This window comes from Flavobacterium sp. (assembly GCF_027490375.1).
GTDB lineage: Bacteria > Bacteroidota > Bacteroidia > Flavobacteriales > Flavobacteriaceae > Flavobacterium.
In genome coordinates this window covers 57672-115342 of record NZ_JAIXYH010000070.1, presented here as the reverse complement: position 1 = coordinate 115342, position 57671 = coordinate 57672, and the positions used below count along the sequence as shown (strand labels likewise).

Genomic DNA, 57671 nt, shown 5'->3' with positions numbered 1-57671 from the left:
GCAATGCTACCGTGTTGTACGTCGTAAAAACGTGTGAGTAAATTGGCGATCGTCGATTTTCCAGAACCACTTTGTCCAACTAAGGCAACGGTTTTTCCTTTAGGGATTTCGAGTGAAAAGTTCTTTAAAACGGCATCATCTTCGTAAGCAAAAGTGACTTTCTCTAATCGAACCGAGGTTTCAAAACTCGTTTTTACTACACTGTCTTTTTCATCAACAATTGGATTTTCAGTTTCCAGTAGCTCTAGCACTCGGTCGGCAGCGGCATTACCGCGTTTTACCGCGTAACTGGCCCTAGAAATAGCTTTTGCAGGAGTTAAGATGTTATAGGCCAAACCCATATAGGCAATGAAAGCAGCTCCTTTAAGAGATTTTTCAATCAAAACCATATGTCCGCCGTACCATAATAATACGGCTATGGTTACAATTCCCATGAATTCACTAACGGGCGAAGCTAAATTTTGCCGGTGCGAAATGGCGTTTGAAAGATGGAAAAATTTATTGGTTGATCTTTTAAAAGTTGCGATAAAACGGTTTTCGGCATTAAAGCTCTTCACTACTTTCAAACCTCCTAAAGTTTCTTCGATGGTCGATAAAAATACGCCTTGCTCTACTTGTGCGCGTCCCGATTTTTTCTTTAACTGCTTGCCAATTAAGCTAATAACGTATCCTGAAATAGGTATGAATACAAAAACAAACAAAGTTAATTTTACACTTATTCCAAACATGGTAATTATCGTGAATAAAATGGTAAGTGGTTCTTTTACAGCCATTTCTAAGATAATAAGAAAGGAGTTTTGAACTTCATTAACGTCGTTTGAAATACGTGCAATAACATCGCCTTTGCGCTTTTCAGAGAAATACGATAGGGGCAATTCGACAATTTTTTGGTACATCGCATTACGGATGTCTTGTAAAAGCCCGTTTCGCAAAAATGTTATAAAAAACATTGCAAAATAATCGGCGAGATTTTTTAACAAGAAGATACTTATGATGCCTACAATCATTACAGCTAGCGTGCGCTCTTCACCGTACGTATTCGTTGTGTTGGTGATATAATAGCTAAGGTAATCTTCTAAATACGATTTAATTTCGTAGAAATTCGTGTAAACTGGCTCTTCAGTTGTTTGTTTGGTTTGGTCGAAAAGGACCTGCATCATAGGAATGAGTGCCACGAACGACAATGTGCTGAATAATGCGTACAGCACATTGAAAAAGATGTTCAGAAAAGCAAACCGCTTGTACGGCAACGCATAAGGCAAAAGCCTTTTAAAATTGCTCATTAGTTAAGGTTTAAATCGGCCACGATAGCTGCTACGTGCTCTTTACATTCCAATTTTGCAGCTTGTAATTCTTCATGAGTTTCTACCGATTCGGTAACACTTACGTAGAATTTGATTTTAGGTTCTGTTCCGCTCGGACGCATAGCAATCTTAGAGCCGTCGGCTAGATAGAAGATGAGTACGTCTGATTTTGGTAAGTCAAGTTCTTCTTCCCGATTTACGGTGAGATCGACACATTTTGATGTCAGATAATCTTCAATCATAACAACAGCTTGCCCAGCGATGGAGTGCGGCGGATCGTTCCGGAATCCAGTCATCATCGCTTGGATTTCCGCTAAACCATCGATGCCTTTTTTGGTTAAGCTGATTAATGTTTCATGGAAATATCCGAGATCTACGTACAAGTTTTGCAGCTCGTTATACACCGAACTGCCGCTTGCTTTTGCATAAGTAGCAAGTTCGCATGCTAATAGCGTTGAGGCTACGGCGTCTTTATCGCGTACGTTATCGCCAACCATGTAACCAAAACTCTCTTCACCACCACCGATAAACTCGAGTTCTGGATGATCTTTGATCATTTTTGCAATCCACTTAAATCCAGTTAATCCGACCATACAACGCACGTCGTATGATTCTGCTAAAGCATGCATCATCGGCGTAGAAACAATGGTACTTCCAACAAATTGTTTTCCGTTAAGGCGTTTTTCCGACTGCCATTTTTCTAACAAAAGGGCTGTAAGTAAAATCATTAACTGGTTTCCATTCAACAATTCCATTTTACCCTCGTTGTTGCGAACAGCCACGCCCAAACGGTCGCAATCTGGATCGGTACCAATTACAATATCGGCACCTACTTTTTCGGCCAAAGCCAAAGCTAAAGTCAAAGCTTCAGGTTCTTCTGGATTCGGGGAAACAACTGTGGGAAAATTTCCGTCGGGTGTTTTTTGCTCCTCGACAATATGCACCTGCGAATACCCCGCTCTTTTTAAGGTTTCTGGAACTACTGTAATCGAAGTTCCGTGAAGCGAAGTAAAAACGATTTTCAAGTCGTCTCTAGCGCCTGCCTTCTGTAAAATCGTGGCGTTTTGAATGGTACTTTTGATAAATTCTTGGTCTATTTCTGCGCCAATTTTTGTAATGTGCTCTGGCTTAGGTTCAAAACGAATATCTTGATACTGTAAGGCATCGATTACTGCAATCAGCTCTTTATCTTGCGGCGGAACCAACTGACCACCGTCGTTCCAATACACTTTGTATCCGTTGTATTCCGGTGGATTGTGCGATGCGGTTAGCACGATACCTGCCTGACATTGTAATTTTCGCACAGCAAAACTCAATTCCGGGGTAGGTCGAAGCGATTCGAACAAATACACTTTTATGTCGTTTGCCGAAAATACGTTAGCAACAACCTGCGCCAGCGTGTCGCTGTTGTGTCGGCAGTCGAATGCTATAGCTACAGAAATGGACTGATTAGGAAAACTACTGTGCAAATAATCAGACAAACCTTGGGTGCTTTTTCCCAAAGTGTACTTGTTGATGCGGTTGGTACCAACGCCCATGATACCGCGCATACCGCCGGTTCCGAACTCCAAGTCTTTGTAAAAAGCTTCGAGGAGCTCTTTTTCGCCTTGCGCTTCAAGGTCGCGTAGTTGTTGCTGTGTTTCGGCGTCGAAAATATCCGACTTCCAAGTAGTAATCTTTGCTAAAATGTCTGTACTAACCATAATAAAAGTGCAATTAGTTGGTTTCTTCTGCTATTTTGTATCGCGGTTCGTTGTTTTTTGTACGGAGAATAATTTCGCCCAAAAAGCCCGCTAAAAAGAGTTGTGTTCCGATAATCATAGTAGTTAAAGCAATGTAAAACCACGGATTATCGGTGACGCGTATTGTAGGTAAATCGCTGTACAAGCGAATAAGTTTGTTGATTCCAATAAAACCGGCTGCAAAAAATCCGATGACGAACATCACCGAACCCATGGCGCCGAAAAGATGCATCGGACGTTTTCCGAAACGCGACAAAAACCAAATGGTAATTAAGTCGAGAAAACCATTGATAAAACGTTCCATCCCAAATTTGGTTTCACCGTATTTGCGCGCCTGATGTTTAACTACCTTTTCACCGATTTTTCTAAAACCAGCATTTTTGGCTAAAACAGGAATGTATCGGTGCATTTCGCCACTAACTTCAATGTTCTTAACCACTTGATTTTTGTATGCTTTTAAACCGCAATTGAAGTCGTTAAGATCTAAGCCGGAAGTGCGTCGTGCTGCCCAATTGAAAAGTTTTGAAGGTAAGTTTTTGGTCACTACATCATCAAAACGCTTCTTTTTCCAACCGGATACTAAGTCGTAACCGTCGGCGGTTATCATATGGAACAGCGCAGGAATTTCTTCCGGATTATCCTGTAAATCGGCATCCATGGTGATAACAACATCGCCAAGTGCTGCCGCAAAACCGGCGTGTAAAGCTTGTGACTTGCCGTAATTGGTCAGAAATCGCAAACCGTGCACGTGCGTGTCGGCAGCGGCTAGCTCTGAAATGATTTTCCACGATTGGTCGGTACTGCCATCGTCAATGAACAGAATTTCGTAGGTGTAGCCGTGCGCTTGCATTACTTTGGTTATCCAAGTGTGCAATTCTGGAAGCGACTCTTGTTCGTTTAATAAAGGTATGACGACGCTGATATTCATTTTGTTAAGCAGTAGCTTTGTTTTTCATTAACAGCGAAAATAGCATGCCAATGATACTCATTAGTAAAAGTTTGATAAGCGATTGACGGAACAAACCGCTAACCGCTGCTGGATCCATTTCGTTTGAAAGTTTTCTGGCTTCTTCGATATCGGCAGCTTTTGCATTGCTTTGTTCCATGATGCTGATGTTAAAATCGGTTTGCAAGTTTTTAAGATACAGCAACTGTTCTTCTGAATACAACACATTTAAAACGAAAGTGTTGTATGCGAAAATAAGCAGAATCATTACCATTAAAGACAAAAAGAAGGTGCCAAATGCTTCTTTAAACGAAATGTAGCGCAAGAGTTTACGGTAGCGATAGGAGGCTAAACCCGGGAAAAGGATAAGTAGCGCAAAAAGCGCCAACCCAAACCATAAGTTCGTAGCCAAATCAGGATTTACAAAGTACAAATAGCTTTGCAATACGATATACACCGCTGCTCCGGCCAAGCCATATCCTAAGGCAAGTATGTTTCGCGTGTTCAAATCATAAAAATTTCGGTCGTAAAGATAGTAAAACTAACGCGTGCAGGAATCCTTATCCGTTCAAGCGAGTTGTCGTACGGACAATTCGTTGTAAAGTGTCGTTGAATGTACATTCTTAAAGACATTTTACATTTAATTTGATCACCAAAACCGGTTCAAATTCCCTTTTCTTTGCTCCAGTTTACAAGCTTTATAATTCCACTTTTCCAATAATTAAAGAATTACAGCAACTTTATTCGTGTAATTATTTTTCTGATTTAAATATAGTTGTACATTTGCGCTCTCAAATTTGAACTGATTATAAAAGTCGGAACCGGCGGAATACCTTTCGATTTCGAAAGCATCAACCTAAAGTACGACACAAATAGAAAAACCATGAAAAAAGGAATCCACCCGGAAAATTACAGATTAGTCGCTTTTAAAGACATGTCTAACGAAGAAGTGTACATCACTAAATCAACAGCTGAAACCAGAGAAACCATCGTTTACGAAGGTGTTGAGTATCCAGTTGTAAAGATGGAAATCTCTAGATCTTCTCACCCTTTTTACACAGGTAAATCTAAACTTATCGATACTGCTGGTCGTATCGACAAATTCAAAAACAAATACGCGAAGCACATTAAATAAGCTGTTTTGCTATCCTATAAGCCTCTCGAAATTCGGGAGGTTTTTTTTTGCCTGCATTTTCGCGGAGCTTCGTACCTTTAGCATCATTCTTTTGAAACCATGAATTACATCCTTTACGACGGTCCGCACCGAAATGCCTTACTACCTTTTACGTTTACCCGACCTGTTGCCGATATCCGAATAGGTATTTTAACCATTCGCGAAAAATGGGAACGCCATCTAGGAAACACGATCACAACGCTCACCGAAGAGTATCTTTCTGAGAAATTCCCGATGGTCGAACTCGACGAAAACATCATGATTGATGCGTCTGTACTGCCCAGTAATGTGCTTGTAGAAATGGTTCAAAACCTCGAAGCCAATCAGGCTATCGCTAAAGATGGAGAAATCATTGCCTTTTTTACGACCTCGGTTCAAGAGGAAATTGATTTCGACCAGTACGAAATTCTAGAAGTTCCGGAAGATGTAGTAACCATCCAAAAACCTTACGATATTTTTTCTAAAAACGATGCTGCGATTCGCGACGATTTCGACTTGCTAACTTCCGATCGAATTTCACAACCAATTCCAAAATCGGTTCAAACCATTGCGCCCGAAAATATTTTTATAGAAGAAGGTGCGAAATTGGAGTTTGTGACGTTAAATGCAGCCGGCGGACCCATTTACATCGGTAAAGACACCGAGATTATGGAAGGAAGCATCATCCGCGGGCCGTTTGCATTGTGCGAGCAGGCGGTGGTGAAATTGGGTGCGAAAATCTACGGCGGAACAACTGTTGGTCCGCATTGCCGAGTAGGAGGAGAGATTTCTAATTCGGTTCTTTTCGCGTATTCCAATAAAGGTCACGACGGTTTTCTCGGAAATTCGGTGCTCGGCGAATGGTGCAATCTAGGTGCCGATACAAATAACTCGAACTTGAAAAATAATTACGAAGAAGTAAAGTTGTGGAGCTACGAAACCGAGCGTTTTGAAAAAACAGGTTTGCAATTTTGTGGATTAATGATGGGCGATCACAGCAAATGCGGCATCAATACCATGTTTAATACAGGTACGGTTGTAGGCGTTTCGTCCAATATTTTTGGAGCTGGTTTTCCGCGAAATTTCGTTCCTGGATTTTCTTGGGGCGGAGCCGCGGGTTTTACGACGTATCTCACTAAAAAAGCGTTCGAAACGGCAAAGATCGTAATGTCGCGCCGCCACGTGAGCTTTAGCGATGAAGATGCTAAAATCTTGGAGCACGTTTATGAACTGGAAGCCAAGTTTAGAGGATAATCCCAAGTCAGTGAAAATTTAATCAAGCAGTTTCATTATAGAGCGGCTTTTTTTGTGGAAGTATTTTAATTTGGGCGTTCCGGCGCAAAAATCGTGCATCAAAAACAATAGTGCACGCGCCGTCAGGCTGTTCGCTGCAATTAGTTTTGCGCCGTAAGCGGCAGCGCAAAACAAGATTTCCGCTGCCATCCTTAACGCGGAAATACGTTACCGAAGAAGCGATGTTTAAAAATCTTTTGAACTTTTAAGCTAAAATGAATTTAGTTTCAGGCACATTTCATCGGGCGTTAAAACAGGGATTTCACTTGTTTTAAAGTCTTTACTGTTTCGAGTCACAATGAAATTTAATCCGCTGACAGTCGTGGCGCAAAAGATTTGAATAGCGTCTTCAAAATCTCTGTGATTGGAGCGCAGTCCTTTTTTCAAAATATCAACATCTACCGAAATTACGGTAAGAAATTCGAGCAGGTTGCATATAATTTCGCGAAGTTCTTTTTCGTCTACGTATTTTTTCAATAAGTAATGCGTAGTTGCTACGGAATGTGAGGATGTAAAAAGTTGCGTTTTATTTTTCTCGGCGCTGCTAAAAATTTCGATAGCCTGTTTACTGAACGGCTTTCGATCGGCAATTAAATCGACCAAAATATTGGTGTCAAGAAAAATTTTCATTGCCGTAAATGTTTTTCTTCCAATGCGTTGCGCAATTCTGTGTCTTCATCAAAGTCTTCCGGAAGCGTGACGGATCCAACCAACTTTTTTAGTTTAGGCGACACATCCGAAGTGTAGTTCTCTTGCGTGATATTCTCGAGATAGCTTTCAATCAATTCAGATAGGCTTCTGCCTGTATTTTTTGCATAAGATTTGGCTCTTTCTATAATTGCCTTTTCTACGGTCAATGTTAGTTTAGTTGCCATAATACGTGCTTTATTTACAAATATACGTATCTGATGCTTGAATTACAAAACAAAGGATATAATTTTAGCTTAATGTGTGAATGTTAGTGAACTTTTTAGAAATAGAAAAAAGCGAAAAGATGAAAAAAAGTAGAAAAATGGGCCTTCGACAAGCTCAGGTAACACTTCGACAAGCTAAATCAGCACTTCAGCAAGCTCGTGTGCCAGCGAGGTAAAGGTATGGGTGGGTAAAGCGGTCAAGGTATATTAGGTATTAACATCTTTTCTGTACTGTTATTATCAATTGTTTGTGGCATCACTTGATCGACTTTAAATCTATCAGCATTGTATCTATTTCTGCTTCGTCGTTTCTATAGATTACTTGGATTCTGTTCGTATTTATTTTTTTTATAAGACCACTGAATTCCGATAGCTCTTTTTCTATTTGCATATTGGTAGCATCAGTAGTTGTATTTATGACTTTCTCCTCAAGACCGGACAGTCCATACTGATTGAAAGTTTCGGGGAGGTCGGGAAGTTGCCAGTCCCAAATAGGGAATGAATATAGTTCTGTCCATTTTTTGTTTTGATAAGTTACTACATGCCAAGTGTTCAAATTTGACCAATCAGCCCAGTTAATCACGTAGGAAACTTCGTCTGTGCCATCACCATTTAAGTCGCCTTCATTTTTAAGATATGAAAGTCCCAAATGTTGCCCACCACTATAAATACGTAAAGTATCTACTTGGGAATTATCTGATTTGACAAACGAAAATGGTTCCTTTTTTATCGTTAAGGCGACGAGTTGGCTGTAATCAGATAAATTTTCGTAAAATTTATTTGACTCTTTGTTATTGATTTTAGAATAGAAATGTTCGTTTAGTTTTTCCCGTTTGCCATCCCCGTCAAAGTCGCCTATAATTTCAAACCTGAAACCAAATACAGGTTTAAGGTTTTTAGGTAATGATTCAGAAGTTTTATCTACTGCATTGCTTTTTCCCGCACTTTCACGTTGCAATGTGTCTATTTGTGGAGGTAAATTATCTGCCCTCGTTCTTGTCTTCGGACTTTCACATGAAAAAAGTACGGTTGAAATGAAAAAGGATATGACAAAAAATGCTTTCATTTGTGTGGCTACAATTAAAAAAACTAAAAAACTGTATTTGTTTTTTAGAAGATCGATTGGCGACAATGGCCTGTTTATTCGTTATTAAAATATTTTTCCGCTACTGTTCCTAAATTCTACTCATGCAGTAACGAATATACGTTTTTCCACCAAACGTTGGTAACGATTTTCCTAGCCCGGATGGCAGCGGCAGCCCGTAAGAAAAATACGGCATCGTGAACCGGTAGGTGTGGGCGACCCAAGAAGCCCAACACGTGCCGAGTGAACGAACCGTATTTTTTGCGGACTATAGCGAACAGCCGGAGGAAGCTACGGAAGATTTCAAGATTTCAAGATTTCAAGATTTCGAAATTTCGAAATTTCGCGATTGAAAGATTGGGAACTGAAAATAAGCAAATTCCGATACCTTACGGAAGGGAAAAATGGGCCTTCGCCAAACTCAGGCAGCACTTTAGCGACGCAGGCAGCATTTCAACAATTGATGAACCACTTTGAAGGGTTGTGAAGCTTACGACACGAAGAGTTGGGAGGGAAAGACTGCCCAGATAATTAAAGGTGGTATAGTTTTAAATACCTATAATTATGGTGGTTATGAACAAAAAACCCACCCTCGTTTGCACAAGGATGGGAAAAATTGCTATGAAAAAGAAATTACTAGTTGCCTAGTACTTATCAAAAGTAAAAAAATACTTTTTATTACGAGAACATGTCCTTAACTTTTTCAAAAAAAGATTTCTCGCTTTTTTCTGGATGCGGTATGAAGTTTTCATCAGTAAGCGCTTTTTCGAAAAAGATTCGCTGTTCTTTTGTTAAAGTCTTGGGTGTCCACACATTTACGTGAACCAATAAATCGCCGTTGCCGTAGCCATTTATGTTCGGAACTCCTTTGCCTTTCAAACGCAAAATTTTTCCGGATTGGATACCTTCTTCCAGCTTGATACGGACCTTGCCGTTTACCGCTTCGATATCTTTCGATACACCCAAAGCCGCTTCGGCAAAACTAATATACAGGTCTAAATGTAGGTTCTCGCCTTCGCGTTTCAAGGTGTCGTGTTCAACTTCTTCAATGGCCACTAACAAATCGCCCGGTATGCCGTTTCCTGGCGCGTCGTTTCCTTTATTCGAAACTTTTAGTTGCATGCCATCAACAACGCCGGCTGGAATTTTAATCGAGACGGTTTCGTCGTTTACAATCATTCCTTGTGCGTCGGCATTAGCAGGTCGGTTTTCTAAAATCTGTCCAGCACCGCCGCAGGTAGGGCAGGTACTCGCCGATTGCATGCGACCCAAAATGGTATTTGTAACACGCATTACTTGGCCTTGTCCGTTACAGGTTCCGCAGGTTTTGTAGCGAACGCCTGGAGCTTGAACTTTGCGTTTAACTTTGATTTTCTTCTCAACGCCGTTGGCAATTTCTTCGAGCGTCAAACGAACTTTAATGCGCAGGTTACTTCCTTTTACACGTCGTTGTTGTCCGCCGCCTCCGCCAAATCCGCCAAAACCACCACCGAAGGCACTTCCGAAGATGTCGCCAAATTGCGAGAATATGTCGTCCATGTTCATATTGCCACCGCCAAATCCGCCGCCTTCAAAAGCCTGATGCCCGTACTGATCGTACTTGGCGCGTTTCTGCGGATCGCTTAGCACTTCGTAAGCTTCAGCAGCTAATTTAAACTGCTCTTCGGCTTCTTTGTTACCCGGATTTTTATCGGGGTGAAATTCTATCGCTTTTTTGCGGTAGGCTTTCTTGATGGTCGCTTCATCGGCATTTCGCGGAACACCAAGTATTTCGTAAAAATCTTTTTTCATCTTAATTTCCCGTTACAACTTTTGGGTATCGGATGATTTTGTCACCCAATTTGTATCCTTTTTCAATTACATCAACCACCTTTCCCTTCAAATGCGGCTCAGGCGCCAGTATTTGCGTGATGGCTTCCGCAAAGTCGGCATCGAATAAATCGCCCGATTTAACGTCAACTTGTTCAAGACCTTTACTTTGCAAGGTGCTTTTAAATTTATCGTGAATCAAACTTACACCTTTAAACAAAGCTTCGTCAACGTTCTCGGCTTTTGAAATTTCGGCTACCGCACGATCGAAATCGTCCAAAATCGGAAGCAATGCCACTAAAACGTCTTGATTTGCCGTCTTAAATAAATCGATTCGCTCTTTTGCAGTTCTGCGTTTGTAGTTTTCAAACTCCGCAAACAAACGAATGAATTTGTCTTTTTCAGCCGCTAACTCAGCGGTTAACTTTTCTTCGGCCGACAATTCCACTTCGGGTTCTGTCGGTACATCCGACGCATTGTCAGTTGTTTCAGCAGCAGCTGCATTTTCGGCAATAATTTCTTCTTCCGGCTTATTTATCTCGGTTTGCTCCGTACTCATTTTTCCTTCTGATTTAAAGGGATTTTTAAATTTCATCTCAATTTGCTTACGCCTGTACTGCAAGGATATTGCCAAAGCAGTTTGCTGTGTCAAATTGTCACCATTTTATCGTTTTAGAATGTCTCGCGATGGGTGTTTGTATTGCAGCAAGTTTTTAAGGGCCTCGTCGAGCGATTCGTATTTGAAATAGAAGCGTTTATGCATGAGTTTTGCAGGCGAGACCCGTTGCGAGTCGAACAGCAAGGTGTGCATTTCGCCTAAAACGAGTTTCATTACAAATCGCGGCACAGCAGGCAACCAAAGGGCTCGGTCGGCGTAATGGGATATTTTTTCAGTGAGAATTCGGTTGGTTGTAGGCGAGGGGGCAACAGCATTAAAAACGCCTTCGAGAAAAGTAGCCTCTGCATCTTCGTAAATTTCGACCATGTCGTCGATATGAATCCACGATTGCCAATTCGAACCGTCTCCAAACCAAGTTCCAAAACCTTTTTTAATCGGATTGTAAATTTGCGGAAATACGCCGCCTTCGGTAGCGAGAACCAATCCGGTGCGCAGCTTACAAACACGCATGTCAAAGTCGGCAAAACGATCTGCAGCCGCTTCCCACAATACGGTAACTTCGGATAAAAAGCTGCCGTCGCGTTCGCTGAAGTCTTCGGTGTACAGCCGATTTTTATCGCTTGGATAAATGCCAATAGCCGAAGCCGAAATGAAATGCACCGGTTTGTGCTCGCTGGCCGCAACCAAGTCGTACAGCATGTTTGCTGTTTTTACGCGACTGTCGATGATTTCTTGTTTGTATTTTTTTGTCCAGCGTTTAGCAATGGTAGCTCCCGCTAAATGTATGATGCTCCGAACATCGGTTATGCAATTCGAATCAATATATCCCGTACTTGGATCCCACAAAAAGTTAACCACATTTTTCTGATCGATAAACTTACTTTTTGAAGTAGTAAGTACATGTACAATGAGGCCTTTAGCAGTGAGTTTGTTTACTAATCGTCTGCCAATTAAGCCAGTTGCGCCTGTAACCAGTACGTTGGTGACCATTTTCATGCTTTCAATTTTAGTGTCCATTCAAATCGAAATCGAGAAACTTCGTGGCCACTTTCGTTGGTTCCAATCGCTTCAAGCCAAAAAGTTGTGTTGTCGGATTCGGGTTTTAAATCGCTAACAGCTTTATGAACGGTTTCGCCACCTAAACACGTAAAAACGATTTTTCCGGTGGCTTTTTTGGTAAAAACCGATTCGTTTCGCGCTACCAACATGCTGATTCGCTTTTTCGATTGTTGGATTTCATTCATAACCAAAGCACCTGTTGCCAATTCGGCGGCCATAGCTTGAACAGCGAAGTACATCGAATTAAACGGATTTTGATTAATCCACCGATGGGTAACGCCAACGGTACAGCTCTGCGCATCGAGTTTCTTCACACGCACACCGCATAAATAGGCGGAAGGCAGCTTAAAGAATAAAAATTGATTTACCTGAGAAACGGTCATACCTAGTATTTAAGCCGTGAATTTACGACGTCTTTGCGGAAATCCCGCAGTTTGTTAATTGTTAATATTTTGTTAATATTAGGTACTATGCAAAACAATGTACCTGTTTTCGTTTATATCTTTGCATAAGAAATTAACAGACAATAGATAGTACTAATCAGAAGTGAGTTTTAATCATCATCAAATCAAAATCAAATAAATCATGAAATTATGAACATCGAGAACACAAAAGCTCAAATGCGCAAGGGTGTTTTGGAATTTTGCATCCTCTCGGTCTTAAAAGACAAGGAAGCATACACATCCGAAATTCTCGATACCTTAAAAAACGCCAAGTTGTTGGTTGTGGAAGGTACCGTTTATCCGCTCTTAACTCGTTTAAAAAACGATGGATTACTAAATTATCGCTGGGAAGAATCGACTTCTGGTCCGCCAAGAAAGTACTACGGACTAACTGAATTAGGTAAAACTTTTCTCAACGAGTTAAATAATACTTGGACCGAATTATCAGACGCAGTTTCAATCATCACTAATCAAAACTAGAAATCATGAACAAAACCGTTAATATAAATCTGGGTGGCTTATTCTTCCACATCGATGAAGATGCTTACCAAAAGTTATCGCGCTATTTTGATGCGATAAAGCGTTCTTTATCCGACGCGAATGCACAAGATGAGATAATAAAAGATATCGAAGTACGTATTGCCGAGCTTATTTCGGAGAAGCACAGCAGCGGAAAGCAAGTGATTAGTTTAAAAGAGTTAGACGAAATAATCGCGGTTATGGGACAGCCGGAAGATTATCGTTTAGATGGTGAAGCTGCTGCAGAACCAATCGACTCAACGTTTCAAAACAGAAAAACACGCAAACTGTACCGCGATATCGACGAAGGAATGATCGGCGGCGTGGCTGCAGGTTTAGGGCACTACTTTGGTATTGAAAAAGTATGGATTCGCGTTTTGTTGGTAGCGCTTGTGTTCTTGGGTGTTGGTAGCGGTATTATTGCTTACATCGCGCTGTGGATTATTATTCCGCAAGCGATCACTACCAGCGAAAAATTGGAAATGAGCGGAGAACCCGTAACGATTTCCAACATTGAAAAAAAGGTGCGCGAAGAGTTCGAACAAGTGTCGGAGCGCTTCAAAAACACCGATTTTTCGGCCGCTGGCCAACGTGTGCAAACCGGAGCGCAGCGCGTTTCTAATTCGTTAGGCGATGCATTCGGAACTTTAGTGAAAATCTTCGTGAAGTGTGTGGGAATTCTCATCATTTTAATGTGTATCCCAGTTTTAATTGCCCTTATTTTTGGTGTATTTGCCACAGGTACAGCACTGGTTTCTGAATTTCCGTGGTCGGTTTTATACAGCGGTGGGAATTTCACCGACTATCCGATTTGGTTAATTGGCGTTCTTGTTTTAATCTCTTTCGGAGTTCCGTTCTTTTACTTGATGTTGTTAGGTTTTAAATTGTTGCTCAACAATTTTAAATCGCCAGGGAAGATATTCAACTTTACGATTTTAGGTTTTTGGATTATAAGTATCATTTTGTTGATTGCTTTTACCATCGCTCAAATTAAGGAATTTGCGTACGAAGGTCGCACGACCAACAAGCAAGATATTGCAGTTGATCTCAACAAAACCTTACTAATACAGTTCGCGGAAAACGACGATGTTGAAATCGATCCGAGAGACCACAACGATTTTCAAATCTACACAGATAGTACCGACAAAGAATACATATACAGCGAAGACATTAGCTTCGAGATTCGCAAATCGGCAAAACCAACAGCTTATGTGCAGATTGTTAAAATAGCGAACGGAAATTCGTCGAAAGCGGCACGTCATAACGCAGAAGAAATTACATACAATTATACGTTCTCCGATAATACACTTACTTTTAATAAGTATTTGATTACGGATGTTAAGAACAAGTTTCGCGATCAGGAAGTAGAAATCATCTTGTATTTACCGGAAGGCGTTACTTTTAAGACCGCCGAAAACGTAACGGACTTCGATATAACTGATAACGATTTCTTTAACTTGCATTACAGCTCAGATGAGTATCTTTATAAGGTTTATCCGGATCAGGTAAAATGTTTGACTTGCCCGGAAAGTGAGAATGAATTTAACGATGTTATTCAAACGCAAACAAAAATTGGCGATACGATTGTAACAAAAGTGCAAGTGGGTCGTCAGAATATAGAAACCAAAACGACCGAAGACGGTACGTTGATCATTTCTGAAAACGGAACAGTAACTAAAATCAAAACCAAATGATCAAATTAATTATCTGGATTACAAGAATCATTGTAGCCGTAGCCATCGCCTTAGTTTTTGCAGCTTGTGGCGGAAATCCATGGGGAGTAAAGGGAAGCGGAAAAATTGTTACCCAAACACGAACAGTTAACGCAGCCTTCACAGGTATCGATGCCGGGACAGGAATCGAAGTACGCGTTTCGGAAAATCCATCAACGGAAATTACCGTAACCGCAGATGATAATTTACAAGAACTCATTGAAGTTGTTGTGGAAGGAAATGTATTGAAAGTACGTTCAACAGGAAGTTACGACGCCGAAGAAACACCGGTAGTAACTGTACAGGTACCAGAAATCGAAGTTTTGAAAGCTTCTAGCGGAGCAACATTAAAATCGACTTCCACTATAAAAGGTACAAAGCTAACTTGCGATTCGAGCAGCGGTAGTACCTTACGTGTAGAAGCTGAGGCTGATGTGATTCGACTTTCATCTTCGAGCGGAAGTTCGTTACAAGTAAAAGGAAAAGCATTAGAGTCGTTTGCCGACGCGTCGAGCGGAAGTTCGCTAAACGCTGCCGAATTGAGTTCTAATAAAGTTACTGCCTCGGGAAGTAGCGGAAGCACGATTCGTGTGGCACCCTTAGTGGAGCTAAATGCGGATGCTTCGAGCGGAAGTTCGATAGTTTACGTGAAAGTTCCTGAGAAGATTAATACCAAGACAAGTTCAGGTGGCAGCGTAGGCGCCAATTAAGATAGTAGGTTAGGATTAGTTATGATAAAGAGCCGGGCTGTTTCAGTTCGGCTTTTTTTATGCTTTTTGAACGAATATTTCCTCTTCAAAAAAGTTTGAAGTAGCAAAAAACGCTTTAATTTTCTAAAATTTCAGTTATCTTTTATTGAAAGTAAATCGTTGATTTTTCGGAAAGAAAAAATGCATTTAAACGTATGTATTACAGTTATTTACTTCGGGTAATATTGTAATATTACAAATTAAAAAATACAAAGCCGTTTAGTCTTTTGCCATTCCGAATTATCGCACGTCTTTCTCCGCGTTAGGTGGTGCAGCGGAAAGCGCGCAAAGTGGGCACTTACGGCAAATAGCAACAGCCGTGGCGACCCCAGAAGCCGCGGATTTTGCCGAATTTGCCCAAGTGACAACGGCGTACTTGCAGCGAAAACACCGCCCGCCGCACCTTGAAAAATTAAATTACCCGCGGCGGGAACGCCCAAATAAAAATGGAAATTGAGCGATCGTTGTTGCCGAAAAAAAAGACCTTCTAAAATTCTGACTTTGATTTTTAAATCACTTCAATATCTTTGTTCAAACACAAAACACATGAAACCATTTTATACGCTTGCACTGCTTTTACTTGTTGCCCTAACTGCCACTGCGCAAACCAAACCAAAAGTTAAGGGTTCGAAAATTGTTAAGATTGAAAAAAAGGAAGTTGAGGCGTTTAATAAAATTGAAATTGCCGACGATATTGAAGTGTCGCTTATTTCGGCAGCAACGCCGGGAATCGAACTGGAAGCCGACGATAACCTGCAAGATGCGCTCGATTTAAAACTGAACGGAGGAACGATTGTGATATCTACCATTAAAATTCCAACGGGCTATAAAGCGTTTAAAATCAGAATAATGTACGACCCGTCGCTCGAGTTGGTCGTAGCGCGATCAACCGCCGTTGTCAATGTGCTGGAAACGATAAAAGTGAAGGATATTCGCTTTGAAATAAACGATAAAGCCAAACTTTTCTTGAACTCGGAAACCGAGAAAATAAGTGTACAGTTGGATAACGACGCTTCGGCCGAACTTAACATTAAAGCCACCGAATGCAACCTGACGGCACTTAAAACGACCTCGGTTAAAGCACTAATTAACACGGCGACTTTGCAAACCGATTTATACCAAAAAGCTATTGCTAAACTGGAAGGCGACGCCGAGCTTGCCAAATACCGCCTCGACAACAACAGCGCCTTAACTGCAAACAACTTAACGGCTCAGGCAGTCGAAATTGCTACCGAAGCATTTAGCGAAGCCAGTATTCACGCGGCAAAAACCTGCGAAATAAAAGCTTCTGGGAAATCGGAAATTAAACTGTACGGTACACCCAAAGTGGATTTAGCACTGTTTGCCGACAGCGCGAGCTTGTTTAAGAAGGCGGAGAAATAACGGCTACTAAAAGCGGTACAACACGCGAATTGCTTGCTGTTGCTGGTCGGCATAGGGTGAAATTTCCATGTTATTTAGAACACGGGATTCACTTTTGTTGAATAGCTTTGAAATTTCGGGAAATAACCAATACGAAAGTTTCGTGCTTAGAATACCAATTCCAGCTCCCATGGCAACATCGGATAGCCAGTGACGGTTGTTGTACATCCTAAAAAAGCCCGTTCCTGCAGCAACCGTATAGGCTGAAACGCCGTACCAGATGCTTTCGTCTTTAAACTCCTGATAAACCATTTCTGCACCCATGAAAGCAGTGGCAGTATGTCCTGACGGAAAAGAGTTGTCGGAACTTCCGTCGGGGCGCTCAACATTAGACACGTTTTTTAGAATAGTAACGGTAGACGCCATAATTAAAAAAGACGTCCCCGCAATGATGCTGCGTTCTCCTAAATCGTGTTCCGGTTTTACGCCGAGATTAGGCAACACAAATACGGCTGCAAGCGGACTGTATTGCGTAAAATCGTCGATACTCAGCTTTTCATCAATATGTTGCTTAAGCTCGTCGCGCGTGTCGCTATTTAGTGTTTTCAAACTTTCGCTTTCTAGTGCAACGATCCCGTATGAAAACAAGACTGCAGGAACAATTAAATGTTTGAGTTTGTAATCGTGGGTTGTATCAACTGCACTGCTGTCGGTAACAACGTCTGCTTGTTGAGCAGCTGCCTTATGGAGACCGCCGCTAACAAGTAATACTGCCAGAAAAAAGTAAATCCAGTTTCGCATTACTCCAACGAAGCCAAGTAACGTTCGGCATCGAGTGCAGCCATGCAGCCTGTTCCTGCCGCGGTAATAGCCTGGCGGTACACTTGGTCGGCGGCGTCGCCTGCAACAAAAACGCCTGGAACATTGGTTTTTGAGCTACCCGGTACGTTTAAAATATAGCCGGTTTCGTCTAAATTCAAGTAATCTTTAAAAATTGCCGTGTTTGGTGTGTGTCCGATAGCCACAAAGAAACCCGTTGCCGGAATGGTGATGGTTTCGTTGGTAGTTTTGTTCAAGGCGGTAACTCCCGTAACCACATTTCCATCGCCCAGAACTTCGAGGGTTTCGGTATGCATTAAAATCTCGATGTTTTCGGTTTTGCGCACGCGTTCTTCCATGATTTTCGATGCGCGAAATTTCTCGCTGCGCACCAACATCGTTACTTTTTTACAAAGTTTTGATAAGTAATGAGCTTCCTCACAAGCCGAGTCGCCCGCACCTACAATAACAACTTCTTGGTTGCGGTAGAAAAATCCGTCGCACACAGCACAGGCCGAAACGCCGCCACCTTGTTGCAAGTAGTGTTGTTCAGAGGGTAAGCCCAGGTATTTTGCCGAGGCACCGGTGCTTATAATCACTGTTTCCGCATGAATCTCGATCGTGTCATTTACCCAAACTTTGTGTAGGGGTCCGCTAAAATCAACTTTCGTAACCCAGCCGTCGCGCACTTGTGTACCAAAGCGTTCGGCTTGTTCTTTGAGTTGCACCATCATTTCGGGTCCGGTTACGCCGTGCACGTAGCCCGGAAAATTTTCTACTTCATTGGTTGTGGTAAGTTGCCCACCGGGTTGCATTCCTTGATATAAAACGGGGTTCATATTGGCGCGCGACGCATAAATTGCTGCTGTGTAGCCCGCAGGTCCTGAACCTATAATGAGACATTTAAGATGTTCTGCCATAAAAATAAATTTAGAGTTGCAAATGTAAAATTACCCGTGATATGAAATTCAAAAAAGCAATCAGATATATCTATTTGTTGATAAGAAAAGTTTCGTAGGTTGGTATTTGGGCGTTCCCGCCGCTCGTTTAGTGGAATTTTGGTGCGGCGGGCGGTTCCTTCGCTGCTAGTCCGCAAAAATTGGTGCGCAAAACGGCTGCACAACCGGGCTTCTTGGGTCGCCCGTTTGTTTGTGTTTTTGCAGCACAAATTTTCTTACGGGCTATCCGCTGCGGCACCTAACGCGGGGGAGATCTCGTCTGAAAAAAAAGCGTACAACAACAATTTTTCGAATGCTTAAACGTTAGCTTTAAATAATTAAATTACAGTAGTTTTAATGCCTTTTTATAATATGAATAGGGTACATAAAAAGTCTGCGCAGGTGAATGAAAATAGCATTAAAAATTGTTGCGAAACTACATTTCGAACTCGATTCAAGGAGAAATCGGTTTTAAAAAGTATTTTCGGGGTTGTTGCTCGAGCTCGGCTGCTAGTAGTTACAGTACTTATCGTTTGTTTTTGTTATACCACTACAGCGGTTGCGGCATCGTTAAACGTAATTAACAGCTTTGGTCCTGCACCAAAACTGAAAGCTACTACTGATCCGCGTAAGTTTATTCCCAAAGGATACGAACTCGTTTCGATAACAAATGGCGATTTAAACAACGACAAGACTATTGATTGTGTTTTACTCGTGCAAGCAACGAATCCGGCTAATTGGGTAGTAGATTATTACGGAAAGAAAGTAAATCGCAACCGTCGCGGCTTGATTGTATTGTTTGCGAAAAACGGAACGTATGTACTGAGGGCAAAAAATCTGACCTGCTTTTCAAGTGCAGAAGAAGATGGGGGAAATTACATGCCGCCTGATTTGGGTTTAGAAATTAAGAAGTCAAAACTATACATTAGTTATGGGCATGGCAGGTATGGGTATTGGGAATATTGTTTTCGCTGGCAAGCATCAAACTTTGTACTTATTGGATATGAAGGAAGCAGCAATCGGGGTCCAATTGTAGAAGAGGCTACCAGTATTAACTTTTTGACGAATAAGACAAAAATCAGAAAAAATACGATGCTAGAATCGCTTGATGGCGAAGGCATATTCGAAGTTCAATACCTTGACAGAAAACCGAGACCGCTGCTTAAATTAACGGATATAAAGGATTTCGACGAATTAGAAATAGAAGATAAATAAGTATCTGCGGATTCAAGTAAGAATAAAACCAGATTAGTCAGCCAAATGAACCTAGCTGCGTATAATCTTAATTGTAATTGTAAATAAAGTAATTAAGGCGGTGTAACGAAGATTTTTTATCGAACTCACGTTTTTTAGCTCCTTCGGGCTTACGGATTAGCTTCGCGTTGCTCCGCTGATCCTGAAATGGGGGATGCCTCGAGTAAAAAACCGCATTTTTGCAAAATGCGAGTCTTTTTGTTTCCCTAAATTTAAAGCTCCTTCGGGCTTAAGGATTAGCTCCGCGTGGCTCCGCTGATCCTGAGAATGGGGTTGTCTCGAGTCAAAAACCGCATTTTATCAAATGCGTGTTTTTTTGTTTCCGCCTTTTTTAAGTTTCCTTCTGACTTAAAAAAGGCGGAAACAAAAAAACCGACCTCTCAGTCGGTTTTTTACTCGGTCGGGGTGGCAGGATTCGAACCTGCGGCCTCCTGCTCCCAAAGCAGGCGCGATAACCGGGCTACGCTACACCCCGCAGCGGGTGCAAAGATATACTTTTTTCATCCACATGCAACCTATTTTTTTCTGCGATGTAGTGCCAAATACTTTTTTCTAGGCACACCAATAAACAAGCGCGCGTTATTGCAGCCACTTGTCGTTACTTTTCTCGCAACTGTGCAAAAGATTTCGCAAAACGACAGTTTTTTTAAAGCACCACTTCAAATTTCGTCGCCGTATTACCTACCTTTGCTTTCCGGAAACCAACCTTCAACCTATGCTCATTATTGGAATTGCCGGAGGAACAGGCAGCGGAAAAACAACCGTAGTTCATCAAATTATGAACGAACTACCTCAAGCCGAAGTCGGAATTATTTCTCAAGACTCGTACTACCGCGAAAACAACCACCTTTCTTTTGAAGAACGCGCACTCATTAATTTCGACCACCCACGGGCAATCGATTTTGAACTGCTCGTAAAGCATCTTAAAGAACTCAAATCCGGACAAACCATCCACCAACCCGTATATTCGTTCGTTACCCACAACCGTACCGGCGATACTGTGATTACGCATCCGCGGAAAGTAATGATCGTTGAAGGAATCTTAATCCTCGCCAATCCCGAACTTCGCGAACTGTTCGATATCAAAATTTACGTGCACGCCGACTCCGACGAACGCCTCATACGCCGACTCAAACGCGATATCGCCGAACGCGGACGCGACATGGAAGAAGTACTTAACAGGTACCAAAACACACTCAAACCCATGCACGAACAGTTTATCGAACCCACAAAAGCATTCGCCGATATCATTATTCCAAACGATAAATACAATACGGTTGCAATCGATGTAGTTCGTGCCGTAATTAACCAACGTATCAAGTAAGTTTGCTATTTTTATAGCGCTATTTTATCTTCCGCGAAAGCGAAAGCAACCATAACATGAAAGCCAAACTTAAAAATCTGGTCGAAAAATATCCTATTCTCAAAATTTTTGGGAGCAGATACGTGCTGATTTTTATCGCCTTTACCGTTTGGATGCTCTTTTTCGACACCTATTCCTTTCTCGAACACCAAACTGTAAACCGAGAACTAGAAGAACTTGAAGAAAACAGACGCTTTTATCAAGAAGAAATAAAACGCGATCAGAGTAGAATTAAAGTGCTGCAAGACGACGATTTTGTTGAAAAGTATGCGCGCGAAAAATACTATATGAAAAAAGATAGCGAAGACATTTATATTATTGAATACGAAGGCGATACAATCGATTCATCATTCTAAATCACGTAAAATTGAGCGATATTAAATCACAGTTCAGCGCATTTGAAAACGTTTCGGCGGCAAAATGGAAACAGCAGATTCAGTTTGAACTGAAAGGTGCCGACTACAACGAAACGGTGGTGCGCCACGCTTCCGACGGTATTAAAGTTAAACCCTTTTACAATGCCGAAGATCGCGCAACGCACTTGCCCGCAGTACCTAAAACTGCCGCTTTTAAAATTACGGAAACGCTGTATGTCAAGAATGTCGATAAAACCATTCAACGCGCTACTAAGCTTGTAGCCAAAGGTTGCGAAGCAATTATTCTTGATCTTCCCGAGCGTATAACCGATTTTCAGATGACTTTTTCTGCACTTTTGGCGCTGCAGATTCCCATTTTTTTGCGTCCGCAGTTTTACGACGAGATTTTTTTTGCAGCAGTGTCTAAAATCGAAGGCGTTACATTGCTCATTGATCCGATTCACGAATTAGCCGCTACTGGCAATTGGTTTTCGGGTTCCGATAAGCAATTCGGGTTTTTAAATCAAACGCCAACCATTTACATAAACGCCGGTGTGTATCACAATGCGGGCGCAACGCCGGTGCAAACCATTGCTTTTGCCTTGGCTCATGCGGTCGAATACTTCAACCAGCAATCGAAACCAAAAGACGTGGTATTTCAACTCGAATTAGGAAGCGACTATTTTTTTGAAATCGCCGCCATTCGTGCCTTACGTTTGTTGTATCAAACCGTGGCAAACTCCTTCGGAATTACTGCAAAATGTAGTTTAATTGCCATTCCTGGGAAAAGGAACAAAACCATTTATGACTACAACGTAAACATGCTTCGTACCACCACCGAGTGCATGTCGGCTATTTTAGGCGGCGCCGATTTTATTCAAAACCGACTTTACGACGCCTTGTATCATAAAGAAAATGAATTTGGTAACCGAATTGCCCGGAATCAGTTGCTCATTCTGAAGCACGAAGCGCATCTCGACAAGGTTCAAAATCCGTGCGACGGCAGCTATTTTATCGAATCGCTTACTGCGCAAATGGCCCGTTTGGCACTCGAAAAATTAAAGCAAATTGAAGCCGACGGTGGATTTATCGCATCTCTAAAGAAGGAACGTATTCAAGCCCAAATTAAATTACAAGCCGACGCCGAGCAACAAGCGGTTGACGCAGGAAAGCACGTACTTATTGGAACGAATAAATTTAAGAATTCGGCAGATGTAATGAATGATCAGCTTGAATTATATCCGTTTCTAAAGGTGCAGGCGCGCAAAACCATAATTGCACCATTAATTCAAAAACGCCTCGCAGAAAACATCGAACAAGAACGCCTCAAATCTGAAAAATCAACCTTATGAAAAAATTAATTTACCTCTTTTTGTTATTGACTTGTACCGTATTCGGACAGCAAAAACAGTTTCAAATGATTCACAAAGAAACAGGTAAAGTGGAAAGCTATACCGAGGGAACTCGCGTGAAAATGCGAACCGTTTCAGGACAAAAATACGTTGGCGTTTTGAGCTTCACCGAAGACGATAAAATCAAAATCGACGATAATATTTTCGCGCTCGATCAAATTGGTGCAATAAAAATGCAGCCCAAAAAATTCGAAACGCTCAAAAAAGTACTTCTAATTAGTGGCTTAGTTATCGTAGGAACAGGTATTATTTTGGCTACTGCCGGAAGCGAAGCCGCCTTTTTAGTGATTGCAGGAGGTACGGGAGTAACCATTGGCGCCGGAATTCTGGAAGGTATTAACCGAAACCACATTAGCCGACGTTACGACTTTAAGATAAGTACACAGTGAAAAGAAAAGATATAAGTGACCTCGCTCTGCCCGAAGATGCATTTTTTGCAATTCCGGATGGAAAAGCGACCTATGAAACGGCAGAGAAAATTCCGATTAAGGATTTTTATAGTGCAACCGATCTAGAATCGGTGTCGCATTTGGATTTTGGCGCTGGATTTCCACCGTTTTTACGCGGACCCTATGCTACCATGTACGTTCGCAGGCCGTGGACAATTCGACAGTATGCGGGTTTTTCGACCGCTGCAGAAAGTAACGCTTTTTACAAACGAAATTTAGCTGCCGGTCAAAAAGGCTTATCCATTGCATTTGATTTGCCGACGCATCGCGGCTACGATTCGGATCACGAGCGCGTGGTTGGCGATGTTGGAAAAGCAGGCGTTGCCATTGACAGTGTGGAAGACATGAAATTGCTGTTCGATGGTATTCCACTTGATGAGATGTCGGTTTCGATGACTATGAACGGCGCGGTTTTGCCGATTATGGCGTTTTATATCGTCGCAGCAGCGGAGCAAGGTGTGAGTCCGGAGAAATTAGCGGGAACGATTCAAAACGATATCTTGAAGGAGTTTATGGTACGAAATACGTACATCTATCCGCCAGCACCTTCCATGCGAATTATTGCCGATATCTTTAGATATACGAGTAAAAACATGCCCAAGTTTAATTCTATTTCCATTTCGGGCTATCACATGCACGAAGCCGGCGCTACAGCCGAAATAGAATTGGCTTATACTTTAGCCGATGGTTTAGAATACATCCGAACCGGATTGGCAGCGGGCTTAGCGATTGATGATTTTGCACCGCGACTTTCGTTTTTCTGGGCCATTGGCATGAACCATTTTATGGAAATAGCTAAAATGCGTGCCGCGCGATTGCTGTGGGCGAATTTGCTAAAACCTTTTGAACCAAAAGACGAAAAATCCTTGGCTTTACGTACACATTGTCAAACCTCGGGCTGGAGCTTAACAGAGCAAGATCCGTTTAATAATGTGGCACGAACTACTGTTGAAGCGGCAGCTGCTGCTTTTGGCGGAACACAATCGCTACATACCAATGCTTTGGATGAAGCCATCGCGTTACCCACCGATTTTTCGGCACGTATTGCGCGAAACACGCAGTTGTTCCTACAAGAAGAAACCAACATCACGCAAACCGTTGATCCGTGGGGTGGAAGCTATTATGTCGAGCAACTGACTGCTGAGTTGGTGGAAAAAGCTACGGCCTTGATTGAAGAAGTTGAATCGCTTGGCGGAATGACGAAGGCTATAGAAGCCGGGATTCCAAAAATGCGGATTGAAGAAGCGGCAGCACGAAAGCAAGCGCGCATAGATTCTGGGAAGGATATCATCGTGGGCGTTAACAAATATCGTTTGCCGAAAGAAGACGAATTGTCGATTTTAGATGTAGACAATCAGAAAGTGCGTGCAGAACAGATTGAGAAATTGGTTCGGATAAAATCGACACGAGATCAAGCATTGGTCGATGCTGCGTTAGCAAAACTGAGCGCGGCAACACAAACCAACGATAATTTATTGGATTTAGCGATTGAAGCCGCTCGAGTTCGTGCAACTTTGGGCGAAATTAGTTCGGCTTTAGAAGCAGCTTTTGGAAGATATAAAGCCGATATAAAAACATTTAGTGGCGTGTATAGTAAAGAAATAGCGCAAGATCCAGAATTTTTAAAGGCCCGTGAATTAGCTGATCGTTTTGCAGCGAAAGAAGGCCGACGTCCGCGTATTATGATTGCAAAGATGGGTCAAGACGGACACGATCGCGGTGCCAAAGTAGTAGCAACGGGTTATGCCGATGTAGGTTTTGACGTGGATATTGGTCCGCTTTTTCAAACACCAGCGGAGGCTGCACGGCAAGCGGTTGAAAACGATGTCCATATTTTAGGTGTTTCGTCGTTAGCAGCCGGACACAAAACCTTGGTTCCGCAAGTGATTGCTGAGCTGGAGAAGTTGGGTCGCCCCGACATTATGGTTATCGTTGGCGGTGTGATTCCGAAAAAGGATTATCCGTTTTTATTTGAGTCGGGTGCCGTTGCTGTTTTTGGACCTGGAACTCGCATCAGTTTAGCAGCTATAAAAATGCTAGAAATTTTAATTGACGAGTAGAAAACTGCTGGCAATTTGAATATATTTGCAGCCCAAATTCGGGATGTGGCGCAGCCTGGTAGCGTACTAGCATGGGGTGCTAGGGGTCGCAAGTTCGAATCTTGTCATCCCGACAAAAAAGACCGGCGAGAGCCGGTTTTTTTGTTAAAGCGTCTAAGCCCGAAGGAGCGTAAGACGCTTGAGCAAAAAAACCGTGCCTTTTGCAAAAAAGGCGGTCTTTTTTGGACTCGTCTCCTCTTTAAAGATCAGCGGCGCTAATCTTGTCATCCCGACAAAAAAAACCGTGCCTTTTGCAAAAAGGCGGTTTTTTTTGGGCTCGTTTCCCCCTTAAAGATCAGCGCAGCTAATCTTGTCGTAAACTTCAATCAAAAAAGCGGTTTATTTTTGGGCTCGTTTCCCCCTTAAAGATCAGCGCAGCTAATCTTGTCATTAATTCCATTCAAAAAAGGCGTTTTTTTTTGGGCTCGTTTCCCTCTTAAAGATCAGGAAAGCTAATCTTGTCATTAATTCCATTCAAAAAAGGCGTTTTTTTTTTGGCTCGTTTCTAGCTTAAAAATCAATATGTGTTTTTTTGCGAAGTTAGACGAATTTTGAAGCGTTTTTTTTGGCTGAAATGCAAAATTAATTTTGGCATTAAATTTCTGAAAATCAATATTTTGATTTTGTAATTATTGCAATATTACGTATAAATAATTTTAAATTTCAATAACGTTACATATTGTCGATATCTAGTCGATTTTTTAAAAAGATATCTCAATGTCTTACAGTGCACTGATCTTTTTACAGCACAGTTTTTTTTGGCAACGATTTTCTCTGCGTTAGGTGGTGCAGCGAAAAGCGCGCAACGTTGAAGTTCGTGGCAAAATGCAACAGCCGCGGCGACCTAAGAAACGGAGTTCGATAAAAATCATTGTCATATCGCTGTAGACTTTAAATAGTGAGAGTTCGACAAAAGCTGTTTGTAGGTCAACTAATGTTTGACAGAGCGCAATTAAAAGTCGGTCGGACGGACATCTAATCATTTAAACAGTCGCTTGCTTCGTTGTATTTTTTTGCGATATTTCAATATCCCAAAGAAAATACGCCTTGTAATCAACAGTTTAAATGATTTCTGACTTCGATTTTTAATTGAACTCCGTTTCAGAAGCCGTGGATTTTGCTTTTTTTGCCCGTGCTGCAACGGCGTACTTGTAGCGGAAACACCGCCCGCCGCACCTAAAAAAACGTGAGTTCGACATAAAAACCTTTGTTAGATCGCTTGAAATGAAAGCTTTAGATTAGCTACTAATATATTCTATACTATTTTTTACAGCTAATCATTTAAACAGTCGCTTACGTCGTTGTATTTTTTAGAGATACCTCGGTATCCCAAAGAAAATACGCCTCGTAATCAACTATTTAAATGATTTCTAACTTTGATTTTTATATCGAACTCACGTTAAAAAAATAGTTGTGCGCGGCGGGAACGCCCAAATAATCATTGATTTTAATCTAAATTTTACTACTTTTATAACCGTTAACGACCTATGCTTTCATGACCGATTTTTCGACCTATTCGCCCGGATTACACGCCTTATGCCGCTTTGAGCAAATTGCCGCAGAAAAACTAACTCAACTTGATGCATTTCACGGGTTTACTCAAGATTTATGCGCGGATTTAGGCTTGGAAATAGTAGGTGCGAGTTCGTTTGTGTTTGAAAATCAGAGTTATACTGCCTCGTATTGTTTGAAAGAATCACATATTTGTATTCATACTTGGCCTGAATTTCAGTTACTTACACTTGATGTTTATTTATGTAACTTCCTGCAAGACAACAGTGAAAAAGTACGCACTGTCGTTGAAAAGTACCGAACTTTTTTCGCCGCTAATGAAGTTTCAATTTCTGAAGTATACCGATGAAAACTACCATTACTTGTCCAAGCTGTAATCACGAGCAAACGATCGATGTTACTTTTAAAGTCAACTTTTTTGGCTGTGTATCGTGTTTGCGCTATTTCGATAATACAGCTGCAAAAGCGGTGGTGAAAGAAACTTTTAAGCCGTTTTATTTTGAACGATCGTTAAGTGTTGGTGCTTCAGGAACCTTCGATAACGAGGCGTACACCGTAACAGGTTTAGTGATAAAAAGCTTACAAAGTCTTGAGTCGTGGTGCGAATACCTGTTGCAAACACAGAGCGGTAAGCCACTGTACATCAGCGAATCGCAAGGGCACTTCATAAAAATGGAGGCATTGGATGCGACTGTTGATATGACGTCTTTTGAGAAAAATCAGAATTTCGAAGAAATTACGTACACGCGTTTGGCGGTTGCTACACCACGAGTGCGTTTGGCAGTTGGTTATTTTGAAGAAGATGTGCTTCAACCCTCGAAAGTAACCGAATTTATTGCACCGCCGCTGATTATTAGTCGCGAAGTATACGACGAAACGCACACCATTTGGTATAAAGGAGCGCATTTGCCGAGACCTACCGTGAAGAAGGCATTCCGACTTTCAAAACTTGCAGGTCGTTACGGAACTGGTTTGGTACAACCTTTTTATTTTGAACCTTTTCGAGTAGCGCAAATTCTGTTAGCCATGTGTTTGCTGGTAATCGGAATTACGATGTTGCGCAACTATAATCGCGAAGCCACAATAGTTTACGATGCTTTTGTTCCATTGAACGGTGCTTCGGCAAGTGACCTTGTATCCAATTCATTCGAAGTAACGGGAAGTCGCGCGCCACTTACTGTTCATTTAGCGTCGGAGGTTGATAATTCGTGGGCGTCGACAACCATTGGTTTGGTGAATGAAGAAACCAACGAAGAAATTTATGCGACACGCGATTTGGAATTCTATCAAGGTTATGAAGCGGGCGAGCATTGGACAGAAGGTTCAAAATCCGACGAGTTTAATTTTTGTGGCGTACCGGCAGGAAAATACCATTTTATCATCAACGTTTCAAAGTCCGAGATCGATACCACTACTACAGGCGTTCATATTCGAGCTGAATCGGGTATGCCCGTCTACCACAATATGTGGATTGTACTTGTAGTTTGCGTGGTGCTGATTATTGCTGCCTATATTGCCAAAGACAAATTTGAAGAAAATCGCTATTAAGTAGTATGGAAGAAGTGAAAACATTTTTTAGGGAAAACGCGCTTATTATCGCTATTGCAGGCCTCATTTTTGGGGTTTATGCCTACTCTGAATTTCAAGGAAACGAATTTTGCGACTGTGTGAAAACAGAAACATACCGTCCGCAAAGCACAGGAAATATTTATAACTCATCAAGAATTTACCACAAATAACCAGCATTATGAGCGAATTAAACATCAATTTGATTATCAATTCTATCGTTTTTTCGATTATTGGAATCGTAATCATGATTTTAGGCTACTTTTTAATTGAAAAAATTACACCTGAAAATACTTGGAAACAGATCGTACACGAGAAAAATATCGCCGTAGCGATCGTGTTAGGAGCCTTCATCATTGCTATTGCTATGATTGTTAGCGCCGCTATTCATGGATAAACGCAAGCGATTCGAGCTACTATTGCTCGGTGCCGTATTTACGATAGCTACCTGCGGACTCATCTACGAACTAGTAGCTGGCGCCTTAGCGAGTTACCTGCTCGGCGATTCCGTGAAGCAATTCTCGTTCATCATTGGCGTGTATTTGTTTGCCATGGGAATTGGTTCCTATCTGGCTAAATTTCTAACCGGTAATTTGCTGCGCATTTTTATCGATATCGAAATCTTAATCGGATTGGTGGGCGGTTTAAGCTCGGTTGTTTTATTTCTGTTGTTTGAGCAAGTCGATTTCTTTCAGTTTGTTCTCTACCTTTTCGTGTTCGTAACCGGTTGTTTAGTTGGTTTGGAGATTCCGCTGTTAATGAACATCTTGAAAGATCGAGTGGCTTTCAAAGACTTGGTTTCAAACGTTTTTACCTTCGATTACATCGGTGCGCTATTGGCTTCCATTCTTTTCCCACTTTTTTTGGTTCCCAAACTCGGAATCATGGGAACATCGTTGTTTTTCGGACTGATAAACATCTCTATTGCTTGGTTGTTATGCCGATTACTACGTCACGAATTACCCAAACGGTATTGGCTGGAAGGAAAAGCCATAGCCTCGTTTTTAATCTTACTTACTTGCTTCATTTTTACCGATTATATTCAAGCATTTACCGAAAATAAACTCTACGGCGAAAATATAATCATCAGTAAAAATACACGCTACCAACGCATGGTACTGACGCACAAAAACGACGATTACCGTTTGTATCTAAATAACAACCTACAATTTAGTTCGGCCGACGAGTATCGGTATCACGAATCCTTAGTTCACCCTGCATTATCACTGGCTAAAGACGTATCCGATGTGCTTATTTTAGGCGGCGGCGACGGTATGGCCGTGCGCGAAATTCTTAAATATCCGCAAGTTAAAAGCATCACGTTAATCGATCTCGACCAACAGTTAACGAACGCTTTTCAGCAAAACGATGTGCTTAAAAAGCTAAATCATAATTCGCTAAATCATCCAAAAGTTCGCGTTTTCAACGCCGATGCTTATCAGTGGATTAAAACCAACACGAAAAAATACGGTGTTGTAATTATCGATTTCCCCGATCCATCCAATTACAGCATCGGAAAACTCTATGCGCTTAATTTTTACGACGAACTTCAAAAACGCTTGCTTCCCAATGCATTGGTAGCGGTTCAATCGACTTCGCCTTACTTTGCACCGAAGTCGTTTTGGTGCATTCATCAAACAATAAAAGCAATTCTACCACACGCACAAGCCTATCAAACCTATGTGCCATCGTTTGGAGCCTGGGGATTTACCTTAGCATCGCCACAGCCGTTTCAAAATTTTGCGGTGCGGCGTAAGGTGGAAAAACTCCGTTTCTACAACTATAAATTTACCGATCTAACATCGTTTTCACGCGATATGTTGGCTCCCGAGGTCGAAGTAAACAAATTGAATAACCAAATTCTAGTGCGCTATTTCGATGAAGAATGGGGAAATGTTCAATAGCCGTCGTCAGTTTCTAAAGCTCAGTGCAGCAGCTCTTGCTTTTTCGGCACTTGCAGGCGCATGTTCCAGCAAAGCAAAACAACTTATTTTGCAACTGTCTGGTGCCAAACATGTGCTCGGACACCGTTTATGGGCAAAGAATTTTCCTAAACCTTCCCAAGATCTTAAAACAGAAATACTTATTGTAGGCGGCGGAATCACCGGTCTGACTGCCGCTCGTGCCTTAACTAAAATTGGAAAAACCGATTTTCTCCTTTGCGAACTGGAAAATCAAGTCGGCGGAAACTCACGTAACGGCGAAAACAAACACAGTAAGTTCCCTTTAGGCGCTCATTACTTACCGCTTCCCAACAAGGACGATAAGCCACTAATTGCCTTTTTGCAAGAAGCAGGCATTGTTCGCGACATTCAAGCCGACGGAACACTCATCTTCGACGAAACGCAACTAGTGTTCGATCCCGAAGAACGCCTCTTCATCAAAAATAATTGGCAAGACGGTATTATTCCCAAATACGGAATCTCACCCGACGATCAGCGGCAAATCGACCGATTTTTACAAGAAATGGAGTCGTTTCGACGGCAGAAAAACGACGATACATATAGCTTTGCCATTCCTATCACTAAAGTAAAATGGACGCCCGAACTGCGTGCCATCGACCAGCAAACCATGAAACAATGGTGCCTTGCCAATGAATTTACTTCAGATCCTTTACTTGAATATATTGATTATTGCTGTCGAGACGATTTTGGTTTGGGAATCGATTTTGTCTCGGCTTACGCCGGAATTCATTACTTCGCAGCACGTAAGTTCGATCAAGGAAATGAACAGGCCGATACTGTATTAACTTGGCCCGAGGGAAACGCACGCCTTAAAAATCACTTACTGAAATACGCTGCGAATAAAACACTGACTTCGCAACTGGTGTACGACATTAAAACTACCGAAATAGGAGTTGAAGCCTTGGTTTTCGACGAAAAAGCCAACCAAAGTAAACGTATCTTAGCCCAAAAAGTGCTGGTTTGCACACCGCAATACGTCAACAAGTATTTGTTTGAGAAACAACGACAGCTGAGCACACATTTTAACTACGCACCTTGGTTGGTTGCGGCAATCACACTGCGCGATTTTAGCGATAACTTCGAAAATGCGCTGTCTTGGGATAACGTGATTCACGGTGGAGTAGGGCTGGGATACATCAACAACCGCCATCAAGAATTGCAACAACAAACAGGTAAAGATGTAATTTCATACTACCGCGCATTCTCGAAAGCCGATCTTGCAAAAGCGCGAAAATCACTCTATCAAAAATCAGCCGATTTCTGGAAGTCCGAAATCATAAACGATTTAAAAATTGCACATCCGAATATCGAATCATTTATCGAAGAAATCGAAATCTATCGCTGGGGGCACGGCATGATTAGTCCAACGCCCGGTTTCTTGTCTGGCAATGCACTGCGCGAAGCTGCAAAACCAATCGACAATAAAATTTTCTTCGCACACACCGATTTGTCCGGAATTTCGATCTTCGAAGAAGCATTTCATCAAGGTATTCATGTAGTCGAAAACATCTATGGCACAAGCGTGGATTCATAAACCGAAAACCGATTTACTCTTCATCATCGGTCCAACTTGGCTCTCCTTGCTGCTGGTACTCTTGTTTCACCGGCAGTTTACCGAGCTCCAAGAACAATATAATACCCTGTTTTGGCTCGTGTTAATTGTGTTTATCGATGTCGCTCACGTGTATGCAACCTTGTTTAAAACCTACTTCAATCGCGCGTATCGTCGAGAAAATCGCAAGCTATTACTCGGCCTTCCCCTGTTTTGTTTTGTACTCGGACTCACGCTAATGGCATTCGGGCAACTCGTTTTTTGGTCGTTTTTAGCGTACGTCGCCGTTTTTCATTTTGTGCGCCAGCAGTACGGTTTTTTTAAAATTTACGCCCGCTTCGAATCGAAACCCATGCCGATTATCGATACCCTAACCATATATGCAGCAACAATTTACCCAATGTTGTATTGGTTTTTGAGTCCGGCACGAAACTTCAATTGGTTTCTCGAAGACGAGTTTTTTACGTCAAACCAGCCGCTGTTACGAAGTATTTTAGGCTACGCATATTTAGCAATTTTGCTGCTCTACCACACAAAAGTGGTTCGCAATTTTATTCAAACCAAATCGTTTAACTGGCCCAAAAATTTACTGCTGTGGAGCACTGCTTTGTCTTGGTATTTCGGTATAGTGCACTTCAATAACGACTTAATATTCACCCTATTAAATGTCGTTTCACACGGCATTCCTTACATGGCGCTGGTGTATGTGCGCACGCAAAGCAGCACCCAAGCACGGCAAACGCGATACACTAAATATGTTGCCATCTTTATAGCTGTTTTATTGTGTTTAGGTCTCGCCGAAGAACTACTCTGGGAAGGTTTAGTCTGGCAAGAACACCTCACATTTCCAATTCAAATCCACAATTCCTGGCAGTTTCTCTGGGTTCCGCTGCTTAGTGTACCTCAATTTACCCATTATTTGCTCGACGGTTTTATCTGGAAATCAGCACCCAAATGATTTTGTTTTTGTCTTTGGGCAGTCCGGCGGACGTTCACTGGAAATCCCTACCAGCCGCCGTCGGGTTTTTCGCTGCAAGTTTTTCGCCGCTCGGCTGTCTGCGTACGGGCTGCAAGGGCTTCTTTCAGTCGCCGTTTCGCTCCAACGCAGCCAAGCCAAGCAGCCAAAAAGCTTTCCGCTGCAACCCCTACTGCAAAAACGTGCGCCACAATACGTTCGCAAAAAAATTGCGCTGCTTCAAAATCGTTTTACACGAATATTTCCGCAAATCAATTCAAAAACAAAAGGCGTAAATCATCCAATTAGTCGAAAATAAGGCGCGCTATTCTGGGAATACCGGCGTTTCGCAAGAACATAAATCGAGTTCAACAACAGTCTAATCGATTAGCTTTCAGGACTTCCCACGTTAAAGGCTCATTTATCAACAATAAAGTCTGTTCTACGCAATCAGAACTGGTTTATTAGCGTATTTGAGTTCGCAACTTTTCGTCTTTTTTCCCACGTTCAAATTCGAAAAATGCGACCCACTGTTGTAATGCTTTTCTTAACTTTACACAAATATCAGCCAAGCATGGAGCACATTCTAGAAGTTTCAGATGTTGTAAAAAAATACGGCGATTACACGGCCTTAAACCACGTATCGCTTTCGGTTCCTAAAGGTTCCATTTACGGATTATTAGGGCCCAACGGCGCCGGAAAAACTTCCTTAATCCGAATCATCAACCAAATAACAATGCCCGATAGCGGCCGCGTAATTCTCGACGGTGAACCGCTTCAACCCAAACACATTCAGAGTATTGGGTACTTGCCGGAAGAACGCGGTTTGTATAAAACCATGAAAGTAGGCGAACAATGTTTGTACCTAGCGCAGCTTAAAGGGATGTCTAAAAAAGACGCTAAAGCGCAACTCGACTTCTGGTTCGAAAAACTCGAAATTACCTCTTGGTGGAACAAGAAAATTCAGGAGTTAAGCAAAGGAATGGCGCAGAAAATTCAGTTTGTTGTTTGCGTACTCCACAAACCTAAATTACTCATTTTCGACGAACCGTTTTCTGGTTTCGATCCGGTAAACGCCAACTTGATCAAAGACGAAATTCTCGAACTAAAACGGCAAGGTTCCACCATTATCTTCTCGACACACCGCATGGAAAGCGTCGAAGAATTGTGCGACTACATTGCGCTAATTCACAAGTCAAACAAACTAATTGAAGGCAAACTCGACGACGTAAAGCGCCAGTACCGAACCGCAACGTACCGTATCGGCGTACTCACGCAAAATACCGAACAACTGTTGTATCAATTAACCCAAAAATATACGGTGGCGCAAACGCATTTCAAATCGCTTAATCAAGAGCTGCAATTAGAGGTGGCCATTGGCAACGATACGCCTAACAACCTACTGTCATTACTGCTCAACAACGGTATGGTAACGCATTTCGAAGAGAAAATCCCTTCCGTTAACGACATATTCATTCAAACCGTAACTCAAAACTAATATGAGCCTTTTAAAGCTGATCATCAAGCGCGAGTTTATCGCGAAAGTGCGAAATAAGTCGTTTATCGTAATGACATTTTTGAGTCCGCTGATTTTTGTCGTAATCGCGGCAGTAGTTGGCTATTTGGCAAGCATGAAAGCCGATTTACGCCGAATTGCCGTTCACGATCCGGCAAACGTCATTTTCAATACACTAAAAAACACTGAAGAATACCGCTACGTAAACACCTCGGGCTTAGCGGTAGCCGTCCTCCGCGACAGCGTTAAAGCCGAAAAATTCGACGGCCTTTTAGTTGTTCCCGCAACGACCAAAACCAATGAAATTGCACAAAAAACGCAGTACTATTCGAACGAAAGTGCACCACTCGAGTTAATACTCGACTTGGAAGACCAACTGAGCGAGAAACTAACCGCACAAAATTATCAGGCCGCCGGAATCGATACGTTAGCCATCAATAAAGCACAAGCCGACGTTTCCATTCAGTTAAAGAAATCTTCGGGTGAAGACACCATCAAAGGCGCTTCCTTAATCCGAATCATTATCGGTGGTGGCTTTGGTTATCTCATCATGATGTTTATCATCATCTACGGAAATTTAGTGATGCGCAGCGTTATCGAAGAAAAAACAAACCGAATTATCGAGATTATCATTTCCTCAGTAAAGCCATTTCAACTTATGTTGGGAAAAATAATAGGAACTTCGCTCGCCGGCTTGCTGCAATTCGGAATTTGGATTGTGCTCGGAATCACTTTGCTTACCATAGCATCGGCAGTATTCGGAATCGAAACGGGCGGAACGGCGGGTATCGCTGCCAATGCCGCAGCCGAACAAGTCGATCCATCCAAAATTCAACAACTACTTGCAGCTGTCTGGGATCTGCCCATTGCAACTATATTAATTTCGTTTGTGCTGTATTTTATCGGCGGTTACTTCCTTTACAGTTCGTTTTATGCAGCCATTGGCGCAGCCGTCGACAACGAAACCGATTCGCAACAATTCTTACTTCCTATCATTATGCCACTGGTGCTGGGTGTGTATATTGGCTTTTTTACCGTAATCAACGACCCGCACGGAACTGTTGCCACAGTATTTAGTATTGTGCCCCTAACTTCGCCAATTGTAATGCTTATGCGCATTCCGTTTGGTGTGCCCATTTGGCAAGTGATTTTAAGTATTGTTCTGCTTTTTGCCACTTTTGTGCTGGTAGTTTGGTTTGCAGCAAAAATTTATCGCGTCGGAATTTTAATGTACGGCAAGAAACCAACTTGGAAAGAAATTATTAAATGGACGAAATACGACTAATACGTGAGTAAAATTTTAATTATTGAAGATGAAGCGGCTATTCGCCGTGTATTGATAAAAATTCTTTCAGAAGAAAGTGAAAGTTACGCTGTCGAAGAAGCTGAAGACGGCGTTAGCGGACTCGAGAAGATCAAAAATTCGGATTACGATTTAGTTCTATGCGACATCAAAATGCCGAAAATGGATGGTGTCGAACTGCTAGAAGCTGTAAAAAAAATAAAGCCGGAAATTCCTATGGTGATGATTTCTGGTCATGGCGACATGGATACGGCCATCCAAACGATGAAACTCGGCGCCTTCGATTACATCTCAAAACCACCCGATTTAAACCGTTTGCTCAACACCGTACGTAATGCGCTCGACAAAAAACAGCTCGTAGTTGAAAATAAGATTCTTAAAAAGAAAGTTAGCAAAAGCTACGAAATGATCGGCGAAAGCGAGCCCATCAATCACATTAAACTCATGATTGAGAAGGTAGCGAAAACAGAAGCACGTGTTTTGATAACCGGACCAAACGGTACTGGAAAAGAATTAGTAGCCCATCAATTACACGAACAAAGCGATCGGGCAGCTGCTCCAATGATCGAAGTAAATTGCGCTGCCATACCTTCGGAACTTATTGAAAGCGAATTGTTCGGACACGTTAAAGGCGCTTTTACCTCGGCCGTTAAAGATCGTGCGGGGAAATTTGAAGCTGCCGACGGTGGTACGATTTTCTTAGACGAAATTGGCGATATGAGTCTTTCCGCGCAAGCGAAAGTACTACGCGCACTTCAAGAAAATGTGGTGACACGTGTAGGTGCCGATAAAGACATTAAAGTAAACGTTCGCGTAATTGCGGCTACAAACAAAGATTTAAAAACAGAAATTGCCGAAGGACGTTTTCGCGAAGATTTATACCATAGATTGGCGGTGATTTTGATAAAAGTTCCTTCGCTAAACGAACGAAGAAGTGACATTCCGTTGCTGATTAATCATTTCGCTGCCAAAATTGCCGAAGAACAAGGAACTGCTGTTAAGAAATTCTCGGAATCGGCAATTACCTTATTGCAAGAGTACGATTGGACAGGAAACATCCGAGAACTACGCAATGTGGTTGAACGCTTGATTATTTTGAGCGGACAAGAAATCTCGGAAAACGATGTAAAATTATTTGCCAGTAAATGAATTTAAAGAAAATTAAGCCCGAAGTAGCACAGTGGCTAAACGATTTGGGCGCCACAACAGCGACCGAATTGCAGGAAGAAACATGGTCGCTGATTAAATCGGGCGTTACTACTGCCGTTCTCGCTCCAAAAGGTTCGGGAAAAACTACGGCCTTAGCTATGCATGTGGCTCAAAAACTCGATGGCGCCCACGAACAATCGCCTCGAGCATTAGTTTTGTTACCTGATAATCCGGCGGTGGATGCTTTTGTACTCAACACAACTTCTTTGTTTAGTTCGCTCGACTTAAAGCTGTATCCCGTTTACGACAAACGAGATATCGATGTCGAGAAAAATGAAATCAGTGAAGGAATCGACATATTGGTAGCGCCAATAAGTAAAGCGGCATTAATTTTTGCGGGAGCGGGTTTTAACGCCAATCGTTTGAAAATAATTGCAGTCGATCAGCTGGAAGATATGGTTGCCACTAGAAACGAAACCAAATTGCTGCGAATTTTAGACAGTATTTTCGTCGGACAACGATTAATTTTCGCTGAAAAGTACAACGAGAAAATTGAAATGGTTATTGATCGTGTTTGCGAAGAAGGCGAAATTTTTGATTACTTAGATTAATGGAATTTTTCAAACAAAATAAGAAAGCAAAAGCCGAGCTAAACTCCGGATTTGGCACCAGCGCTACCAGTTACGGCGGCAGATTTGTGAATAAAGACGGCTCCGCGAATATTCGTAAACGCGGACTTTCTTTTTTTGATCGGATCAGTTGGTATCACACCATGCTCGACATGCCTACGTGGAAATTCTTGTCGATTTTATTTGGATTCTATTTCGCAATCAATCTAGTTTTTGCCAGCTTGTACTATCTTATTGGGATTGAGTATTTAAACGGCATAGACAACAATGGTTCTGAGTGGCTAAAATTTGGAAAAGCTTACTTTTTCTCGGCTCAAACCTTTACCACTGTGGGTTACGGTCATATTTCACCAAACGGATTTGCGACGAGTACTTTAGCCGCTGCTGAAGCCTTAGTTGGTTTGCTGAGTTTTTCCATTGCAACAGGATTGTTTTTCGGACGTTTTAGCAGACCGCGTGCGTATATTAAATTTTCCGATTGTGCGGTAATTGCTCCATATCGCGGTGGTACCGCACTGATGTTGCGTTTGGTTCCTTTTAAAAACACCAATTTAACCGATGCGTATGTCAAAATTACCTTAGGAATGGTCGTTGAAGAAGACGGAAAAAAGGTCAATAAATTCTATCAGCTACCGCTTGAGATGCAGCACGTAAATTTGCTAACCTTATCGTGGACAGTGGTTCATCCGATTACGGAGGAAAGTCCGCTCTATCAATTCACAGCAGCAGATTTCGCTAAAATTGAAGGAGAAATTTTAGTATTTATCAAAGCTTTCGACGAAATGTTTTGTACTACTGTGGCAGCAAATTCCAGCTATCTGTTTACAGAAATTAAGTACGGTGCGAAGTTTAACATGATGTATTTCGATGCGCCGGATGATACGATAACTATACTGGAACTTGACAAACTAAACGACGTAACCGCAGTAGAGTTGCCAAATTAAAATCACTGAAAATTCTACAAAGAACGAGCTTCGCAAGTTTTAGAATGCGTATCATAGTCGTTTACTTACTGGTTTAAAAGATGATATCTTATTAAAGAACACAGTTATTGCGCTAGATTATAATCAGTAATCGGATTGATATTTTAGCTCTAGAGTAATTTCAGAAAAATCAAGCTTGTATTTTACTACTTCAGTAAAAACGTTCCTGTTACGTCTATTTTATTGCTCACTTTCGATTTTACGACACTCGGAATTTTAATCGCATAATCGCTGGCATTTACGTTGAATGAGGTTTGAATTTCGATGCCACCGTCGTTCTTTCTAATTTTAGCTGCTGCGGTAACGTCGTTGGTTTTTCCGTGCATTTCAAGTTTGCCTTTGATTTGATATTCCGTCCACGAAGTAGTGAGTTTTTCGGCATTAAATCCCGTGATTTTTCCTTTAAAAGTAGCTTTTGGATAGGTATCGCTTTCCACATAATTTTCATTAAAATGCTCTTCCATCAATGCAATTTTAAAACGGAATGCTTTCATGAGCGCCAATGTTGCAATTTCCCCATTTTCCTTGTTTAAAACACAGGTAACATTCTCGTTTTTAGCTTTAACTTCTTCAAAACCCGGAACGCTGGCTTCAAAGGCAAGCTTGCCCGTTTTTGTTGTTAATTTTTGAGCAAGCGACAGGCTTGTACTGAGGATAGCGAATAAAAAGAGTATTTTTCTCATGGTTTTTGGATTTTAATTTTGAAAGCCGTCTTGCTGCCAACGCACAAATAGTTCTATTGTTGCATCGGGAAAACGCGGGCCACCTTGCGGCATAAGTAAATCGTTGCCGTTAGGAAGTGCAATACGTCCGAGTAAATCTTGGTTTAAAATGGCATTTCGTACTTGATCAGCGGTTACTAAAGGCATCGGAGCACCTAAAGTAGGAACGGCGCCGTGGCAATTTGTACAGCTGTTAGAAACAATGGGTGCAATATCGCGCGAATAAAGTACCGCTTCATCTGCGGGAACTTCCGCTATTAAGTCGTTTGTACTATCGTTTGTACAAGAAGTTAGTGCCGCGGCAAAACTTATTACAATTAGATATCGTAAATACATCATATTACTCAACTTTTTATCTATTTTTAAATCTACAAAACAATTTCTATGAATCGCAAAAAAATTATCATCATCTGTTCCGCTCTTGTGCTGCTCTGCTTTTTGGGCTATCAGTACGTTTACAAAGGGCATCGGGATATTTCTTCTGAGGATGCTGTAGCAACGCTTTCGGTTGCGCAACTCAACGAGCAATATACTCAATCTGCCGAGAAAACAACTCAAAAATTCTTGGATCAAACTATTGTTATATACGGGAAAGTAACGTCTTCAGATTTAAAATCGAAGAACTTATTGATAGACAATGGAGTAGATGTTACCTTGACAATGGCTGAAACCGTACCTGCAGCAGGAGCTGAAGTTCGTGTGAAAGGACGCTATGTTGGTTTCGACGATTTGCTCGAGCAACATAAAATTGTAGATGCAACATTAATTACAGAATAAGATGAAAAAGAATATTTTACTAGTTTGTTTATTGGCGTTTTTTGGAGGACAAGCGCAAGATGATTTGCTGAATGAAATCGACACAGCGAAAGCCGAGCCTGTGGTAGAATCGGCTTTTAAAGCCCTGAAAATTGTAAATCTTGAATCAACGAAATTAGCAGCGAAAGGCGATTTCTATTTCATTGTAGCGCACCGATTTGCTTCTATTGAAACAGGTTTCGAAGATTTTTTTGGACTTGATAATGCCGTTACTCAGCTTAAATTTTTATACGGCGCAACCGATTGGCTTACTATTGCAGCTGGGCGAAGCGAACAGGCTTACGACTTTTCGGCGAAGTACAGTTTGGTACGTCAGAAAGTTGGCGGTTTCCCGGTAGCCATAGTTGGATTTAACAGTTTGGGAATAAACAATGAATTGGATAAAGCGATCTATCCGAGATTAGAGTTTAATAATCGTCTGATTTATGTTTCGCAATTGTTGGTTTCGCGGAAGTTTTCAAAGCGCCTATCGCTCGAATTGGCACCAACTTTCTTTCATGAGAATTTTGTAGATATTGATTCGCAAGACAATAGCCAGTTTGCTATTGGAATGGGTGGGAGATATAAGATAAGTAACCGTGTTTCCATCAATGTTGATTATGCGGCCCATTTAAATCGCTCAGCAGATTCTCCGTATCGCAATCCGCTTTCTGTGGGAGTTGATGTAGAAACAGGAGGTCACGTATTTCAGATGCATTTCTCGAACAGTCAAGGTATTCACGAAGCAGGTTTCTTAGGCAGAACTACCGGTGATTGGAGTACCGCTAACATCTTCTTTGGATTTAACTTAGTTCGTGTTTTTTAAAAAAAATACTTCATAAAAAAGGCGTCGCAAAAAAATGCGACGCCTTTTTTTATTGCTTTAACGTGCAGCTTATTTCTTAATGAACTTAGCTGTTTTGCTCTTACCGTCAGTCGTTTTGATAACGGCAACATATGTCCCAGTAGTAAGGTTAGAAACATTCACGTTGTTGTTTTTTACCAATCCTTTCTGTATTTTCTTTCCGGTAAGGTCGAAGATTTCGTAAGAGTCGAGTTCAAAACCATCTGCTTTGATGTTTAGCGATTCGCGAACCGGGTTTGGATACACACTTACAATATCTTGTGAAGCTCCGTCAGTAGAAAGCGTTTGCCCTTCTGTGAGGATTATTGCTTTGTTGATTTCCGGATTCCAAAATTCGTCGATTATTCCAGAAGGCCACTTTACTACTACTTTAATTATCGATTCGTTAGATCCGAGTCCGAAATGAGTATTAAGTGAACTCATATGACGAAAACCATCACCACTTCTTACATCGCGAATCTGCATACCAGACGCAGTATACATTTCTATACGTGCGCCGATACCGTTTTTATTGCTTTGAACGCCATTTAAACAAATCTTAGTCCAATTATTACCGTTACCGTTAGATAAGTAAATTTGATTGTTGTTCTGAATATCTAAGAAACCATCGTTGTTCAGGTCACCTACAGGTCCATTAGTTGGCACTATAGTTTTTGGTGTAAAAGTCCAGTCACCATTATTTTTCATGATAGTATTATTACCCATGAAGATATCAACCCATCCATCATTATCATAATCGTGAGCGTTATTCTCGATGTTAGTTGCTGCAAAGGTATCAAGCCCAGATCCTACAGTAATGTCGGTAAATGTACCGTCTCCATTGTTTTTTCTTAGTTTGTGTCCGCCATCTGCAAATGAACTAGCACCAATCATGGCGTCCATATCCCCATCATTATCATAATCAGCCCACGCAGCCGACCAAGATTGCGATGGTTCATTCATTCCAGCGGCAACACTTACATCTGTCCACGTGTTATTTCCGTCGTTTCGGTGTAATTCGTCAACTTTCGCATTAGAAGCGCCACCACGACATTTTGCTATGAATAAATCTTGGTCGCCGTCATTATCGTAATCCACAAAGATGGAGCCGTAGTTTCCTCCGGAAGGAAAATCACCAAGCCCCCCCTGACTAAATGTGTAGTTTCCGTTTCCGTCGTTTAGGTAGCGAACATTTGGTTGCACATCGTGACAAACAAAGGCATCTAGATTACCATCATTGTTTAAGTCTATGAAATTACTTCTTTGTGAAAAAACATATTCAGTTCCTTGCATTAAGGTAAATCCTGTTCCAGCGGCATTTTGTTTCATAAAAGCAACACCAGAGCCATTTCCATACAGTAAGTCGTTCTTACCATCTTTGTCGATATCTCCAGCAGCAACACTCCATGTAGGCATGTAGTTTGTTGAAGGTGCAGACATTTGAATTGTGGTAAATCCACCTCCGTTTGGAATTTGACGCAAAACAGTGACTTGATTTGGAGCAATAGAAACAATGTCGTCTAAATAATCACCATTCATATCAACTATGCAATTCTGATATCCTCCGCTTATTGAAATCGACTGTTGGGTAAAGGTCATAAACGGTGGTGGTGGTGGGACGAATTCGTTTTCTATCAGAGAAAAAGTAAAACCGTTGGCACTCCAGTTGTTATCAAAAGCAATGTAATATGTTGTTCCTGCGGTAGCTACGAATTCTGCTACAGAAAGATAACTTGGGTTTCCTAATACTCCGCTGTCGTCATCGCCAGTAACACAAGTAAGCGATCCACAGCTTCCAGAATACACAGAAAAGCGAGTGTCCCCGTTAAGGTTTACCTGCAAGTCGGTCGTTATCGTTACCGAATAGTCTTGGGTAGGAGTGTACACGTACCAGTTTGCTGCCGTAGCTGGATCTCCAGTATTACAGAAAGTTGTGTGAGGTGTTCCAGTAATCGTCGGAACAACTGTTAATCCGGCTGTAACGGGAACGGCATTCTCGCAATTTGATTGCGCTACTGCTGCCTGCAAAGACAGGACGGAGAGTGTTAAAAGTAGTTTGTTTTTCATGGTAATTAGTTACAGTTAGGTAATGAGTTAATCCATTCTTGAATCATGGTCACAGCTTCTTCGTGAACTAGTGAGCGTCCAAGTAATGGCATTCGAATACTTTCATCAGAGGTATTCAATCGTGAGTTGAGGGCAGAACGTGCAATCCGACCAGGAGAAACAATAGCACTGGTTCCATCGTTGAGCGGATCTTGTGGCGTCATGCAAACTCCGAGATTCGTATTTGTAGTTGATTCGCTGAAAGCAAATCGCATTGGGCGGTAACTGCAGTGACTTCCTTCCTGATGGCAATGAGCACAATTGATGTCTATGTACGAGCGAACACGTGTTTCCAATGGTTTTGAAGTGTCTTTCCAATCAACTACGGTGTTTATTTGTGCAGGATAATTACTATCCAAATAGCCCATTTCAACCCATTTTGCCAGTTGATTTTTGGAGCCATCTGCAAAAGTGTAATTGTTGTTTAGGTTTTGCGGTTTTGGTCCGATAGGAATTGCTTTATCCGTCATTTTATGACAAGTTAAACACTCGCCGTTACTCGGGAATCTGTAATTAACCGATTTAAGGTTTCCATATTCGTTTATGAAACTGATTTCTCGATATCCACCTTCTGTAACTAAATTCGCTTCCGTTTGTTCGTCATTCCAGATATATTCTGCGAAAATCCATCCGTCCGCTTTCTTAATTAATAAGCGGGTTTCCATAATCCGAGTTGTATTACTAGGCTGCACATTATCGTAATAAAACGTTTTTATGATTACGGAACCGGTCGGAAATTCTAATATTTTTCCATCACCATTGTATGTAGCTTTTACGCCTTTAGGCATCCACACAAATCGTTTTTTGTGAGCGTAATCTGTAAATAGCTGGCTGATCGGCTCGTAGGGTAAAACTCCGAGCGAAGGATTCTGAAGTTTCATATCCCCTTCAAAAAACTTGTAATCGGATAATTTAGCGTATGGAACGGTCGACAGATCCACATTAACAGGACTTACAGGCGTGTATTCATCATCGTCGTTATCTCCGGAGCATGATGCAATTAAAGCTGCTGTTCCAAGGATACAAACAATAAACCAGGCGTAGTACTTTCTCATATGTTTGGCAAAATGATTTCAAAAGTAAGAATTTGATATGTTTTTTTTGAATTTTTTATTAATTCAAATGTTAAATTGGCAGTTGCAACTTATTTCTTGCTGTAAATACAAGCTTTCAAGGATTCAAAACTCAACTAATTCTGAATATGTAAACTCGTAATTGCGACATTTTTTTGTTAAATCTGCCGATTCGAGGATGTAAATTTTTTAGAAAAGTTGCTTAGTTGCAATCATTTTTTTAGATACTAATGTGCTTTCTTACGCTTATTTTATTTCCATTGAAGGTTTAAACGCGAAACAGCTCGTTGCAGATTCTCTTCCAGACCTTTTACCGCTTCAAACATTTCATCTTTAACTGTACCTTTAGAAGTAAACAAAGATTCTACCTTTAATGAACTTGGTTCTTGACCGTCCATAAAATTCAGGATTTCTATTAGTAGCTGACGTTTTCCTTCCGTTAAGTAAAAAGTAAAGCGAACTTTCACATGATACGAGTAAGTTTCGCCGAGATTTGAGTAGGTGAAAGCATTTCGGCGTAGCGTTTCTATTCGAATAACTTCCCCACGATCTTGAAAATCGAATCCGTTTCGAAAGTTACGTTCTGCCCACTTTGTAATGTCGTCATTTAGATCGGGTAGAAATCGAGTATCGCTGATGGGTACAGCTTTTATTCCATCTTTGTTGAGAGTTATCTTTTGCCCAAAGGCCGCATTTGTAAACAGCACCAACAATCCGACGATAAATTTTACGTGCATGGGTTTTAACGGTATTTCAATTGTTGAAGTTTCTCGCTGTAAGTTAAGAACTGTGAAGGAAATATCCGATTTAAAGCAGCAGTATTTTTTATATCGACAACGGGTTCCAGCTGAAAACCGTCGGAAGTACATACCAGCGCTTCGTTAACCGCCTCAAACATGAATTCGACGTCGTGTGTAGAAAACAGTATTAGTTTACCTTTTTCATTTGCAAGTTTATGAATGATATAAAGCAGTTCCGACTTTTTTGCCGGATCTAAATGCGTTGTAGGTTCATCTAAAAGGAGTATCGGCGTATCCTGTGCCACTGCGCGTGCGAGCATAACAAGCTGAAATTGTCCATCGCTTAATTCAACCGCTTTTTTGTTCAGAAAAGAAAGGCAGTTGCATATAGTTGCCGCTTCATGGCAGAGCGCCCGATCCGTTTCACTTTCTTTGTAAAACCAACTTTTATGCGGATTTCTTCCCAAGCCAATCAATTCCTCGACAGTCAAGTCGGCTACAAAAGGTCGGCCCGTCAAAACAATAGCAACCTTTTTTGCGCGCTGTTCAGTTGTTAATTGTTGCAGATTTGTACCGTCCCAAAGACAGCTTCCGCCGATGGGGTATAGGATTCCTGCAATAGTTTTCAATAAAGTCGATTTTCCAATTCCGTTTTGTCCTAAAATTGCATAAACAGTCCCTGCTTTAAAATTTGCAGAGAATGGTTCGTTTAATTGCTTTTTTTCGAATCCGACCACCAAATTTTCCAAACCTAATTTCATAGTCTGCATTTTAAACGTTGCGATTCTTTAAGATTAGGTACATAACAACTGGCGCACCAATAAGTGAAGTTACCGCATTGATTGGCAAATTCCATCCTTCAATCGGAAGTTTACATAATAGGTCAGCTAAAAGCATAATGGTACCACCAGTGGCAACAGTTAATGGAAATAACTTTTGGTGTGTGTTTAAACCATATAATTGTCTGCTTAAATGCGGGACGGCTAAACCAACAAAAGCAATTGGTCCGCAAAATGCAGTACTAACGCCCACCAATAATGCAGTAACCAGTATTAAATAGAAACGCGCTCGTTGCAAGGCTACTCCCATACTTTGTGCGTATTGATCTCCTAAAATTAAACTGTCTAAAGCGCCTAATTTGGGTAAAAACAATAGTATTCCTAAAATGCTAACTACAACTAAAATATACAATTCTATTCCCGTTAAATTAGCGAGGCTGCCCATACTCCAAAAGGTGTATCGTTGCAAATTTTCGGCTGTAGTAAAATAGCTCAAAACGCCCGTAATTGCTCCGGCAAAACTGCTAATCATAATTCCGGCGACGAGAACGGTCGAGCTGTCTGCAACCCGTTTTGCAATTCCTAAAACTAAAAAAAGTACTGCCAAACTACCCGCGAATGACGCAAGGGCGATCGAATAAGGTTGATTCAGGAAATTTGACAAACTTCCTTGTAAAATAGAGTTACCCATCAAAAGGAAAGCTACTGCCAACGACGAGCCGGAACTTAAGCCGAGTACGTATGGGCCTGCCAAGCGGTTCCGGAATAATGTTTGCATGACCAATCCAGCTGCGGAAAGCGACATGCCTACAAAAAGTGCTGTCAGCGCTTTCGGAATGCGAATACTTCCGATGATAAAGCTCAGTTCTTCATCGGTATTGCCAAAAACGTAATCAACAACTGCCCGAAAAGAAATTCCGGTACTTCCCGTACAAATGTTAGCTACAAAACACAGTGCTAGCAGCGCAAAAGCGACTGTAATTTTCAAAGACTGTGTTTGGAAGAATTTCATAAAACTGCCGTGAAAAAGTAAGGTTTGTGGTTGGGAAGTAGGTGTGGGTGAAAGATACTCACTAAATCTTCTAAAACTAAATCAGGACGGTTCGATGCAAGTTCATAAAACAAAACACCGCCTGTTGCACCTTTTTTAGAACTGTAACTGTATATTTTTTTGTTCTGAAATGCAGCGAACTTTCCGTAACGCGAATCGGCTTCTAATAATTGCTGCCGCATTTCGAACTGAGCCGGACCAATCCAATAATCAGCTGCTTTGCAATCGCGATATACTTTTTCCAAATCGTATTTTAAACTTCCGGTTCCAGTAGTGTTTGCGTAAATATATGAAGCGCCTGCATCTTTAATAAATTGTGCACCCCAGCTATTTCCTTGCGGCGCATACCAACTATCTTCTAAAAGTGCCCCTGCCATTACAGTTGGTTTATTTTTTTCTAAAGCTACCTTTTCTTTCAGTTGTAAATATTTGGATTTGATTTGGTTGTAAATTTTATCTGCCTCGGCGTCTTTGCCGTAAAGTGCCCCGAAAAATTTAATGTATTCAGCTTTTCCCAGAGCGGTTTGTTCATTCCAATCGGCGTTAAGTAAAATCGGGATATTAATGCTTTTTAGCGTTTCGTTTAAATTCCGACTCTGATCAATTTGATATCCAACGTACAACTCTGCTTTCGAAACGGCTAACTTTTCTAAATCTATTTCTTGGTTCGAACCTAAGTCGATAACCGCTCCATCGTCTATTCTTTTTCGAATGTTTGGCGAAGAAATATAACTCGTATTTGGAAAAGCTACTAAACGAGATTCTACTCCCAAAAGTACTAATGAGGGAATGTGCGTAGTCGAACTTAAAGCAATTTTAGTAACGGGAATTTGAATGAACTGTAAATTTCTTAATGAATCCGGAACTTGAGCACGATCTTTAGCCAATACATATTTAAATTGCTGTGTGGCTCCGGGGAAGTAATCCTGTACACTTAGAATTTTAAAATTGCTGTAATGGTATAACGAGAAACCTTTCGCTTCGGTAATTTTATTTATTCCACTTTCTGTTTTGCTTTTTGGAGCTTCTTTACATTGAAAAGCAATGGCAAGAAATAGGTAGATTACGATGATTTTCAAGCGGAGCATTCGTGCATTCATGGCGCCAAAGGTAGCATAACCAAAATATTTTTCGAAAGGGTTTTAAATTAATTCCCGAATGCTATCTTTGCCGCGAAGTTGGTTGCACAGTGCATTTGGTTGTGCATTAAAAGGGAATATGGTTAAAATCCATAGCTGTACCCGCAACTGTAAGCTAACAAGCTTTTTGTCAGTTCTGCATACCACTGTGACAAACGGGAAGGTTCGACAAAAAGACGCAAGCCAGGAGACCTGCCACTTCATAATCAAAAACGAAAAGTCTTCGGGAATAAAGACTTGCGAATTTATGAAGTACAAAGCATTATTAGCTTGCCTTTATTTGTTGGCGTATGCCCATGTTTCGTGCGCCCAAGAAGCTGTTGCACTGCAAGAAGTGGTGCTAACCGATACGGCTTTGCGCGATTTTTCGAATACTCATGTGGTATCTTCTTTAGCCGACTCGTTGCCGCGTTTCGCGAATCCATTTTTAGCACAAATTTTATCGGCTAATTCATTGCTTTATGTCAAGGAAAACGGTGCTGGTATGGTAGCTTCGGTTGCCTTTCGCGGAACTACAGCAGCCCAGACAGCGGTTATTTGGAACGGCATTCCCATAAATTCGGTGCTTTTGGGGCAGGTCGATTTTAATACCATCCAAACAGCAAATTATCAGGATATTAGCGTTCGTAGCGGCGGTGGAAGCACGTTTTACGGCAGCGGTGCCATCGGTGGTTCAGTTCATCTTGAAAACAATTTTGATCTCTCCAAAAGCAGTGCGCATCAAATTCGATATGCTTACGGCTCGTACAACAACCATAACGCTTTCGCGGAAAGTAGAATTCGGCGTGGGAGATGGATTTTAGCGGGAAGTTTTTTCTTAAATGATGCCGAAAATGATTACGAATTTCCGAATCGTCGTCGACGAAATAGTAATGGCGATTATCAGGTTTATTCTTTGAATTTTAGAGCTTTAAGAAAGTTAACAGAGCATTCCGAGTTGCGTTTTTTTAATGAGTATGTGCAGCAATACCGCAACTTTTCGCTAGTTTTCCCCACTGATGTAAAGACCGCATATACCGATCTTAATTACAGACATTCAGCCGAATTTGTGAATCGTAGAAACCGGGTGGAACATTTAATACGATTAGGTTTTTTACGAGAAGTTTATCAGTACGATTCCAACAGAAGTTTACCCGATTATCAAAGTGCTTATGCGGCAACAGCCTTAGCGCGTTACGAATTCAAATATCAGTTGACAAAAAAGTTGCGATTTACTACTATTGCTGATGCACAACGAATTTTTGCCAACGGTGCCGATATTAACCGCCAACAACGTACGACATTTACAACCGCTTTGGGAGCGGCATGGCAACCCTATAAATCCGATTTGATAGAATTGGGATTGCGGAAAGAGCAAGTAAGCGATTTCGAAAGTCCGTTTTTATTTTCGTTAGGATACAAGCACGCTTTCGCGGAAGAACTTGCAGTTCGTATGGGCGTGTCTAGAAATTTTAGAGCGCCTACATTTAACGATTTGTATTGGAATACCTTAGGTAATCCGAACTTACGTGCCGAGAATGCTTGGCAATACGAGTTGGGTTTGCAGTTTGCGAAGAAAGATTGGAATCTGAGCCTTACGGCGTTTCAAAATCAGGTGAACGATATGATTCGCTGGGTTCCGGGCGCGTCGGGGCAATTCCGACCTGAAAATACCGATGAAGTTGATATTACTGGAATAGAACTGCAAGGCGATTATCATTTCAAGTTTGGAAATAATTTGATTTCCCTTAGCAGCAGTTATGCTTACACAAAGAGTATAAATACAAAAACCGATTTACAATTGGTGTATGTGCCTGAACATAAGGCGGTTTTTAATTTGAAATACAGTTATAAGTCGCTCGAGATTTTATATAATCAGCAGTGGGTGAGCGCAGTTGAAACTCGGAGCGATCACAGTGGCGGCGCTTTGGACGCGTTTTCGACCGCTTCACTGTATTTGAATTATAATTTTTCAAATTTTCCCATGATTGTGTCATTTGCTGCACAGAATTTATACAATACCGCGTTTCAAACGGTTTTAAATAGGCCAATGCCTTTACGTACTTATCAAATTAATCTAACTCTCAATTTATAATTATGGAAATGAAGTTTAAAAATGTCCTGTGGATTTTAGCTGGCGCACTCTTTGTGGGTTGTAGCGAATCGGATAGCGAATCGGATGATGATTCGGATGGTCTGTTCGAAGATGGTTTTATTGTAATCAATGAAGGAAACATGTCGGGCGGAACTTTAAGTTACGTAGACGATGCGTACAACGTAACTACCAACGATTTGTATGGATCCTTAAATGGAGGCGACGGTTTAGGTGCTTTTGTGCAATCGGTTTTTGACGAAGACGATCGGATTTATATTGTTTCTAACGGTTCGAATGTAATAACTGTTGTGGATGAAGAAGATTTTACACTAATTGATAAAATCGATACGAATCTAGCAGTGCCGCGATACGGCGTTGTGCATGGAAACCGTTTGTACGTGACTAACCAAGATAGTTTTTTAACAACAACCGACGATTATGTAGCGGTATTTGATGCAACTACTTATACGCACATCACCAATATTGCACTTAATACGGCTGCTGAGCGGATTATCGAAGAGGACGGAAAGATTATAGTTTCGAATGGTGCTTTTGGAGTAGGAACGGGCATTACAATTATCGATCCGGCTACAAATACCATTACAGCACAGATCAGTACGCCTTTGGCACCAAATACAATCGAAGAAGAAAACGGAATTTTATACGTTTTGTGTTCGAATTTCGACGCAGCATCGCAGTTGGTTAAAATTGATTTAGCCACAAATGCGATTACTGAAACGATTGCTTTTCCAGAAACCTTGATTAATTGTGCTAATCTCACGCTTGAAGACGGTTCGTTTTATTTTACTAAAGACAGTAAAGTATATCGTTTCCCGTTAACGGCAACAGCGGTTACCGATACGCCGTTATTTACTTCGGAAGCTCAAGTATTATACGGTTTTGCTGTTGAAGACGATCAGATTTTCGTGGCAGATGCTAAAGATTATCAGTCGGCAGGTGCTGTTTTTGTGTATTCAGCGATTGGAACTTTGGAACATACGTTGGCTGTAGGATTGATTCCGAACGGATTCTTTTTTGTGGACTAAACGTTGGTAACGATTGCCCGCGTGAGGGGGCGCAGCGGTATCCTCTAAGTTCGCGTTCGAAGCTACTAATTTTCGGATGGTGCTTATTGGGTGCTATATTTTGGAAAGACTTTTCAATGAAAAAGTGCGTCGGTTTGCAAGTTTAAAAGCTTGCATCGGACGCACTTTCGTTTTTCGAACGCGGACTTAGAGATTTAGCGGAGCACGCGACCCGCCGGAAGTATGGAGGCGGGGCACGCCCAAATAAAAAAACTACTTCGTTGGCAAATACATATCAGTTGCAAAAGGGATTAGTTTTTTACTGTCGCTAAATGGCCGTGGATTCGAGATATTGCGATTCGCCGGACGATTGCCTGTTTCTATATAATTGAGTGCAGCTGCAAGTAAAGGCTCGTTTTCATTGCCAAGTACGCCCATGTTTTGTGCTTGTTCAGGGATGTTCAAATCGGGTTCGATACCGTTGCTGTAATCGCCAAAATTATCGGCGTTAATTGTTTTAATAACAAGCGGTTGCATGGCGTATTTGTGGTTCGGATTTCGGTTTTGCGTTCCGAATGTAGGCGAATCGTACAAAGTGATGGATCCGGTGTTTTTTCCAGTTGTTTTAGTACCAATTTGACGAACCTGGATATAGGGCTTCAAACTATTGATTACTAGTTCGGATGCGGAAGCCGAGGAACCAGTTGTAATAACATAAACTTTAGTTAGATTTAAGCTGTTTATCGGAGCAGAGTCGATACTGTTTGGGAAATTAATGCGCAATTGATCGGGATTCGTGGCTTCGAATTGCGCTTGTATATCGCTGTTGTACTGGTATTTAGCAAAAAGTTGCCCAGTGAATTGTCCGGTAATCATAGCGCCGAGTCGCGATGCCGTAAGCACGCTTCCGCCTGAATTATAACGTAAATCGAGAATCAGATCGGTTGGATTTTGCGCTTTCAATTCTGCAAAAGCTGCGTTGAGTTGGGCATCGAAGTTTGCTGTAAAACCGTTGTAGATTAGATAGGCTATTCTTTTATTGCCTCGAATGAAAACCGTTTTAAAGAAAACTGGATTTTCGGTAACTGCTGCTCGAGAAACGGTCACTGCTTCGGCTGACGACGTAACGGTTGTTCCGTTGAAGGTTCCTAGATTATACGTTAGCGTTGTAGCGTTGAGTAAATTTCGGTAATTAGAAACGGTAAGTTCTTGGCCGTTTATACCTGTGAAGATATCGCCGCGCGCAATAGGTTGTGCAGCAGCAGGCGAATTAGGTATAATGTACCTAACTACGCCGTAAATATTGGTATCTGAACCAGGTTCGTAGAACAAACTGTATTCGACGCCGGTGGTTGTTGTATTTCCGGCGAATAAATTATTTAAAACATCGTAGTCGTTAACGATGATGCTGAATCGATCGGTGGGTTCAGGTGCTTTTAGCGCTGCGAATAGCGCTTCCGGGCTGTTGAATCCGCGAAGGTAATCTTGGTAGTCTGTTGCAGAAGAAAACCGATTGTCTGCCAAATCCGGGATTTGATCTTTAAAAAGGTAGTACGTATTCATGCCCCGATAAATAAAGTCTTGAACTTCGAGGCCGCTGACGCGCTCAATTTTGTCGTCTTGATCTTCACAGGCCGTGAAGAGTATGCTGCTTGCTAATGCAAGAACTACTGCTGGAATAAGTTTCATTTTTTTCATTTCTGTATTCAAATCGCCTTTCAAAGTAAATATACGAGTTATCTGACTAATAGTGGATTTACATTTAGAAATTAACTTTTTCAAAACATTTCAAATAAAATTAAATTACATTACTGATTTTCAGTACTTTATGTTTATTGCTTGATGTTTTGTTTTAAATTTCTTCAAAATTTGTTTGTTTGAGTAACAAATTTGTTTGTGTTTCGTCTTCACTGTATAACCAACAAACCAAACCTTGCTGTCAACGGATTTCATATCGATAACTTCAGGTTTCAAGAACAAGATGTTCCGATTAGCTAAACGGTTGCTTGTAAGTACCGAAGAAGCTGAGGATGCGACGCAGGAAGTACTGATGAAATTATGGACTAAAGGTGATTCTTTACAGCAGTTGGGCAGTGTTGAGGCTTTTGCAATGACACTCACAAAGAATTACTGTTTGGATCAGTTGAAGGCAAAACGATCTTCGAATGTCGCCTTAGAGCATCATTATTTTGAGGATGCTTCGCAGCAAACACTTCGAAAGGTAGAGGCAGAAGATCGATTGGCAATTGTTGAGAAATTAATGGCACAATTACCCGAGCAGCAGCGATTGATTTTGCAGCTGCGAGAGGTTGAAGAATATGAGTTTGCTGAAATAGCAAAAGTGATGGAAATGAATGAAACAGCTGTGCGAGTGGCTTTATCTAGAGCGCGAAAGCAGCTGCGGGAACAAATGTTGAAATTGGATCAGTATGGAATTAGTAGAAATTAAAGCATTATTAGAGAAGTACTTTGAAGGCGAGACGACTCTGGCAGAAGAAAAGCTGCTAGCCTCATATTTTGCTGGTGAAGTTGCTCCAGAGTTAGAAGTTTACAAGGGCTATTTCGGGTACTTTAACCAAGAGAAAGAAATTAGTTATCCGGTAAAGCAATTGTATGCTTCGCAAAAGCGTCAGTTTACCTATATCTCGATTGCCGCGGCAGTAGTAGTGCTTTTAGGAATAGGATACTATTCGTTTTTTGGAACGCCAAATGTGGGTCGGTCGGGTGTTATTAACGATCCAGATGTAGCCTACAAAGAAACTGAAAAGGCTCTGATGATGTTGTCGGGGCATATTAACAAAGGCGTAGAAAGCGTGCAGTACCTAGAGAATGTAGAAGAAAGTAAAAGCAAAGTTTTTAAAGAAGAAAAAAGTAATCATCAATCAAAATTAAATAAGTAAATCATGAAAAAGTTCATTTTAGTAGTTGTTTTGGCCTTAGTTCCAACGCTATTTTTTGGTCAATCGGTGTTCGATAAGTTCGATGGTCCGGATGATGTTCAGGCAGTGATCGTCAACAAGAAAATGTTTGAGATGATCGGTAAAGTAAACAGTAAGGATAAAGAGGGACAGCAGTATCTGAATTTAGTGAAGCAGTTAGACAACCTTCGTGTTTTCACTACAAGTAATCCGAAAATTGCAGCTGATATGAAAGCTACAGCTATAAAATACATGAAAACTGCCGGTCTGGAAGATTTAATGCGAGTTAGCGATAAGGGTAAGAATATCCGAATTGCTGTGAAATCGAGCGGGCGTGGGAATCAAATTTCAGAACTCTTGATGTTCATCGAAGGCGGTGCTAAAGAAGAATCAGTGGTTTTGTCGTTAACAGGTTTATTCGACTTAGACGATATTTCTGTACTAACAGATAAAATGAATTTGCCCGGTGGAGATGATATCAAAGGCGCGTCAAAAACAAAAAAGTAACATTATGAAAAAGCTAATATTTGGTTTTCTTGGACTTCTAATTACACTGACTTCATGCAAGTCCGACCCAACTGTCGAATCGTATTTCGTCGAAAATCAGGAAAACAAAGACTTTATATTTTTAGATATCTCTCCTCAAATGCTCGGCTTGGATAAATCGAAACTTACCGTGGAACAGTCGAAAGCGCTAGCACAGTTTGAGAAAGTGAATGTTTTGGCTTTCAAAAAGAGCGAAACCAACGATTCGCTGTACGGTGCTGAAAAAGCTAAAGTATCGGAGATCTTGAAAGATAAAAAATACGAACAGTTAATGCGCTTCGGCTCAGGAAAAGCAGGTGCCGTGGTTAAAGCGCTTTCAGAGGGCGATAAAGTTAATGAGTTTGTGCTTTTTGGATATGAAAGTGAAAATGGTTTTGCGTTGGTCCGAATTTTAGGAACCGATATGACCGCAGATAGTTTCACCGCTTTATTACCGCTTATGCAACAAGGGGATTTAAATTTAGATCAGTTAAAGCCATTACAAGCTTTTGTAAAATAACGCAGTCACGTTTAAATAATTTTTAGGTTAGTTATTGAATTTGATAAAAAAGTCGCCTCATTGGGCGACTTTTTTTAGCTATTCTTGAAGTACTTGTACGGAAAAAGGAGCATTCCAAAACACTCACCTTTATCTTTACCAATATGTTTGTGATGCATTTTGTGTGCGCGTCGTACGGCTTTTGCATATCGGCTGTTTGCCGTACGGAACAATTTAAAACGCTGGTGTATAAAAATATCGTGCACTAAAAAGTATACCAATCCGTAGGCAAATATTCCTAATCCAATGGCGAGTCCTATTGATAAAATACCATTATTCCACAACAGGAAAAATCCGATACTTACAACGGCATAAAAAATGAAGAAAGCATCGTTGCGTTCAAACCAGCTGTCGTGGTCTTTTTTGTGGTGATCGGCGTGTAAGTTCCAAAGAAATCCATGCATGACATATTTGTGGGTAAACCAAGCCATGAATTCCATCATAAAAAAAGTCAGGAAGAAAACGAGAAAATGAATCCACATAACTATAATAAATTTAAGCGGTAAGATACATAACAGCGCGCAAATAGTTGCAGTTTTTGATAATCGTTAACGCGTATACGTGCTGATTTAATTTTTTCAGACGGCGTCGATTTTAATTTCTTGAGTAACTTCTGGTAGTAAACAAAAGCAGTATATACGCCAAACTTAGCTGCATCTGGTAACAGTAATATGCCGTCGAAGGCTTCGCGAAATTCGGCTTCAATTTCTTTAACGATTGCACGTTTGGAGTTCTCGTCCAAATTTGCCAAATCGGCGTTTGGAAAGTACGTTCGGCTAAGTTGTTCGAAATCGGCTTTTAAATCGCGAAGAAAATTCACCTTTTGAAAAGCCGAGCCCAATTTCATGGCTGGAACTTTTAAGGCATCGTATTGTGCCTGATTTCCTTTGACGAAAACTTTCAAGCACATCAATCCGACCACATCAGCCGATCCGTACACGTACTGTGCCAACTCTTCCGGCGTGCTGTAAACAGTTTTGTGTAAATCCAAACGCATGCTGTACATAAACGCATCGATTAACTCGCGCGGGATGTCGTATTTGTGCACGGTGTATTGAAATGCATTCAAAATCGGATTCAAACTGATTTTGTCTGTTAACGCATTTTCTAAGTCGGTTTCAAAACGTTCGAATAAGGTTTTTTTGTCGTAATCGTGAAACGTATCCACAATTTCGTCGGCTAAACGAACAAATCCATAGATGTTGTAGATGTCTTGTCTAATCGATTTGTCGAGCATTTTAACTGCTGCTGAAAACGATGTGCTGTACGCGGTCGTTACTTTTTTGCTGCAGCTTCCGGAAACTTGATCAAATAATGCTTTCATAGGTTCTAAACTTTAACGATTAGAATATTTTTCAATTAAACCGGCGGTAAGTTTTCCTGAAATCAGGGCGGGAGGAACTCCAGGTCCTGGTACGGTTAACTGTCCGGTAAAGTATAAATGTTTTACTTTTTTACTTCGTAATTTGGGTCGTAAAAAGGCCGTTTGAAGTAAAGTATTGGCCATTCCATAAGCATTTCCTTTGTACGAGTTGTATTCGGAAACAAAATCATTTTTACAAAAAGACTCACTAAAGGTAATATAATTTCGAACGTCTTGTTTAGTTAAGCGCTCAAAACGGGTCATAATTTTATCGAAGTACTGTTGTCTCAGTGCGGCTGTGTCCTCAATTCCCGGTGCTAGTGGCACTAAAAAGAAACCCGCTTCGCAACCTTCTGGTGCGCATGTCGCATCGGTTAGCGAAGGAAAATTTGCGTAAAACAGCGGTTCGTCGGGCCATCTGGGAGCTTCGTAGATGTCTTTAGCATGCGCTTTAAAATCGGTATCAAAAAACAAAATATGGTGATTAATGTTTTCCAACTTCTTGCTAAATCCCACATAAAACAATAGGGAAGAGGGTGCGAAAACACGAGAATCCCAATAGCTATCGCTGTACATGCGGTATTGTTTTGGTAGCAATTGTTCGCTGTGCGCGTAATCAGCACCTGAAACAACTACATCCGATCCGATGAATTCGTTGTTAACTCGAATTCCTTTCGCGATACCATTTTCAACAACAATTTCAGAAATCGCTGCGCTGGTGTGAAAGCTTACTCCTAAGCTAGAAGCAAGTTTGTGCATGCCAGCCACCACATCGAACATACCGGTTTTTGGATGCCAGGTTCCCAAACCAAAATCGGCAAAATTCATAAAACTGTAGAATGACGGCGTGTCTTCTGGCTTTGCACCTAAAAACAGTACCGGAAATTCTAGTATTTGCCGCAGTTTTTCGTTTTTAAATTGCTTGCGGACATCAGCGCTAATGTTCGAGAAAAATTGTGTTAGTCTTCCGATCGTTTCTGGAGTTACTAATTCCAAAGGCGATTCGCCCGGACGGTACACCAGATTTTCAATGGCAATTCGGTAATTGTCGCGAGCTGTATTCATGAAACGTTCCAACTTGGCAGCACTTCCGGGCTCAATTGCTTCGAAAGTGGCTTTTATTTTGGCGAGTTCGTCGTCGATAACCACACTATCATCTGCGCCAAAGAAAACACGGTACGCAGGAGCAAGCTTTATCAAGGTGTAGTAATCGGCGGCACTTTTGCCAAAATCTGCGAAAAATCGTTCGAAAACGTCGGGCATCCAATACCAACTTGGACCCATATCGAATGTAAAGCCATTCTTTTTTAATTGGCGTGCGCGTCCGCCAATCGAATTATTTTTTTCATAAATGTGAACTTGGTGTCCGGCTTTAGCCAAATAACAAGCAACAGAAAGCGACGAAAATCCAGAACCAATAACAGAAACTTT

The 57671-nt window shown here is 41.4% G+C and carries 58 protein-coding genes, 2 tRNA genes and 1 riboswitch (2 of these 61 cut by a window edge); of the genes, 34 read left to right on the top strand and 26 right to left on the bottom strand.

The genetic code is table 11. The features are described from left to right. The 4 genes in view from Q0064_RS09965 to Q0064_RS09950 are tightly spaced (at most 13 nt apart) and all read right to left on the bottom strand, a layout consistent with a single transcriptional unit that may run on beyond the window. Positions 1–1283, bottom strand: partial view of an ABC transporter ATP-binding protein gene (locus Q0064_RS09965; RefSeq protein WP_298147913.1) — the 5' portion only. The gene continues 547 nt to the left of window position 1, outside the view; 1283 of the gene's 1830 nt are visible here — the first part of the coding sequence; it begins with the start codon at positions 1281–1283; its stop codon lies beyond the left edge, outside the window. Further along, positions 1283–3007, bottom strand: a complete 1725-nt coding sequence (locus Q0064_RS09960) for a phospho-sugar mutase (protein ID WP_298147912.1) — start codon at positions 3005–3007, stop codon at positions 1283–1285. The genes Q0064_RS09965 and Q0064_RS09960 overlap by 1 nt, the downstream gene beginning before the upstream one ends. 13 nt (positions 3008–3020) lie before the next feature. Beyond that, a complete protein-coding gene (locus Q0064_RS09955; RefSeq protein ID WP_298147910.1) occupies positions 3021–3974 on the bottom strand; it encodes a glycosyltransferase family 2 protein in 954 nt (317 codons plus the stop codon). A gap of 4 nt (positions 3975–3978) precedes the next feature. After that, the gene (locus Q0064_RS09950) at positions 3979–4500 is read right to left on the bottom strand and encodes a DUF4199 family protein (protein ID WP_298147908.1); all 522 of its coding nucleotides are present in this window, start codon (positions 4498–4500) and stop codon (positions 3979–3981) included. Positions 4501–4875: 375 nt separating this feature from the next. Between Q0064_RS09950 and Q0064_RS09945 the strand changes: the two genes are divergently transcribed. Both Q0064_RS09945 and Q0064_RS09940 read left to right on the top strand, forming a co-directional pair. After that, positions 4876–5127, top strand: coding sequence for a type B 50S ribosomal protein L31 (locus Q0064_RS09945; protein WP_094486266.1), 252 nt, complete (start codon positions 4876–4878; stop codon positions 5125–5127). 99 nt (positions 5128–5226) lie between these two features. Then, on the top strand, positions 5227–6399 hold the full coding sequence (locus tag Q0064_RS09940) for a GlmU family protein (RefSeq protein WP_298147905.1): 1173 nt from the start codon (positions 5227–5229) through the stop codon (positions 6397–6399). A gap of 249 nt (positions 6400–6648) precedes the next feature. On the opposite strand, the gene Q0064_RS09935 is transcribed toward Q0064_RS09940, so the two are convergent. From Q0064_RS09935 to Q0064_RS09905, 7 genes are all read right to left on the bottom strand, one after another. Next, positions 6649–7068: a PIN domain-containing protein gene (locus Q0064_RS09935; protein WP_298147903.1), complete on the bottom strand. Its 420-nt coding sequence runs from the start codon at positions 7066–7068 to the stop codon at positions 6649–6651. Next, complete coding sequence (locus Q0064_RS09930) at positions 7065–7313, bottom strand: DUF6364 family protein (protein WP_298147901.1); 249 nt, start codon at positions 7311–7313, stop codon at positions 7065–7067. Before Q0064_RS09930 ends, Q0064_RS09935 begins: the two co-directional genes overlap by 4 nt. A gap of 295 nt (positions 7314–7608) precedes the next feature. Beyond that, the gene (locus tag Q0064_RS09925) at positions 7609–8418 is read right to left on the bottom strand and encodes a hypothetical protein (protein WP_298147899.1); all 810 of its coding nucleotides are present in this window, start codon (positions 8416–8418) and stop codon (positions 7609–7611) included. 696 nt (positions 8419–9114) lie between these two features. Next, on the bottom strand, positions 9115–10227 hold the full coding sequence (dnaJ, locus tag Q0064_RS09920; protein WP_298147897.1) for a molecular chaperone DnaJ: 1113 nt from the start codon (positions 10225–10227) through the stop codon (positions 9115–9117). A gap of 1 nt (position 10228) precedes the next feature. Next, positions 10229–10840, bottom strand: coding sequence for a nucleotide exchange factor GrpE (locus Q0064_RS09915; protein ID WP_298147895.1), 612 nt, complete (start codon positions 10838–10840; stop codon positions 10229–10231). A 69-nt stretch (positions 10841–10909) separates the two neighbouring features. Next, on the bottom strand, positions 10910–11881 hold the full coding sequence (locus Q0064_RS09910) for a TIGR01777 family oxidoreductase (RefSeq protein ID WP_298147893.1): 972 nt from the start codon (positions 11879–11881) through the stop codon (positions 10910–10912). After that, positions 11857–12306 carry a DUF4442 domain-containing protein gene (locus tag Q0064_RS09905; protein WP_298147891.1) on the bottom strand — a complete coding sequence of 150 codons (450 nt, stop codon included), beginning with the start codon at positions 12304–12306 and terminating at the stop codon, positions 11857–11859. The genes Q0064_RS09910 and Q0064_RS09905 overlap by 25 nt, the downstream gene beginning before the upstream one ends. Before the next feature lie 210 nt (positions 12307–12516). On the opposite strand from Q0064_RS09905, the gene Q0064_RS09900 reads away from it, so the two are divergent. From Q0064_RS09900 to Q0064_RS09885, 4 genes are all read left to right on the top strand, one after another. Then, positions 12517–12846: a PadR family transcriptional regulator gene (locus Q0064_RS09900; RefSeq protein WP_094485035.1), complete on the top strand. Its 330-nt coding sequence runs from the start codon at positions 12517–12519 to the stop codon at positions 12844–12846. A gap of 5 nt (positions 12847–12851) precedes the next feature. Then, positions 12852–14579, top strand: a complete 1728-nt coding sequence (locus tag Q0064_RS09895; protein ID WP_298147887.1) for a PspC domain-containing protein — start codon at positions 12852–12854, stop codon at positions 14577–14579. Continuing rightward, positions 14576–15307 carry a head GIN domain-containing protein gene (locus Q0064_RS09890; RefSeq protein WP_298147885.1) on the top strand — a complete coding sequence of 244 codons (732 nt, stop codon included), beginning with the start codon at positions 14576–14578 and terminating at the stop codon, positions 15305–15307. Before Q0064_RS09895 ends, Q0064_RS09890 begins: the two co-directional genes overlap by 4 nt. Positions 15308–15892: 585 nt before the next feature. Further along, positions 15893–16729, top strand: a complete 837-nt coding sequence (locus Q0064_RS09885) for a DUF2807 domain-containing protein (RefSeq protein ID WP_298147883.1) — start codon at positions 15893–15895, stop codon at positions 16727–16729. A gap of 6 nt (positions 16730–16735) precedes the next feature. On the opposite strand, the gene Q0064_RS09880 is transcribed toward Q0064_RS09885, so the two are convergent. Continuing rightward, positions 16736–17509 (bottom strand): phosphatase PAP2 family protein, encoded by a 774-nt coding sequence (locus Q0064_RS09880; protein ID WP_298147881.1) that lies wholly within the window; start codon positions 17507–17509, stop codon positions 16736–16738. Beyond that, positions 17509–18447: a thioredoxin-disulfide reductase gene (trxB, locus tag Q0064_RS09875; RefSeq protein ID WP_298147879.1), complete on the bottom strand. Its 939-nt coding sequence runs from the start codon at positions 18445–18447 to the stop codon at positions 17509–17511. Before trxB ends, Q0064_RS09880 begins: the two co-directional genes overlap by 1 nt. Positions 18448–18837: 390 nt before the next feature. Between trxB and Q0064_RS09870 the strand changes: the two genes are divergently transcribed. Continuing rightward, on the top strand, positions 18838–19680 hold the full coding sequence (locus Q0064_RS09870) for a hypothetical protein (RefSeq protein ID WP_298147875.1): 843 nt from the start codon (positions 18838–18840) through the stop codon (positions 19678–19680). A gap of 439 nt (positions 19681–20119) precedes the next feature. On the opposite strand, the gene Q0064_RS09865 is transcribed toward Q0064_RS09870, so the two are convergent. Then, positions 20120–20194: transfer RNA gene (locus Q0064_RS09865), tRNA-Pro, on the bottom strand. A gap of 240 nt (positions 20195–20434) precedes the next feature. Here Q0064_RS09865 and udk point away from each other — a divergent pair. The 19 genes from udk to Q0064_RS09770 all read left to right on the top strand — a co-directional run bounded on the left by udk (position 20435) and on the right by Q0064_RS09770 (position 38488). Then, complete coding sequence (gene udk, locus Q0064_RS09860) at positions 20435–21043, top strand: uridine kinase (RefSeq protein WP_094485509.1); 609 nt, start codon at positions 20435–20437, stop codon at positions 21041–21043. A 56-nt stretch (positions 21044–21099) separates the two neighbouring features. Continuing rightward, positions 21100–21438, top strand: a complete 339-nt coding sequence (locus Q0064_RS09855; protein ID WP_298147871.1) for a septum formation initiator family protein — start codon at positions 21100–21102, stop codon at positions 21436–21438. Between the two features lie 11 nt (positions 21439–21449). Then, the gene (locus Q0064_RS09850) at positions 21450–22790 is read left to right on the top strand and encodes a methylmalonyl-CoA mutase family protein (RefSeq protein WP_298147868.1); all 1341 of its coding nucleotides are present in this window, start codon (positions 21450–21452) and stop codon (positions 22788–22790) included. After that, positions 22787–23239 (top strand): hypothetical protein, encoded by a 453-nt coding sequence (locus Q0064_RS09845; protein WP_298147866.1) that lies wholly within the window; start codon positions 22787–22789, stop codon positions 23237–23239. The genes Q0064_RS09850 and Q0064_RS09845 overlap by 4 nt, the downstream gene beginning before the upstream one ends. Before the next feature lie 26 nt (positions 23240–23265). Continuing rightward, on the top strand, positions 23266–25359 hold the full coding sequence (scpA, locus tag Q0064_RS09840; RefSeq protein ID WP_298148045.1) for a methylmalonyl-CoA mutase: 2094 nt from the start codon (positions 23266–23268) through the stop codon (positions 25357–25359). A 39-nt stretch (positions 25360–25398) separates the two neighbouring features. Beyond that, a tRNA-Pro gene (locus Q0064_RS09835) sits at positions 25399–25472 on the top strand. A gap of 1421 nt (positions 25473–26893) precedes the next feature. Next, a complete protein-coding gene (locus Q0064_RS09830) occupies positions 26894–27259 on the top strand; it encodes an S-adenosylmethionine decarboxylase (RefSeq protein WP_298147863.1) in 366 nt (121 codons plus the stop codon). Beyond that, positions 27256–28458, top strand: a complete 1203-nt coding sequence (locus tag Q0064_RS09825) for a hypothetical protein (protein WP_298147859.1) — start codon at positions 27256–27258, stop codon at positions 28456–28458. The genes Q0064_RS09830 and Q0064_RS09825 overlap by 4 nt, the downstream gene beginning before the upstream one ends. A gap of 5 nt (positions 28459–28463) precedes the next feature. Next, complete coding sequence (locus Q0064_RS09820) at positions 28464–28649, top strand: hypothetical protein (RefSeq protein ID WP_298147856.1); 186 nt, start codon at positions 28464–28466, stop codon at positions 28647–28649. A gap of 8 nt (positions 28650–28657) precedes the next feature. Next, positions 28658–28873: a DUF350 domain-containing protein gene (locus Q0064_RS09815; protein WP_298147853.1), complete on the top strand. Its 216-nt coding sequence runs from the start codon at positions 28658–28660 to the stop codon at positions 28871–28873. Next, complete coding sequence (locus Q0064_RS09810) at positions 28866–30380, top strand: polyamine aminopropyltransferase (protein ID WP_298147850.1); 1515 nt, start codon at positions 28866–28868, stop codon at positions 30378–30380. The genes Q0064_RS09815 and Q0064_RS09810 overlap by 8 nt, the downstream gene beginning before the upstream one ends. Next, positions 30370–31974 (top strand): NAD(P)-binding protein, encoded by a 1605-nt coding sequence (locus Q0064_RS09805; RefSeq protein ID WP_298147847.1) that lies wholly within the window; start codon positions 30370–30372, stop codon positions 31972–31974. The genes Q0064_RS09810 and Q0064_RS09805 overlap by 11 nt, the downstream gene beginning before the upstream one ends. After that, entirely contained in the window at positions 31952–32950 is a 999-nt protein-coding gene (locus Q0064_RS09800) for a hypothetical protein (protein WP_298147844.1), read from the top strand. Before Q0064_RS09805 ends, Q0064_RS09800 begins: the two co-directional genes overlap by 23 nt. Further along, entirely contained in the window at positions 32947–33243 is a 297-nt protein-coding gene (locus tag Q0064_RS09795; protein WP_298147841.1) for a hypothetical protein, read from the top strand. The genes Q0064_RS09800 and Q0064_RS09795 overlap by 4 nt, the downstream gene beginning before the upstream one ends. Before the next feature lie 278 nt (positions 33244–33521). After that, complete coding sequence (locus tag Q0064_RS09790; protein ID WP_094485496.1) at positions 33522–34445, top strand: ABC transporter ATP-binding protein; 924 nt, start codon at positions 33522–33524, stop codon at positions 34443–34445. Between the two features lies 1 nt (position 34446). Further along, on the top strand, positions 34447–35748 hold the full coding sequence (locus Q0064_RS09785) for an ABC transporter permease (RefSeq protein WP_298147839.1): 1302 nt from the start codon (positions 34447–34449) through the stop codon (positions 35746–35748). A gap of 3 nt (positions 35749–35751) precedes the next feature. Then, entirely contained in the window at positions 35752–36915 is a 1164-nt protein-coding gene (locus Q0064_RS09780) for a sigma-54 dependent transcriptional regulator (RefSeq protein WP_298147835.1), read from the top strand. Then, positions 36912–37526, top strand: a complete 615-nt coding sequence (locus Q0064_RS09775) for a DEAD/DEAH box helicase (RefSeq protein ID WP_298147832.1) — start codon at positions 36912–36914, stop codon at positions 37524–37526. Before Q0064_RS09780 ends, Q0064_RS09775 begins: the two co-directional genes overlap by 4 nt. Further along, positions 37526–38488, top strand: a complete 963-nt coding sequence (locus Q0064_RS09770; protein WP_298147829.1) for an ion channel — start codon at positions 37526–37528, stop codon at positions 38486–38488. The genes Q0064_RS09775 and Q0064_RS09770 overlap by 1 nt, the downstream gene beginning before the upstream one ends. 185 nt (positions 38489–38673) lie before the next feature. Here the strand turns inward: Q0064_RS09770 and Q0064_RS09765 are convergent, their stop codons facing one another. Further along, complete coding sequence (locus tag Q0064_RS09765) at positions 38674–39210, bottom strand: YceI family protein (protein WP_298147827.1); 537 nt, start codon at positions 39208–39210, stop codon at positions 38674–38676. Between the two features lie 12 nt (positions 39211–39222). Continuing rightward, on the bottom strand, positions 39223–39588 hold the full coding sequence (locus tag Q0064_RS09760) for a hypothetical protein (RefSeq protein ID WP_298147824.1): 366 nt from the start codon (positions 39586–39588) through the stop codon (positions 39223–39225). Positions 39589–39633: 45 nt separating this feature from the next. On the opposite strand from Q0064_RS09760, the gene Q0064_RS09755 reads away from it, so the two are divergent. Together Q0064_RS09755 and Q0064_RS09750 are read left to right on the top strand one after the other, a co-directional pair. Then, positions 39634–40026, top strand: a complete 393-nt coding sequence (locus tag Q0064_RS09755) for a hypothetical protein (RefSeq protein WP_298147821.1) — start codon at positions 39634–39636, stop codon at positions 40024–40026. Between the two features lies 1 nt (position 40027). Beyond that, entirely contained in the window at positions 40028–40870 is an 843-nt protein-coding gene (locus Q0064_RS09750; RefSeq protein WP_298147818.1) for a DUF5777 family beta-barrel protein, read from the top strand. A gap of 69 nt (positions 40871–40939) precedes the next feature. Here Q0064_RS09750 and Q0064_RS09745 read toward each other — a convergent pair whose 3' ends face one another. The 6 genes from Q0064_RS09745 to Q0064_RS09720 all read right to left on the bottom strand — a co-directional run bounded on the left by Q0064_RS09745 (position 40940) and on the right by Q0064_RS09720 (position 47737). Beyond that, positions 40940–42955, bottom strand: coding sequence for an FG-GAP-like repeat-containing protein (locus Q0064_RS09745; RefSeq protein WP_298147815.1), 2016 nt, complete (start codon positions 42953–42955; stop codon positions 40940–40942). Between the two features lie 5 nt (positions 42956–42960). After that, positions 42961–44049 (bottom strand): hypothetical protein, encoded by a 1089-nt coding sequence (locus Q0064_RS09740; protein ID WP_298147813.1) that lies wholly within the window; start codon positions 44047–44049, stop codon positions 42961–42963. 269 nt (positions 44050–44318) lie between these two features. Next, positions 44319–44804 (bottom strand): hypothetical protein, encoded by a 486-nt coding sequence (locus Q0064_RS09735; RefSeq protein ID WP_298147810.1) that lies wholly within the window; start codon positions 44802–44804, stop codon positions 44319–44321. 5 nt (positions 44805–44809) lie between these two features. After that, positions 44810–45568, bottom strand: a complete 759-nt coding sequence (locus Q0064_RS09730) for an ABC transporter ATP-binding protein (protein WP_298147807.1) — start codon at positions 45566–45568, stop codon at positions 44810–44812. 10 nt (positions 45569–45578) lie between these two features. Continuing rightward, on the bottom strand, positions 45579–46574 hold the full coding sequence (locus Q0064_RS09725) for an iron ABC transporter permease (RefSeq protein WP_298147804.1): 996 nt from the start codon (positions 46572–46574) through the stop codon (positions 45579–45581). A gap of 20 nt (positions 46575–46594) precedes the next feature. Continuing rightward, positions 46595–47737 carry an ABC transporter substrate-binding protein gene (locus tag Q0064_RS09720; protein ID WP_298147801.1) on the bottom strand — a complete coding sequence of 381 codons (1143 nt, stop codon included), beginning with the start codon at positions 47735–47737 and terminating at the stop codon, positions 46595–46597. 62 nt (positions 47738–47799) lie between these two features. Next, positions 47800–47991: riboswitch (cobalamin riboswitch) on the top strand. A gap of 32 nt (positions 47992–48023) precedes the next feature. Between Q0064_RS09720 and Q0064_RS09715 the strand changes: the two genes are divergently transcribed. Both Q0064_RS09715 and Q0064_RS09710 read left to right on the top strand, forming a co-directional pair. Next, positions 48024–49850 (top strand): TonB-dependent receptor, encoded by a 1827-nt coding sequence (locus Q0064_RS09715; protein WP_298147798.1) that lies wholly within the window; start codon positions 48024–48026, stop codon positions 49848–49850. Positions 49851–49852: 2 nt separating this feature from the next. After that, the gene (locus Q0064_RS09710; protein WP_298147795.1) at positions 49853–50896 is read left to right on the top strand and encodes a DUF5074 domain-containing protein; all 1044 of its coding nucleotides are present in this window, start codon (positions 49853–49855) and stop codon (positions 50894–50896) included. Between the two features lie 252 nt (positions 50897–51148). Here the strand turns inward: Q0064_RS09710 and Q0064_RS09705 are convergent, their stop codons facing one another. Beyond that, the gene (locus Q0064_RS09705; protein WP_298147792.1) at positions 51149–52564 is read right to left on the bottom strand and encodes a S41 family peptidase; all 1416 of its coding nucleotides are present in this window, start codon (positions 52562–52564) and stop codon (positions 51149–51151) included. A gap of 292 nt (positions 52565–52856) precedes the next feature. Here Q0064_RS09705 and Q0064_RS09700 point away from each other — a divergent pair, with 292 nt between their 5' ends. The 4 genes from Q0064_RS09700 to Q0064_RS09685 are packed head-to-tail and all read left to right on the top strand — an operon-like array spanning position 52857 to position 54838. Next, the gene (locus Q0064_RS09700; protein WP_298147789.1) at positions 52857–53324 is read left to right on the top strand and encodes an RNA polymerase sigma factor; all 468 of its coding nucleotides are present in this window, start codon (positions 52857–52859) and stop codon (positions 53322–53324) included. Continuing rightward, positions 53305–53775, top strand: coding sequence for a hypothetical protein (locus Q0064_RS09695; RefSeq protein ID WP_298147787.1), 471 nt, complete (start codon positions 53305–53307; stop codon positions 53773–53775). The genes Q0064_RS09700 and Q0064_RS09695 overlap by 20 nt, the downstream gene beginning before the upstream one ends. 3 nt (positions 53776–53778) lie before the next feature. Continuing rightward, positions 53779–54300, top strand: coding sequence for a DUF4252 domain-containing protein (locus Q0064_RS09690; RefSeq protein WP_298147784.1), 522 nt, complete (start codon positions 53779–53781; stop codon positions 54298–54300). Between the two features lie 4 nt (positions 54301–54304). Continuing rightward, positions 54305–54838: a DUF4252 domain-containing protein gene (locus tag Q0064_RS09685; protein WP_298147780.1), complete on the top strand. Its 534-nt coding sequence runs from the start codon at positions 54305–54307 to the stop codon at positions 54836–54838. A gap of 74 nt (positions 54839–54912) precedes the next feature. On the opposite strand, the gene Q0064_RS09680 is transcribed toward Q0064_RS09685, so the two are convergent. The 3 genes in view from Q0064_RS09680 to crtI are tightly spaced (at most 12 nt apart) and all read right to left on the bottom strand, a layout consistent with a single transcriptional unit that may run on beyond the window. Beyond that, positions 54913–55359 (bottom strand): sterol desaturase family protein, encoded by a 447-nt coding sequence (locus tag Q0064_RS09680; RefSeq protein ID WP_094487328.1) that lies wholly within the window; start codon positions 55357–55359, stop codon positions 54913–54915. Between the two features lie 2 nt (positions 55360–55361). Next, positions 55362–56201 (bottom strand): phytoene/squalene synthase family protein, encoded by an 840-nt coding sequence (locus Q0064_RS09675; protein ID WP_298147775.1) that lies wholly within the window; start codon positions 56199–56201, stop codon positions 55362–55364. A gap of 12 nt (positions 56202–56213) precedes the next feature. Beyond that, positions 56214–57671 carry the 3' portion of a phytoene desaturase family protein gene (crtI, locus tag Q0064_RS09670; RefSeq protein WP_298147772.1) on the bottom strand. The gene runs 9 nt beyond the window's last position, so only the last 1458 of its 1467 coding nucleotides appear in the window; the start codon falls outside the window, past its right edge; the stop codon is at positions 56214–56216.

What these genes read in the sequence shown, in the direction of transcription:
- Q0064_RS09960 (WP_298147912.1), bottom strand. Translation starts at nt 3,007, where the DNA reads ATGGTTAGTACAGACATTTTAGCAAAGATTACTACTTGGAAGTCGGAT.
- Q0064_RS09955 (WP_298147910.1), bottom strand. Translation starts at nt 3,974, where the DNA reads ATGAATATCAGCGTCGTCATACCTTTATTAAACGAACAAGAGTCGCTT.
- Q0064_RS09945 (WP_094486266.1), top strand. Translation starts at nt 4,876, where the DNA reads ATGAAAAAAGGAATCCACCCGGAAAATTACAGATTAGTCGCTTTTAAA.
- Q0064_RS09940 (WP_298147905.1), top strand. Translation starts at nt 5,227, where the DNA reads ATGAATTACATCCTTTACGACGGTCCGCACCGAAATGCCTTACTACCT.
- Q0064_RS09935 (WP_298147903.1), bottom strand. Translation starts at nt 7,068, where the DNA reads ATGAAAATTTTTCTTGACACCAATATTTTGGTCGATTTAATTGCCGAT.
- Q0064_RS09930 (WP_298147901.1), bottom strand. Translation starts at nt 7,313, where the DNA reads ATGGCAACTAAACTAACATTGACCGTAGAAAAGGCAATTATAGAAAGA.
- Q0064_RS09925 (WP_298147899.1), bottom strand. Translation starts at nt 8,418, where the DNA reads ATGAAAGCATTTTTTGTCATATCCTTTTTCATTTCAACCGTACTTTTT.
- dnaJ (WP_298147897.1), bottom strand. Translation starts at nt 10,227, where the DNA reads ATGAAAAAAGATTTTTACGAAATACTTGGTGTTCCGCGAAATGCCGAT.
- Q0064_RS09915 (WP_298147895.1), bottom strand. Translation starts at nt 10,840, where the DNA reads ATGAAATTTAAAAATCCCTTTAAATCAGAAGGAAAAATGAGTACGGAG.
- Q0064_RS09910 (WP_298147893.1), bottom strand. Translation starts at nt 11,881, where the DNA reads ATGGACACTAAAATTGAAAGCATGAAAATGGTCACCAACGTACTGGTT.
- Q0064_RS09905 (WP_298147891.1), bottom strand. Translation starts at nt 12,306, where the DNA reads ATGACCGTTTCTCAGGTAAATCAATTTTTATTCTTTAAGCTGCCTTCC.
- Q0064_RS09900 (WP_094485035.1), top strand. Translation starts at nt 12,517, where the DNA reads ATGAACATCGAGAACACAAAAGCTCAAATGCGCAAGGGTGTTTTGGAA.
- Q0064_RS09895 (WP_298147887.1), top strand. Translation starts at nt 12,852, where the DNA reads ATGAACAAAACCGTTAATATAAATCTGGGTGGCTTATTCTTCCACATC.
- Q0064_RS09890 (WP_298147885.1), top strand. Translation starts at nt 14,576, where the DNA reads ATGATCAAATTAATTATCTGGATTACAAGAATCATTGTAGCCGTAGCC.
- Q0064_RS09885 (WP_298147883.1), top strand. Translation starts at nt 15,893, where the DNA reads ATGAAACCATTTTATACGCTTGCACTGCTTTTACTTGTTGCCCTAACT.
- Q0064_RS09880 (WP_298147881.1), bottom strand. Translation starts at nt 17,509, where the DNA reads ATGCGAAACTGGATTTACTTTTTTCTGGCAGTATTACTTGTTAGCGGC.
- trxB (WP_298147879.1), bottom strand. Translation starts at nt 18,447, where the DNA reads ATGGCAGAACATCTTAAATGTCTCATTATAGGTTCAGGACCTGCGGGC.
- Q0064_RS09870 (WP_298147875.1), top strand. Translation starts at nt 18,838, where the DNA reads ATGAATAGGGTACATAAAAAGTCTGCGCAGGTGAATGAAAATAGCATT.
- udk (WP_094485509.1), top strand. Translation starts at nt 20,435, where the DNA reads ATGCTCATTATTGGAATTGCCGGAGGAACAGGCAGCGGAAAAACAACC.
- Q0064_RS09855 (WP_298147871.1), top strand. Translation starts at nt 21,100, where the DNA reads ATGAAAGCCAAACTTAAAAATCTGGTCGAAAAATATCCTATTCTCAAA.
- Q0064_RS09845 (WP_298147866.1), top strand. Translation starts at nt 22,787, where the DNA reads ATGAAAAAATTAATTTACCTCTTTTTGTTATTGACTTGTACCGTATTC.
- Q0064_RS09830 (WP_298147863.1), top strand. Translation starts at nt 26,894, where the DNA reads ATGACCGATTTTTCGACCTATTCGCCCGGATTACACGCCTTATGCCGC.
- Q0064_RS09825 (WP_298147859.1), top strand. Translation starts at nt 27,256, where the DNA reads ATGAAAACTACCATTACTTGTCCAAGCTGTAATCACGAGCAAACGATC.
- Q0064_RS09820 (WP_298147856.1), top strand. Translation starts at nt 28,464, where the DNA reads ATGGAAGAAGTGAAAACATTTTTTAGGGAAAACGCGCTTATTATCGCT.
- Q0064_RS09815 (WP_298147853.1), top strand. Translation starts at nt 28,658, where the DNA reads ATGAGCGAATTAAACATCAATTTGATTATCAATTCTATCGTTTTTTCG.
- Q0064_RS09810 (WP_298147850.1), top strand. Translation starts at nt 28,866, where the DNA reads ATGGATAAACGCAAGCGATTCGAGCTACTATTGCTCGGTGCCGTATTT.
- Q0064_RS09805 (WP_298147847.1), top strand. Translation starts at nt 30,370, where the DNA reads ATGTTCAATAGCCGTCGTCAGTTTCTAAAGCTCAGTGCAGCAGCTCTT.
- Q0064_RS09800 (WP_298147844.1), top strand. Translation starts at nt 31,952, where the DNA reads ATGGCACAAGCGTGGATTCATAAACCGAAAACCGATTTACTCTTCATC.
- Q0064_RS09795 (WP_298147841.1), top strand. Translation starts at nt 32,947, where the DNA reads ATGATTTTGTTTTTGTCTTTGGGCAGTCCGGCGGACGTTCACTGGAAA.
- Q0064_RS09790 (WP_094485496.1), top strand. Translation starts at nt 33,522, where the DNA reads ATGGAGCACATTCTAGAAGTTTCAGATGTTGTAAAAAAATACGGCGAT.
- Q0064_RS09785 (WP_298147839.1), top strand. Translation starts at nt 34,447, where the DNA reads ATGAGCCTTTTAAAGCTGATCATCAAGCGCGAGTTTATCGCGAAAGTG.
- Q0064_RS09775 (WP_298147832.1), top strand. Translation starts at nt 36,912, where the DNA reads ATGAATTTAAAGAAAATTAAGCCCGAAGTAGCACAGTGGCTAAACGAT.
- Q0064_RS09770 (WP_298147829.1), top strand. Translation starts at nt 37,526, where the DNA reads ATGGAATTTTTCAAACAAAATAAGAAAGCAAAAGCCGAGCTAAACTCC.
- Q0064_RS09765 (WP_298147827.1), bottom strand. Translation starts at nt 39,210, where the DNA reads ATGAGAAAAATACTCTTTTTATTCGCTATCCTCAGTACAAGCCTGTCG.
- Q0064_RS09760 (WP_298147824.1), bottom strand. Translation starts at nt 39,588, where the DNA reads ATGATGTATTTACGATATCTAATTGTAATAAGTTTTGCCGCGGCACTA.
- Q0064_RS09755 (WP_298147821.1), top strand. Translation starts at nt 39,634, where the DNA reads ATGAATCGCAAAAAAATTATCATCATCTGTTCCGCTCTTGTGCTGCTC.
- Q0064_RS09750 (WP_298147818.1), top strand. Translation starts at nt 40,028, where the DNA reads ATGAAAAAGAATATTTTACTAGTTTGTTTATTGGCGTTTTTTGGAGGA.
- Q0064_RS09745 (WP_298147815.1), bottom strand. Translation starts at nt 42,955, where the DNA reads ATGAAAAACAAACTACTTTTAACACTCTCCGTCCTGTCTTTGCAGGCA.
- Q0064_RS09740 (WP_298147813.1), bottom strand. Translation starts at nt 44,049, where the DNA reads ATGAGAAAGTACTACGCCTGGTTTATTGTTTGTATCCTTGGAACAGCA.
- Q0064_RS09735 (WP_298147810.1), bottom strand. Translation starts at nt 44,804, where the DNA reads ATGCACGTAAAATTTATCGTCGGATTGTTGGTGCTGTTTACAAATGCG.
- Q0064_RS09730 (WP_298147807.1), bottom strand. Translation starts at nt 45,568, where the DNA reads ATGAAATTAGGTTTGGAAAATTTGGTGGTCGGATTCGAAAAAAAGCAA.
- Q0064_RS09720 (WP_298147801.1), bottom strand. Translation starts at nt 47,737, where the DNA reads ATGAATGCACGAATGCTCCGCTTGAAAATCATCGTAATCTACCTATTT.
- Q0064_RS09715 (WP_298147798.1), top strand. Translation starts at nt 48,024, where the DNA reads ATGAAGTACAAAGCATTATTAGCTTGCCTTTATTTGTTGGCGTATGCC.
- Q0064_RS09710 (WP_298147795.1), top strand. Translation starts at nt 49,853, where the DNA reads ATGGAAATGAAGTTTAAAAATGTCCTGTGGATTTTAGCTGGCGCACTC.
- Q0064_RS09705 (WP_298147792.1), bottom strand. Translation starts at nt 52,564, where the DNA reads ATGAAACTTATTCCAGCAGTAGTTCTTGCATTAGCAAGCAGCATACTC.
- Q0064_RS09700 (WP_298147789.1), top strand. Translation starts at nt 52,857, where the DNA reads ATGTTCCGATTAGCTAAACGGTTGCTTGTAAGTACCGAAGAAGCTGAG.
- Q0064_RS09695 (WP_298147787.1), top strand. Translation starts at nt 53,305, where the DNA reads ATGGAATTAGTAGAAATTAAAGCATTATTAGAGAAGTACTTTGAAGGC.
- Q0064_RS09690 (WP_298147784.1), top strand. Translation starts at nt 53,779, where the DNA reads ATGAAAAAGTTCATTTTAGTAGTTGTTTTGGCCTTAGTTCCAACGCTA.
- Q0064_RS09685 (WP_298147780.1), top strand. Translation starts at nt 54,305, where the DNA reads ATGAAAAAGCTAATATTTGGTTTTCTTGGACTTCTAATTACACTGACT.
- Q0064_RS09680 (WP_094487328.1), bottom strand. Translation starts at nt 55,359, where the DNA reads ATGTGGATTCATTTTCTCGTTTTCTTCCTGACTTTTTTTATGATGGAA.
- Q0064_RS09675 (WP_298147775.1), bottom strand. Translation starts at nt 56,201, where the DNA reads ATGAAAGCATTATTTGATCAAGTTTCCGGAAGCTGCAGCAAAAAAGTA.